The following is a 57,671-nucleotide window of genomic DNA, read 5'->3' as shown; positions in this document are numbered from 1 at the left end:
CACCGCTGTTCAGGGTAAGGCTGACGCTGTCATCCGGATTAGCAGTATTGCCGTGCCAGACATTGTCCAGCAGATTCAGCGTCACGGCGCCGCTGGCCGGATCTATGGTCAAGGTGAAGTAAATGCTCCCATTGGCACTACCCGTGATGACATTGCCCACTTGGCTGAGCAGGATCTGGGCCCCCTGGCCATTGGCATTCAGCGGATTGACCGCATAGAGACCGCTGGCCACATTGCTACCATTGAGCACCAGGCTGTATCCGACGCTACCCTCTCCATCTGCGCCGAAGGCATGGTTGAACTGGGCTTGCACAGACGTGGCCGACAGCGTTGTGCTTGCAACACCGTCGCTGCCCACCCCACCCAATGCGGGCAGACTTTCATCTACTGTTGCAAAGAGGCGGGGGGCCCCAGTGGCTACACCCACGATGGGGCCGTCATCTTCGAAGCGGAAGATCCCGCGAGTCCCCAGATCGACGCTGGCCTTAGCACTGTCGCCGTCGGCATCGGTGACGCTCTGCACCAGAGTCAACACCCCATTGCCCAAGGTCAGACTGACACCGTCATCCGGATTAGCAGTATTGCCGTGCCAGACATTGTCCAGCAGGGCCAGGGTCACCGCACCGGTGCTCGGATCTATGGTCAGGGTGAAGTAACTCACCCCGTTGGCACTGCCGGTAATGACGTTGCCAACCTGATTGAGCAAGATTTGGGAACCCTGACCATTGGCTGCCAGCGGATCCACCGCGTAGAGGCCGCTCGCCACATCGCTGCCATTGAGCGCAAGGTTGTAGCCAATGCTGCCTGCGCCATCTGCACCGAAGGCATGACTGAACTGGGCTTGCACCGTAGCCGCCGCCAGAGTGGCGCTCGCGATGCCATCACCACCCACACCACCCAGCGCCGGCAAGCTTTCATCTACCGTCACAGAGCCCAAGCTTGAGGCCTCTGTAGCCAGACCGGCCGTCGGGCCATCATCTTCGAAACGGAATGTCCCGTTGACACCGAGATCCAGGCTGGCCTTGGCAGTGTCGCCATCGGCATCGGTAACGGTCTGCACCAGAGTCAATACACCACTGTTCAAGTTCAGGCTGACGCTGTCATCATGGTTGCTGGTGTCGCCATGCCAGACATTGTCCAGCAGGGCCAGGGTCACCGCCCCAGTGCTCGGGTCTATGGTCAGGGTGAAGTAACTCACCCCGTTGGCACTGCCGGTGATGACATTGCCAACTTGACTGAGCAAGATTTGGGAACCCTGGCCATTGGCTGCCAGCGGATCCACCGCGTAGAGGCCACTCGCCACAGCGCTGCCATTGAGCGTAAGGCTGTAACCAATGCCACCTGCGCCATCAGCGCCGAAGGCGTGGCTGAACTGAGCTTGCACAGTGTCCGCCGCCAGAGTGGCGCTCGCGATGCCATCACCACCCACACCACCCAGCTCTGGCTGGCTTTCATCCACCGTCACAGAGCCCAAACTTGGGGCCTCAACTGCCAGACTGGCCGTCGGGCCATCATCCTCGAAACGGAACACCCCGCTGGCGCCCAGATCCAGGTTGGCCTTGGCACTGTCGCCGTCGGCATCGGTAACGGTCTGCACCAGAGTCAGCGCACCATTGTTCAGGGTCAGGCTGACGCTGTCATCATGATCGCCGGTATTGCCATGCCAGACATTGTCCAGCAGGGCCAGGGTCACCGCCCCAGTGCTTGGATCTATGGTCAGGGTGAAGTAACTCACCCCGTTGGAACTGCCGGTGATGACATTGCCCACTTGATTGAGCAAGATTTGGTCACCTTGACCGTTGGCTGCCTGTGGATCGACCGCATAGAGACCGCTAGCCACAGCGCTGCCATTGAGTACGAGGTTATAAGCAATGCTACCCGCACCATCGGCACCAAAGTCAGCATTGAACTGGGCCTGGACCACGGCCCCCGACAGAGTCGCGGTCGCAATGCCATCACTGTCCGCCCCACCCAGTGCAGGCAGACTTTCATCTACAACCGCACTCAGCCGCTCGACCTCGACCGCCAGAGTGGTCGTCGGGCCATCATCTTCGAAGCGGAACGTCCCGTTGGCCCCAAGATCCAGGCTGGCCTTGGCACTATCACCATCGGAGTCAGTCACGGTTTGCACCAGGGTCAACACGCCTGCATTCAGGGTCAGGCTGACACTGTCATCATGATTGCCGGTATCGCCATGCCAGACATTGTCCAACAGGGCCAGGGTCACGGCGCCAGTGGTCGGATTGATGGTCAGGGTGAAGTAACTCACTCCGTTGGCGCTGCCGGTGATGACGTTGCCGACCTGATTGAGCAGGATCTGGGCACCTTGACCATTGGCGACCTGCGGATCGACCGCGTAGAGACCGCTCGCCACATTGCTGCCACCGAGCACCAGGCTGTAACCGACGCTACCCGCCCCATCCGAACCGAAGGTATGACTAAATTGGGCCTGCACCACGGAAGCTGCCAGCGTCACGCTCGCGATACCATCGCCGTCTACGCCGCCCAGCGGCGGCAGACTCTCATCCACACTGAGTACGCCCAGTTCACCAGAGCCGGGGACAACGCGCACGCTAGGCACATCGTCCAGTATCACCACATCCAGGCTGGCGCTGGTGTTGTCGCCATCGGTGTCCGTCAGCACCACATTGAAGCTTTCGGTCAGCGCTGTGTCATTGGCCGGCTGAGTGTGAGCCTCGTTGTCGCTCAAGGTGTAGCTGTAGGTGACGCTGCCGACCCCGGTTACGGGGTTGTAGCTGATACCGGTCACCAGCAGCTGATTGCCCAGAGGGCTGGGGATCGATTGCGGGAAACTGGTGATGACCTGGCCGTTGCTGACGAGGGTCACGCCACCCAGCGTCAGGCTCTGGACTCCGTCCGCCGCATTGAAGGTAAAGGTGCCGCTTTTGGTCAGTGCTGCCGCATCGGGGGCGCTGCCATCGGCTAGGGCCGCTTCATTCAGGACGAGCTCCCCTCCTTCGACTTGCAATCCCCCCAGGGAGATAGTCTCATCCACTGGGGTGATGGTAATGGTCAGGGTCGAGGGGTTGGTATCGGCACCGTCAGTGACGATGTAATTGGCCAGAGGAACGGGGCCTGTGTAGTTGAGCGCCGGGGTGAAGGTGTAGGAGCCGTCCGCATTGATGATGAGCGTGCCGATCCCGTTCAGGGTCGTCGCAGTGCCTGCCGGGATACCAATGTTATTACCCCAGCTATAGGAAACAATAGAGGCATCAAGGGGGCCGTCCGGATTGCTGCTGTTGGTCAGCAGGTTGCCACTGATGGCTTGATTTTCCTGGGTGATCGCCGATTCATCTTGGTCGTCAAGCTGATTATCCAGCAGAAGATCCTCTGCCTGCAGCAGATTCTGCGCCGTCAAGACATCGTGGCTGGTATCAAACCCAGCGGTTGCAATGGTTGCATCACCGGTCCGATCGATCGTCACAAAGCCGCCATTACCACTGGCTCCCGCAACCCCGCCGATCCCGCCACCACCGCCACCTGCAGCGGGGGCGCCACCGGCGGCCGAGGCTTCAAAGTTCTTGGTCGGGTCAACCCCTTGCAGGATGGATTGTTGCAAGGCGGCAATTTCCGGCGAGACATTCTTGTTCTCGGCCGACGACGATGGTTCTCCCTGGGGCGGGACATCGGTCGCGGCTGGCGCAGCAGATGCCGCATCGGGTTTGTCATCGTAGGGTGCCAGCATCAACTTGGCATCGTCGGCAATGTTGAGCTTGGCTCCAGGCTGCAAGATCTCTCCCGGCTGGAGAGGACGACTGCTGCCATCGGCGAGCAGGATCTGAACATTGCCTTCTACGGAAGAGACGACGACGGTTTTGTCGATGATTTGGGTGCGCATATCCATTGCTCCAGAGTGACAGATCTTGATGACTACACCTTAGATCGAGTGCCGTCCTGCTTCCGTTGCAAAAATGTACAGCGCTGAATCTGTTCAGCTCCATCCGATGCAGTAAATCGAATAATGTTTTTTTACACATTAAAATCAACGCATTAACAAGGTCTCTTATGAAGCCCTTTTTGTGATCGCCGTAAAAAACACCCTCTCTTATTCTAAACAGATATAAAAAAGGGCCCACATTGGGGCCCTTTTTTAACAGTGGCATTCATCACGACAACGGGAATGCAGGATGAACGAAGCCTTGATAGCCATCGATATGCAGGCTGGACAGAACCTCGACTTGCTGTTGATCCTCCACACGCGTGGCGATCGTCGTGACACCCGCGTTGTGGGCCGCCCGGCAGACCGCCGCCAGGAAGGAAGTGTCTGCTCCCGGCTCCATGACCTGGCTGGTATAACCGTGATCCACCTTGACATAGGCCGGCGCCAGTTCTTCCAGATAGCCGAGAGATTGGAAGTGACGACCATAGTGGTCGACCCCCCACTGGAAACCATGCTCTCGTAGTGCGCTGACCAGGTCTGTGACTTGCTCTTTATGTTTCATGATGGCGGCCTCGGGGATCTCAAACAGCAGCCGCTCCTTGAGTTCGCCATTCAAGGTCAGATAGCCTCTCAGCCAGATCAAGAACTCATCGGAACAGAGCGAACCTGCGGTGATGTTGACGGCCAGCACCAGCTCGGGTTGCTGTTTGAGCAGAGGAGCACAGGCCTCCAGCACCGCCTTGTCGAACTCGGATCCCATCTTGAATTGCTCGATGGCAGGCAAGAACTGAGCGGCAAAATAGTCGGTGCCATCTCGTGAGATGGAGGCGAACAACTCGGCATGCAAGCGCATCCCATTGTCAAAACGGCAGGCTGGCTGCGCCTTGAAACGCCACAGGTTTCTGGTGATGGCATCCTGTACCAGATCGCGCCAGGCCAGACGCCCCATCAGCCCCTGATCCGTGCCACCTTCCATGACGACGGCACCACGCCGCTCGTTGCGCGCCTTGCCCAATGCGTTGTCGGCCTTGGTCAGCAGAGTGGAGAGATCGTCGTTGCCGTCACGCCCGGCAATCCCGACCACCGAAAGTGAACCACTCTCGCCCATGGGGTTGACCACCAGATCGGCGATGCGGCTGTTGATAACCTCCGCCAGCTCCTTGAGCTGCGACAGATCATCGGTGGGGCAGAGCAACGCGTATTCGGTAGCCGAGATCCGGGCCAGCGCTGCGCCATCCCAGCCATCGAGCAGTCCTTTTAGCACTTGGGCGATGGACTTGACCATGTTGTCCCGCGCGGCAAAGCCCTCCTCCCGATAGAGATCGTCCAACATGTCGACGGCCACCAGCATGACGCCACCCTGGCCTGCTTCGGCAATCCAGGCGTTGACCTGGCCGACGAAATAGGAGCGGTTACCGAGTCCGGACACCGCATCCACATAGACTCTGGCCCGTAGATTCTCAGCCTCGTCAGCCTGCTCCTTGAACTGCAGCGCCAGCTTGTTGGAGAGGGTGTTGATGGCCTGTACCACCTGTTTCAGTTCGCGGCTCTTTGGCTCGGGAATCGCATGTCCGAAATGGTGCAGTTCGATCTCGACCGCCTGCTCGCAGATGAGCTTGAGGGGTTTGAGCAGATAGTTGAGTGCCCTCATTAGCAAGACAGTGGTGATCAGAAAGCCGACCAAGAACCAGGTCGCCAGCTTGCTCATCCCTTCCCAAAGCTCGTAATAAGCCTGGCCGGAGTGACCCACTACCTTCAACTTGCCCAGTTGCAACCAACCCGACGTCAAAATCGATTCATTGGATACCTCGGGAAACAGGCCCAATCCAATGAACCACTGCGGCACGCCCTGAATATTGTTGCTGTTCTCAAGCTCGATCACATCCTTGGAGGCCAGCAGATCCAGCCGTACCAATTTATAGTAACCCCCGTCAAACACGGCCTTGAGGACGGACTCAGCGCTGACCTTGTCGCCATTCTCCAGATAAGGCGTCAACGCCAGCCCCAGCGAGGTGGCGGTGTTGATCACTGTGGTTTCCTGCTGCTGAGCCAGATAGTTACGGGTCGAATTGAACTGCACCCAATAGGTTGCAGCAAACAACAATCCGAACAATAACAACATGGTTGCCAATAATTGTCTGTAGAGCGTCATAGGTTAATCATCCAAATTCACCACAGGCCGAGCCAATCGCCCTGAAGTCATGCGATTGCGTAAGTCAGTCCATAATCCCAAGCGGGATGATTGCCCGGCCAGTTCCCCTTGACCACGCGCCTTCATCAACCACAGGTGACGACCGTTAAAGCTGTAAATCGGCATCAAATCTCCCCGCTGGCTTGCCGGACGAATGGAGCCGATAAGGTTGTCCAAAATAAGAGGGACAGAAGCAGGTGTCTCATAATAGGCAACAACCATATGAAACTGGTTATAATCCAATGCCTTGACATATACCATTCGCATTTTTTCATCCGGAATGCCAAGTTCCAGCAGCGTAAAATACTTGGAAATGCTGAAGTCTTCACAATCTCCGCCGGCGGCTCCCAAAAATTCCAGCGGAGTCGCCCAATAATCTTTCTTTCCCCACACCTTGATGTCATCGACGAAGCGCATCTGGTTGAAGAACTGGTTTACCTTCTCCAGCTTCTGGCGCTCGCTCAGCCCAGCAGCACGATTCTGTATGGCCAGTGTGCGCCAGCTGGTGACCCGCTTGCCCGCCCGTACTCCGTAGGTTTCCTCTGCTCTCTTGACCAGTTGAAGATCTTCGGATGAGAGCGGTTGACTGGCATTGAGCAACAGGGGAAGTGATAGCAGGCACCACCACAGCAAAGGGCGTGCCCAGCGCAGGGACAGGCACTGGTGCCATTCCTGCCAGGACCTACCAATCCCCCTTGCCTTGCACCACGCTGTCACATTGTTCCCCTGCGGCATGTCATCGCAATCTTCATTTGAAAACTCAAAACATAAAGAAATGACTGCAGCAAGCTGCAGCCATTTTTTGTCTGATATCACATCAGCGCAATTGCCATCAATTGTTGTTGGCTTGCCAATCAGCCGGCTGCTGTACGTTCATGGCATTGAGCAAACCACCGGTGGCATTGAGGATACGGTAATCCGCCAGCAGGGAGTCATACTCAGCCGTGATGTAGCTGCGGCGCGCCTCGAACAGTTCGTTCTCCGTGTTCAGCACATCCAGCAAGGTCCGTTGGCCCAGACCAAACTGCTTCTTGTACGCCTGTACGGTGTCATAGCTGGCGTCCACGTGCTCTTTCAGGAAGACTTTCTGCTTGGCCAGCGACTCTTTGGCGTTCCAGGCGAGGCGGGTACCCTCTTCCACCTGACGGAATGCATTCAGGTGAATGTCTTTCGCCTGGGAATAGAGCGCCGAGGTGGCTTTGCTTTCGGCCAGATCCGAGCCGCCACGGAACAGGTTGTAACGCATCCGGACCATGGCGGTCAGATCGTCGTTACGGCCCTTGACCGCGTCGATGTCCTCGTTCCAGTTCTGATCCACCTCGAAGGCCACGTTCGGATAGAAGCCGGACTTGGAGCCTTCATGCTGGTACTTGGCCTCCTCGATATCCTGCAGCGATGACAGCAGGGTCGGGTGCACCTCGGTGGCCGTCTTCAGTGCATCCTCCAGGGTCGCGGGGATCAACTGGCTGCTCGGAACTGGCTGCACCAGATCCTTGGGAACCTCATTCACCACGCGGATGAACTCACTCTCGGCATCCCGGTAGTTGTTGTCCGCTGCGGCCTGATTGGAATAGGCCCGCGCCACCCGGCCGTCGATCTGGGTCTGGTCCGCGGTGGAACCAAGACCCGAATCGGTCCGCTTCTGGATGTCGCTGCGGATCTGTTCGTGAGTCTCCAGATTCTGCTTGGACAGCTCAACGATCTCCTGCTGACGCAGCATGTTGAGATACACCTCCGCCACGCGCAGCGCCGTGTTCTCCGCTTCGGAGATCATGGCCAGCCGCTGGGCATTGGCGGCGGCATCGGTCCGGGCCACGTTGCTGCTGACGTCGAAGCCGTCGAACAACATCTGGCGCAGACTGATTCCGGCCTCTTTACGGGTCATGGAATCATCGATCGTCTGCGAGTTGGCTCCTGCCGCACGAGTGGAGGGGCTGTCAGTTTTTTCATAACCGACGCCACCACGCAGATCGATGGTGGGGTAGTAACCACCTTTGGCTCCATCATGCTGATACAGTCGTGCCTGATAGAGGTCAAAAGCTTCCTTGATTTTTGGATGGGTAGCCAGTGACTGCGCCACTGACTGTTCCAGCGTTTGAGCCTGGCCAAGGCCAGGGAACAGCACTGCGCCACTGACCAGCATGGCAACAATCGTCTTCTTCATGGTATCTCCAGTCATGTTGTTATTAGATTGTTGGCTTTATCGTTCTCTCAGTGCCGACTGCTTAGCCCGCAAGATCGGCTTTAGCAAGTAGTCTAGGACACTTTTTTTACCAGTAATGATATCTGCACTGGCTAGCATACCGGGGATGATGGGAAGTGCGTTAAGCTCATCGCCCAGGTAACTCTTCTCGGTGCGCACCCGGACCAGATAGAAGGTATTACCCTTCTCATCCTGGATCGAGTCGGCACTTATCTGTTCAACCTTGCCATGTAAACCTCCGTAGATAGTGAAGTCATAAGCCGTTATCTTGACCACCGCCTCCAGCCCGGGGCGCAGGAAGGCGATATCCTTGGGCGACACCTTGGCTTCCACCAGCAGTGTGTCTTCCAAAGGCACGATTTCCATCAGATCCATGCCCGGCTGCACGACGCCGCCCAGAGTATTGATCTTGAGCTTCTTGATGGTGCCCTTGAGCGGCGCCAGCACGCTGGTTCTGTCGACCCGATCGCGCAGACCCACTTGTCCCTCTGACAACTGGCTCAGCTTGCCCTGCCGCTCGTTGAGCTCGGTCTGGGAGTCGGCTCTGAACTTCAAGGCGATGTCGTTGCGCTTGGAGATGGTCTCCCGCAGCACTGAATTGAGTTTGGGGATGAGCAGCCGGTTGGCCTCCAGCTCCCCTTGCATTTCGTTGACCTGCCGCTCCAGTTTGATGAGCTCCACCTGGGGCACTATACCCTCTTTCGCGAGAGGGCGGCTGATATTCAACTCCTGGCGAGCCAGATCGACGCTGCGACCCACCGTCCTGATCTTGGCGTTGAGCTCGATGGTCTCCTGCTCTTTCTGCTCGATCTGCTGACCGAGGATATAAAGCTGATTGGTCAGGTTGTTGAGTCGCTCGTCCTGCACCGACTGTTCACGTGCCACATATTCGGCGAAGACACTCTCGAATCCGTCAGGGAAGACGATGGGTTGCTTCTGGACGACCACCTGTTCACGCCAACCAAGGTTGGGCTCATTTTTGACCACCACGCTCTTGATCTCGGCACGCAGGCGGGAAATGTCTCCCTTGAGGATCACCATCTCCTGCTCGCGTTCACGAAAATCCGACTTGAAGCGGGTGTCATCGATGCGCAGCAAGGGCTGGCCCTTCTCGACGATGTCACCCTCTTTCACGAAGATCTCCTTGACGATCCCCCCTTCCAGGTTCTGGATCACCTGCAGCTGGCGCGACGGGATCACCGTGCCCTGACCGACAGTGACCTCATCGAGCTTGGCCCAGGCAGCCCAGACGATGGCACTGACGAAAAACAGGAAGCAAGCCCACAACAATACCCGGGCGCGAGTCGGGGTCGTCAGCAAGACGGCGGCGGCGCCATCATCGACATACTCGAGATGCTCGGGGGATGGCAGAACCGAGTCTGGCGCCGTTTTCTTGAACCAGTTCTTAGCCATTGGCCGTCTCCTGCACCCGCACCTTGCCTTCCTTCAATTGCTGCAATACCACCTCTTTGGGCCCATCGGCCACGATCTGCCCCTGCTCCACCACTATGACCCGGGAGGCCACGTCCAGCATGGAAGTCTTGTGAGTGATCAGGATCAGGGTGATCTCAGGCCCGAGCCGCGCCAGCTCCTGTTTGACGTGCATCTCCGACTGGTTATCCATGTTGGAGGTCGGCTCGTCCATCACCAGGATGGGGGGATCGTTGAGCAGGGCACGAGCCAGCAGAATAGCCTGGCGCTGACCACCTGAGAGCTGACGACCACCCTCGCCTATCTGTCGATCCAGTCCGTTGGGATCCCGATTGGTGAAGCTGGTGACCCCGGCGCGCTTGGCCGCCCGCAATACCCGCGAGTCGTCCACCAGCGGATTGCCGAGCATGATGTTGTCGCGCACCGAGCCGAAGAACAGGGTCACATCCTGTGGCACACAACCGATGTTGCGGCGAATGGCCGCCGGCGGCAGTTGATCCAGCTCGAAGCCATCGAGTCGCACCGAGCCATCGGTGGGTCGATAGAGCCCCATCAGCAGCTTCTCCAGGGTGGTCTTGCCCGCCCCGATCCGGCCTATGATGGCCACCTTCTCACCCGGCTCGATACGCAGCGAGATGTTGTGCAGGGTGCTGCTTTCCATGCCCGGGTATTTGAAGGAGACGTTCTCGAATTCGATGCGGCCCAGAATGACAGGATGGTGAATGTACTGCTTGCCCTCCTCCTGCTCCCCCGGCGTCATCATGATCTTCTCCAGGATCTCCAGCGCAGACTTGGCCTGGTTGTAACGGGTGGAGAGCACGGAGAGCTGCACCATGGGGGCGATGGCGCGGCTCGACAGCATGACGGCGGCTATCATGCCGCCCATGGTCACCAGCCCTTCCGAGATCTGGTAAACCCCGACGATGACCAGCCCCACGGTCACCACCTGCTGGATGTAGCTCGCCAGGGAAGACATGGAGTTGGTGATGCGCCGGGTCTGTACGCCCCAGGTAGAGATGTGGGACACCGCCTGCTCCCAGCGATGCTGGAACATGCTCTCGGCACCGAAGATCTTGACGGTTTCCAGGCCCGCGATGCTCTCTATGAGGTTCGCGTTCTTCTGGGAGGCGAGGCGGGAACCTTCCTCGATGGACTGCTTGAGCGGCTCCTGAATGTAGAAGCTGTACGCCACCAAAATCAGAATGGCGACGATGGGTACCACCACCATGACACCCGCGAAGATCCAGATGATGAACAGGAAGAAGATGGCGAAGGGCAGATCGATCAGCGTGGAAACCGTGGCAGAGGTGAAGAATTCCCGTACCGACTCAAACTCCTGCAGGTGTTTGGCGAACGCCCCCGTCGAGGCGGGGCGTGACTCCATCTTCATCCCCATCACCTTGGCGAAGATCTTGGCCGACAGCAGTACATCCGACTTCTTGCCCGCAATGTCGATAAAATAGCTGCGCAATTGACGCATCACGAAATCAAAGGTGAACACCACCATGGCCCCTGCCGCCAGCACCCAGAGGGAGTCGAACGCCAGGTTGGGCACAATCTTGTCGTAGACGTTCATGGTGAACAGGGGGCTGGCCACCGCAAACAGGTTGATGAGGATGGAGGCGATCAGCACATCCCGGTAGATCCCCCGGGATTCGAACAGAGTGCTCCAGAACCAGTGACCGTCACGGGTCTCCAGCACCTTGGGAGAGCGTTCATCAAACTTGAACTGTTTTTTGACGAAAAACAGTCGGCCATTGTATTCGTCACCCAGTTGAGCGGTGCTGACCCACTGCTCCGCATCCCCGGCCTGAGGGAAGATGACCTTGCCCTGAGTCCTGTCTTCATTCCATTCCAGCAGGATACAAGCGCCGCCATTACGGGTCTGAAGCACGCAAGGCAGCAACAGAGAGGACACTTCCGCGAGGGGCTGGAGCACCTCGCGAGCGGACAGGCCGCCACGCTCGGCGGCGCGGGGAAAGAGTGCCGCGCTAAGACGACCGGACACCAGTGGCAAGCCGGTGGTCAAGGCATCCTGACTGTTGGGCACGCCATAAAAACGGGTCAAGAAGACCAGGCATTCCAATAGCTCATCAATACGGCTAGTTTCTGCTTGCATAGCATCCTGTCAAAACATGATTTAGACGGTTGTCGCGGGGAAATATCACCGTTTTCATTGAGATGGCGCCCTTTGAATAACGGAGTCTGCAGTCCGTCACCGAAAGCCGACAACCAAATTAGCGCACAGGGCAATGACATTTTAAATGTCATCACCAGACCCAAACATCATCAAACCGGGAAGATGGTTATCATGCTCGGGACTCGGTGGCGATCAGAGTGCGACATCGAGAGCGAGATATCCTGCCCGGTTCGGAAGTACTAGAAGCTTATTGATAACAATATCTTTTCCAAGCCGACCATCTTATCAAGGCGACTTGAATGAAACTATACTGCAAAGACTGAATTTCATCTAATAAGCCCCTGTTTTTTGATGGAATTAGAGTGACGACTCATCAAAACCCGCGAGGGAGAAGGGCCGGCCGAGACGATATCCCTGGGCGCCGGAGCGAGCCAACTCGGTGGCGATGCCGGCCATGGCGGTCCAGCGATTCTCGCACCAGGCCGGTGCCAACAGGGTCGGACGGCGGGCCGACGCCGAGATGCGATGATAGACCACCTCGGGCGGCGTGTGCTGGATCATGGCCACCGCTGCCTCTATATATTGCTCCAGTGTCGGCACCTCCAATCTTCCCGCCTGCCACGCCTTGCCAAGGGTACTCCCCTCCACCACGTGCAACGGATGCAGCTTGATCCCTTCCACGCCAGTGTCCACGATGCGATGCAGCGTCGCCAGACTGTCCATCGCCACTTCCCCCGGCAGGCCGACGATGAGATGGGCGCAGACCTTGATCCCCCGCAGATGGGCACGGCGCACCGCATCTTCATAGGCGGCGTAGCCATGGCCTCGGTTGATCCGTTGCAACGTCTTGTCGTTGGCGCTTTGTAATCCAAGTTCCAGCCACACCTCATAGCCGCGAGCCTGATAACCGGCCAGCAGATCCAGCACCGCATCCGGCACGCAGTCTGGTCTGGTGCCGACGCAGAGCCCCACCATATCGCTGACCGACAGCGCTTCTTCATACATGCGCTGCAGGTATTCCACCTCGGCATAGGTGCTGGTGTAGGCCTGGAAGTAGGCGAGGTAGCGCTTGGCACGGGTCACTTCGTCCCGCCGGGCCAGCAGCTGTTGCACCACCGAAAGCTGCTGGGCCGACTCGTCGGCAAAGGAGGAGACGTTGCAGAAGGTGCAGCCACCGCGGCCCAGGGTGCCGTCCCGGTTCGGGCAGGTAAAGGCGCCGTGAATAGAAAGCTTGTGGATCTTCTGGCCGTGGCGCTGCTTGAGATCCTGGCCAAACGTATTGATGAGTTCGTGTAACTGCATGACACCTCCAATATAAGGTGTCATTGTACCGGCTCACTCCGCCGGGGAGACTGAGCTGGATCAAGCCCTCCCGAGCCTCAAAATCATATAAATATTCACCTTTAACCGGATAAATATCCTAGATCCGGGTATTCAGGTCACTTTTGGAAACCACGCCCCCCTTTATAAAGCGAGAAAAGAAAAGCATGGCCTCTCCCTAACCACCTGTTCATGCTGAAAAAATTTCAAATAGCCTGCATCTGGATAAATGCAAGACACAGGATCCTGAAATGTGATCCCGGCCCGACCTCGGCAGGACGGATTGGTAAGATTACTACAGTTATCCGGCACGATGCAGTCGACCACTAACAGCAATAATATCAGCATATAAAACTTCAATTTATTAAATTTAAAGTTTTTTATTAATGAAAACCCCGGTTATCACTCCAAAACCCACAGTTTGTTATGATAATGTAACATTACAAACAGCCCGGATGTTCAATTGACCTTGCCCGAAAATCCCATTAGTTTGGAGATTCGCCACCTCAGGCGGACGGAACCACAAGAGCCAATCGCAATTTATGCAATCTGTTGATGACAGTGCGATGGAAGGCCGAGCAAGGGAGAAATGCAATGTCACTATATGATCCAAAGCTGGAGAGGGATAACTGTGGCTTCGGCCTGTTGGCCCACATGGAAGGGGAAGCCAGCCACAAGCTCGTCCGTCTCGCGATGTCAGCCTTGGCTCGCATGCAGCACCGCGGCGGTATCTCCGCCGATGGCAAGACCGGCGACGGCTGCGGCCTGCTGCTGCAAAAACCGGACAGCTTCTATCGCGCTGTCGCCGAGGAGAAAGGATGGCATCTGGGCCGCAACTATGCGGTCGGCATGCTGTTCTTGAACCCGGACCCCGTATTGGCCCAGCAGACTCGCGACATCATCGACGAAGAGCTGGAGCGCGAGACCCTGAGTCTGGTCGGTTGGCGCAAGGTGCCCATCGATACCAATGTGCTCGGTCCCATCGCCAAGGCTTCCCTACCCAGCATCGAACAGGTCTTTGTCAACGCCCCCCCAGGCTGGGTCGACAAGGATCTCGAGCGGCGCCTCTATATCGTGCGCCGCCGCATCGAGAAGCGCATCAGCGACGACTACTTCTACGTGGTCAGCCTCTCCAACCTGGTCACCGTCTATAAAGGGCTGTGCATGCCGGTGGACTTGCCGCGCTTCTATCTGGATCTCGCCGACATTCGCATGCAGGCGGCTATCTGCGTGTTCCACCAGCGTTTCTCCACCAACACCAGCCCGCGCTGGCCGCTGGCACAGCCGTTCCGCTATCTCGCCCACAACGGCGAGATCAACACCATCGCCGGCAACCGCCAGTGGGCCAAGGCGCGCAGCTACAAGTTTGCGACCCCGCTCATTCCGGATTTGCAGGAAGCCGCCCCCTTCGTCAATACCACGGGCTCGGACTCCTCCAGCCTCGACAACATGCTGGATCTCTTCCTCGCCGGCGGCATGGACCTGTTCCGCGCCATGCGTCTCTTGATCCCGCCTGCATGGCAAAAACACCCGAACATGGATGACGACTTGCGCGCCTTCTATGACTTCAACTCCATGCACATGGAGCCCTGGGACGGCCCGGCCGGTATCGTCATGACCGATGGTCGCTACGCCACCTGCGCGCTGGACCGCAACGGCCTGCGCCCGGCCCGCTACGTCATCACCAAGGACAAGTTCATCACGCTCGCCTCCGAAGTGGGCACCTGGGATTACACCCCGGACGAGGTGCTGGAGAAGGGCCGGGTCGGCCCGGGTGAGCTGTTCGTGGTGGATACCCATAACGGCAAGATCTGGACCAGCTTCGAGATCGACGACGATCTTAAGAGCCGTCACACCTACAGGCAGTGGATGGACAACCATTGCAAACGGCTGGTGCCGTTCGAGCAGATGGATGACGCCAGCACCGGCGCCCGCGAGTTCTCGGACGATCAGCTCAAGACCTATCAGAAGCTGTTCGGCTACTCCTACGAGGAGCTGGATCAGATAGTGCGCGTGCTCGGCGAGAACGGCCAGGAGGCGGTCGGCTCCATGGGGGATGACACTCCGATGGCGGTGCTCTCCTCCAGCCAGCGCACCCTGTACGACTACTTCCGCCAGATGTTCGCCCAGGTGACCAACCCGCCCATCGATCCGCTGCGGGAAAACCACGTCATGTCGCTGGCCACCTGTATCGGCCGCGAGCAGAACGTGTTCAACGAGACCTTCGGCCACGCCCACCGGGTGCTGTTCCAGTCGCCGATCCTGCTCTACTCCGACTTCCACCAGTTGCTGGCGCTGGAAGGCGAGCATTACCGTCATGCGGTGCTGAGCCTCAACTTCAAGCCCGAAGAGGGGCTGCAGGCGGCGCTGGAGCGACTGTGTAGCGACGCCGCCGAGAAGGCGCGCGCCGGCACCGTGCTGCTGATCCTGTCGGACAGGGACGTCAATGCCGACACCCTGCCGATCCCGGCTGCCATGGCAGTGGGCGCGGTGCAGCGCACCCTGGTGGACAACAACCTGCGGTGCGACGCCAACATCCTGGTGGAGACGGCGAGCTGCCGCGATCCGCACCACTTCTCCGTGCTGCTGGGCTTTGGCGCCACCGCCATCTACCCCTATCTGGCCTACGAGACCCTGGCCAAGCAGGTCGAGGAAGGCGTGCTCAAGATGAGCCTGCGCCAGGCCATGCTCAACTACCGCAACGGCATCAACAAGGGCCTCTACAAGGTGATGTCAAAGATGGGCATCAGCACGGTGGCAAGCTACCGCTGCTCCCAGCTGTTCGAGGCGGTGGGTCTCTCCAAATCTGTGGTCGAGCTGTGCTTCCGTGGCGTGGCCAGCCGCATCCAGGGTGCCGACTTTGCCGACATCCAGCAGGATCAGCTGCAACTGGCTCGTCAAGCCTGGCTGGCCCGAAAGGCGCTCACCCAGGGCGGTCTGCTCAAGTTCGTCCATGGCGGCGAGTACCACACCTACAACCCGGACGTGGTGCAGACCCTGCAAGTGGCGGTGCGCTCCGGCGACTACGCCGATTACAAGGAGTACGCCCGCCTGGTGAACGAGCGCCCGGTCGCCACCCTGCGCGATCTGCTCGCCCTCAAGAAGGTCGCCAATCCAGTGGCGCTGGAGCAGGTCGAGCCCGCCGCCAATCTGTACCCCCGCTTCGACTCCGCCGCCATGTCCATCGGTGCGCTCGGCCCGGAGGCGCATGAGGCGCTGGCCGTGGCCATGAACCGCCTCGGCGGCAAGAGCAACTCGGGTGAAGGTGGCGAGGATCCCAAGCGTTTCGGTACCGAGAAAAACTCGCGCATCAAGCAGGTCGCCTCGGGCCGCTTCGGCGTCACCCCCCACTATCTGATGAATGCCGATGTGGTGCAGATCAAGGTGGCCCAGGGCGCCAAGCCCGGCGAAGGCGGCCAGTTGCCCGGTGACAAGGTCACGGCACAGATCGCCAAGCTGCGTTACTCGGTACCCGGCGTGACCCTGATCTCGCCGCCGCCCCATCACGACATCTACTCCATCGAGGACCTGGCCCAGCTCATCTTCGACATCAAGCAGATCAACCCGGATTGCCTGGTGTCGGTCAAGCTGGTGTCAGAGCCCGGCGTCGGCACCATCGCCTGCGGCGTGGCCAAGGCCTATGCGGACTTCATTACCGTCTCCGGTTATGACGGCGGCACCGGCGCCAGCCCGCTGACCTCGGTCAAATACGCCGGCTCCCCCTGGGAGCTGGGGCTGGCCGAGACCCAGCAGGCGCTGGTCGCCAACGGCCTGCGCCACAAGGTGCGACTGCAGGTGGACGGCGGTCTCAAGACCGGTCTGGACATCATCAAGGCGGCCATCCTTGGCGCCGAGAGCTTCGGCTTTGGCACCGGCCCCATGGTGGCGCTCGGCTGCAAATACCTGCGCATCTGCCACCTGAACAACTGCGCCACCGGCGTCGCCACCCAGGATGAGAAGCTGCGTCGCGAGCACTTCACCGGCCTGCCGGAGATGGTGATGAACTACTTCACCTTCATCGCACAAGAGACGCGCGAACTGATGGCCCAGCTCGGGGTGACCCAGCTCACGGATCTGATTGGTCGTACCGACTTGCTCGACGCCCTGCCCGGCCTCACCGCCCGTCAGGCCAAGCTGGATCTCTCCGGCCTGCTGGCGAGCCCGGTGGCACCGGCAGGCTCCAGCCTGTTCAGCCAGCAACACAACCCGACCTTTGACAAGGGTCCGCTCAACCTCAAGATGGTCGAGGATCTGCTGGACGCAGTCGAGCACAGGTCCGGCGGGGAATGGCGCTACGACATCCGCAACACCGATCGCTCGGTGGGTGCGCGCCTGTCTGGCGAAATCGTCAAACGCCACGGCAACCAGGGCATGGCGGCGGACCCGGTGCGGGTGCACTTCAACGGCACTGCGGGCCAGAGCTTCGGCGTCTGGAATGCGGGCGGGCTGGAGATGATCCTGACCGGCGATGCCAACGACTATGTGGGCAAGGGCATGACCGGCGGCAAACTGGTGGTCAAACCCCACGTCGGCGTGGCGTTCAAGTCCCACGAGGCGGCCATCATCGGCAACACCTGCCTCTATGGCGCCACCGGTGGCAAGCTCTACGCTGCGGGTACCGCGGGCGAGCGCTTCGCGGTGCGTAACTCGGGCGCCCTGGCGGTGGTCGAAGGCATCGGCGACAACGGTTGTGAATACATGACCGGCGGTATCGTCACCGTGCTCGGCACCACGGGCGTCAACTTCGCGGCGGGCATGACCGGCGGTTTTGCCTATGTGCTCGACGAATGCGGCAGCTTTGCCAAGCGCACCAACCCCGAACTGGTGGAACTGCTGGAGGTGGCAGACCTCGCCATCCACCAGGAACACCTGCGCGGCATCATCACGGCGCACCTGAACGAGACAGGCAGCTCGCGCGCCGAGGAGATCCTGGCCAACTTCGACTCCTATGTGCCCAAGTTCAGGCTGATCAAACCCAAGTCCAGCGACGTCAAGTCCCTGCTCGGTCACACCAGCCGCTCTAGTGCAGAACTCAGAATCCAGGCGCAATAAGGAGGGAACCCTATGAGCCAGAACGTATTCCAGTTTATCGATGTCCAGCGGGTCGACCCGCCCAAGAAGCCGCTCAAGATCCGCAAGATCCAGTTCGTGGAGATCTACGAGTCCTTCAATCAGGCCCAGGTCGGCATGCAGGCGGATCGCTGCCTCGACTGCGGCAACCCCTATTGCGAGTGGAAGTGCCCGGTGCACAACTACATCCCCAACTGGCTGAAGCTGGCCAACGAGGGGCGCATCCTGGAGGCGGTTGAGCTTTCCCACCAGACCAACAGCCTGCCCGAGGTGTGTGGCCGCGTCTGCCCGCAAGACCGTCTGTGTGAGGGTGCCTGCACCCTCAACGATCGCTTCGGCGCCGTGACTATCGGCAACATCGAGAAATACATCACCGACAAGGCGTTCGAGATGGGCTGGCGCCCGGATCTCTCCAAGGTGATCCCGACCGGCAAGCGCGTCGCCGTCATAGGGGCGGGCCCGGCCGGGCTCGCCTGTGCCGACGTACTGGCCCGTGGCGGCGTCAGCGCCGTGGTGTTCGACAAATATCCAGAGATAGGTGGCCTGCTCACCTTCGGCATCCCCTCCTTCAAGCTGGAGAAAGAGGTGATGCAGCGCCGCCGCGAGATCTTCGAGGCCATGGGCATCGAGTTCCGGCTCGAGACCGAAGTGGGCCGTGACGTCACCTTCGCAGACTTGCTCGGCGAGTTCGATGCGGTCTTCCTCGGGGTCGGCACCTACAAATACATGAAGGGCGGCTTCGACAACGAAACCGCGCCCGGTGTCTACGATGCCCTGCCCTACCTCATCTCCAACGCCAACCGGCTGCTGGGTTTTGAGAAGGCGCCAAGCGATTACATCGACTTCGCCGGCAAGCAAGTGGTGGTACTCGGTGGCGGTGATACCGCCATGGACTGCGTGCGTACCGCCATCCGTCAGGGTGCCGCCAAGGTTGTCTGCGCCTACCGCCGCGATGCCGACAACATGCCGGGCTCCAAGCGGGAGGTGAAGAACGCCCATGAAGAAGGGGTTGAATTTATGTTCAACCTGCAACCCATCGGCGTGGAACTCGATGCCAGTGGCCAGACCGTCGGCATCAAGATGGTGAGCACCGAACTCGGCGCGCCCGATGCCAACGGGCGCCGCAATGCGGTGGTGATCGAAGGCTCCGAGCGAGTGCTGGCCGCCGATGCGGTGGTGATGGCATTCGGCTTCCAGCCCAACCCTCAACCCTGGATGGCAGAGCATGGCATCGAACTCGACAGCCGGGATCGCATCCGTGCCAGCGAACAGGCCGAACGCGCCTTCCAGACCAGCAACCCCAAGGTGTTCGCCGGTGGCGACGCGGTGCGCGGCTCGGATCTCGTGGTCACCGCCATCTACGAGGGTCGCAAGGCCGCCGAAGGGATCATGGATTACCTGGCCGTGTAAACTGCCGTCCAGACGAGAAATGCTCCAAGCAAACAGCCCCGCCAATGCGGGGCTGTTTTATATCGGGCCCCGTTGCCCCCTTCCCCCTCGAGCGGGCCGTCTGTGACCCCGCCAGCTTCCCGCGATAAGCTAGGCACTGGCCCCTACAGCCGTACCACCAGCCACTCCCCCTTGCCCACCGGCACCAGCGAAGTGAGAAACGCAGGATCGCGGCGAACCCCCGCCATCCACTCGCTCATCTCCCCCTGATGGGAGATGGCATTATCCACCACCAGCAGGCCGCGGGGTGCGAGCAGGCGCTGGAGCTGCGGCCACCAGGCTTGGTATTGTCCACGATCGGAATCCAGAAAGATCAGTTGATAACTCGCCTCTGGCAGAGTGGGCAGCAGGGTGCCCGCATCCCCCGCCAACTGGGTGATGACGGGGCTCAGGCCAGCGCGCAGGAAGTTGTGCGCAGCCAGCGCCCGCTTGTCCTCATCCCACTCTATGGTGGTGACCCGGCCATCGAGCCTGCGTACCGCCTCGGCCAGCCAGAGGGTGGAATAACCGTTGGAGGTGCCTATCTCCAGCACCGCCTGTGCCCCCCTCGTCTGCACCAGCACCGCCAGCAGCTCGCCGGTATCGCGGGTGATGTTGAGCATCTTGCTGCCACGGCTCTGCTGCTGGCTGTCGTTGCATTCGCCAAACTGCTCCAGTTCCCGTTTAAGCTGTTCCAATTCCATGCTTCCTCCTTGAACGTCATCCAAGCTGACCTGGCACTGCCCATGGCCTGCACGCTTCACTCATCGGCAGGAGGCTGATCCCCCAGCAGATAGCGGGGACCGCTGCCCCCCGAGACGGCCTGATCCTCCGGGTTGTAGAGGGCGCAATGTTCCAGTGACAGGCAACCACAGCCGATGCAGGCGCTGAGTTTGCGCTTCATCAGCTGCAGGGCGTCGATGCGCCGATCGAGCAGCGCCTGCCACTGACCAGCGATCTGCTCCCAGTCGTGTCGATCCGGCGTGCGTCCATCGGGCAAGCCGGCCAGCGCCTCCGCAATCTCACCTAGGCTCAGCCCCATCCCCTGCGCCACCCGGATAAAGGCGATGCGGCGCAGGGCATCCCGCGGATAGAGCCGCTGGCCCCCCTCGCTGCGAATGCTGCCAATCAATCCCTTCTGCTCGTAAAACCGCAGGGCGCTGGCATTGACGCCGGAGCGCCTGGCTATCTGGCCGATGGCCAACCACTTACGATCCGTTTCCACCCTTGACCTCAAGTTAACTTTAACTTGCACAATCTTGTCTCCCCCGATAAAAGGAGTCAAACGATTATGGATTTTCTCTCTTCCCTGCTCGATGCCAACCAGGCCTTCGCCCTCAATGGTCGCGACACCACCAACCACTGCCCCATGGCACTGCACGCTTTGCATGAGATGGGGGCCAGCCCCCAACGGCTGCAAGACTTCTTTGTCCATTGGCAGACCGCTCATGCCTTGCCGGCCGGAACGGAAAACCAGGGAGATGAGGAGGAGCCTCGTTTCGTGCAACTACGCCAACAGCTAGCCATCCGCTTTGCCGAGGAGGGCTGGCTGCCGAGCTTCGAGGCCCTGCTGGATCAGCGCCTCTCCCCCGCAGGGGGCGCCTTTCATCCCCTGATCCGCTTCGCCTGTGCACTGGAGAATGGCCATCGGGGAGAGCAGGCGGCGGCGCTGGCCGCCTGGCAGTGCAAGCCCCTGCTCCTGCCTGCCGGCACCGGGGCTCCCTGCCTGGATATCACTCATCTGCTGGCCGGGCTGTCGGCGCAGTGGGAGGGCTCACACTGGCCGGGTGATTGGATCACCATCCGCCTGCGCCAAGTGGCAGAGGATCCGCACTGGCCGGACTCGCTGCCACGCAGCCTGAATGACGGGACAGAGGTGCTGACGCAGCTGGCCGAGGCCGCCCTGCCGCTCTATTGGCAGACCCGCAACTTCACCGTGCTGCACCTGGTGACCGGCTGTCGGGCCGCCGCCGTGGTCGCCCGTCATCTGCCTGATGAACTCAGGGATCGCTGGCAGACCCTGATGTGGCAAGCCGTGGCCGCAGCCTATCTCACGGTCGGGGCACCGGCGCTAGGATCCCAGCGCTGGCCAGACGTTTCAGGGCTGGACTGGGAGAGGGTGTTGCCGCTGGCGATCGCGAGCCTGGACGATCACGTGATAAAACTGGTGCACTGCTGCTGGCGGGAGCAGGCGTGCTCACCCCGTCAGGCACCCCGTTATCTCGCGGTAGCCGCCCGCGCCGTGGGACTGCTCGCCGCCGATACCGATCGCAGCGCCGCCTAGGGCGCGGCAAGCCGGGGGAAGCTGATAACAGGACCAGTCGACGCCGTTTTTCTGCGACAAAAATCGGCAATCAACGCAGAGGAGTGCCGGCCGAACGACCCGGCTCACGACCGTTCGGCCATAAAAAACCCCGGCCTGGGCCGGGGTGATGAAGCGGTGGGCAAGGTGCCTGCCTTGGGATCAGGCAACGGCCTCTGCCAGCAGTGCCAGCGCGGGCTGGGCATTGCCCGGCACCAGCCGGTACGCCCTGTGGTGCTTGACCTGGGTGGTCTTCTTGTTGCCCTGGCTCAGCAGCAGGCCGTGGCGAACGGCAGCCTGCGCGAGCTGCTGCTCATCGCCGCGCACATAGAGGGTGATGGGCTTGATGAGCTCCCCATCGACGACATGGTCCTGGTATTCGCCGGCCGAGATCACCAGGCTGGACTGACCCTGCCCCAGCAGCCGCAACTTGGCGCTGCTTTTTGCCTCAATCTCCACGTCGGTAAACACTAACCAACCCGCCTCTGCCAGCTCGCTCACCAGCGCGGTCAGCCGGGTGCCGAGCCGTGCGGGCTCCTCCATGGCGTGGCCGACCTGACGGAGGATGCGCTCCAGCAGCCCCTTGAGATCGGCGCCGGCCCCCAGGGTGCGCCCCTGCTGGATCCAGCCTTTCAGATCCTCCATCACCAGCCGGGAGAAACGCTTCTCCTTGAGGGAGTCCGCCATCCAGGTGCAGAGAAAGTGGCTCTCCTGGGCGGGAGTTCGCTTGCCGGCCTTCTGCTCGGCGGTGCGGGCCAGCTCGGCCAGGCTCTGGCGGGCCATGTCGAGCAGGGCCTGGTTGTAATCTTGCGGATTCTTGACAGTCAGTGTCATCGCACGTCCTCAGAGGGTGACCGGTAAACAGCATCAAGGCGCCAGCGGCGCCTTGAGTCGGGAGCCCAAGGCTCCCCTGCATCATCTTGCCCGCTTACTTTGGCTGGCGAGGCTTCTTGGCGGCTGCCAGACGCTTGAGGCGCTGGCCTTGCAGCTTGGACTCGGCCATCGCCTGGGCGGCGGCGTTGTCTTCCCGCTGCGGGCGCTTGCCGAAGCGGCGGCGCTCCTGCAGCTGCTTGATCAGCTCGTCACGGCTGCTCACCTCGTAGCCCGGCACCATGATGCGGCGGATCTTCTGGCCGATCAGCGCCTCGATCTCCAGCAGGGTGCGCTCTTCTTCACGGCTGACGAAGGAGATCGCCATGCCGCTCTTGCCGGCGCGACCAGTACGGCCGATGCGGTGTACATAGTCTTCCGCCAGGAACGGCAGATCGTAGTTCACCACGTATTCCAGATCCGGGATGTCCAGACCACGGGCGGCCACTTCGGTCGCGACCAGCACCCGTACCTTGCCTTCCATGAACTCGCGCAGAGCGCGGCGACGGCTGCCCTGCGCCTTCTCGCCATGGACCACGGCGGACTTGATGCCATCGAGGTTCAGCTCGTCCACCAGCTCGTCACAGCTCTCGCGGGTACTGGCGAACACCAGCACCTGTTGCCAGTTCTGCTTGCCGATGAGCTCGGAGAGCAGCTCGCGCTTGCGCTTCTGCTCCACCGGATAGACGGTGTGGCTGACAGTGTCGGCGGTGGAGTTCTGCTTGTTGACGCTGATGATCTGGGGTCTGTCCAGCATCAGGTTGGCGAGCTTCTTCACGGCGTCGGAGAAGGTGGCGGAGAACAGCAGGTTCTGGCGCTCCTTGTTGACCGCTTGCAGGATCTGCTGCACATCGGCGCTGAAACCCATGTCGAGGATGCGATCCGCTTCGTCCAGCACCAGAGTTTCAACTCCGGAGAGGCTCAGGTTGCAGGCGGTCAGGTGTTCGAGCAGGCGGCCCGGGGTCGCCACTATGATGTGAGCACCCGCTTTCAGCTTGCGTGCCTGCACGTCCTGCTTGCCGCCACCGAAGATGGTCAGCACAGTGATGTCCAGGTACTTGGCGAAGTCATTGATGTTGCTCGCCACCTGAGCGGCCAGCTCGCGGGTCGGAGTCAGGATCAACACCCGGGCGTTGGACGGCTGGACGGGGGCCGGCTTGTCCAGCAGGCGTTGCAGGATCGGCAACGCGAAGGCGGCGGTCTTGCCGGTCCCGGTCTGGGCGCTGGCCAGCACGTCGCTACCACGACGAATGGTCGGGATCGCCTGCTGCTGCACAGGGGTCATCTCCTGATAACCGCAATCTGAGATGGCGCGCAAAATCTCGGGGGCAAAATCGAACGATTCAAATCTCATATTGGGTTCCTGTGTTCCAGCTGGGCTGTAGTTGGCTTAAGTGGCTCGAGCCGGCATGTGGCACGGCATCGGCGAGGCTTGGGGCCAAGGACGGCTGGGCCTGACATAGCGTCAGAGAATGAGCCGGAAAATGGCGGGCGCGAAGTGTAACAGATAGGCGTCATAAATTCCGCCTCAAATGGCCTGTATTTTTACATCCCTCTTGCGCCAGCTGGCGCAAGAGGGATGAGAACGGGCACCACCTGCCCGCCCACGTCTTCAGCGGATGCGGTTGGTCGGACGCTTGAGCAGCCGGATGCCGATGGCCGCCACGGCAATGACGAAGAGCGCGAAGGAGGTGACCAGCAGGCACTTGGTCAGCATCTCGTGGTGGTTGGCCAGCATCGGGGTCGCCATCACGAACTTGCCGATGAGGCTCAGGGTCAGGGCCCAGAGGAAGGCGCTGGCAAAGCTCGCCACGGCCACCCGCGGCAGGTGCAGGCGAGAGACCCCCATCAGCATGGGGGTCAGCACCCGCACGAAGGGGATGAAGCGGGACACGAACATGGCCCAGAAGCCGTAGCGATCAAGCAGGCGCGAGGCGCGAGGCAGGCTGCCCTCCGGGATCATGCGCTCGATATGGCCCATGAAGCGGGTACCGTGCAGCGCATGCCCCTGCCAGTAGGCGATAAGACTGCCCAGCCCGGCGGCGAACGGCATATAGAGGAAGCTCACCTCGGGGCCGAGCACTCCCATGCCAACCAGGCCACCGGCCAGCAGCACCAGGCTGTCCCCCGGCAGGGGCAGAAACACGAAGCTCGACTCGAGAAAGAGGATCACCACCAGGCAGGTGACGAGCAGACCGATGGCCTGCATTTGTATAAGCTGATCAAAGTCCTGATGCCATATGGCAAGCAGCATGTCCTGCATCTGGAATGACTCCCGTCAACGTGTGCATCCATCATGACGGCCCAAGGGCCCCGCTCGGCATCTCCTCCCTGCTGCCTGCTCCCGTTACTCCTGCGGGAGGCCCGTTATACACCCGTCGAACTGAACAAGAAATTAATGTCTGCCATTTATGTGGATACTCTATCACTCCAGAGCGGCGAGCCGGCCCGACTGGCCTCGCAAGGGGCCTGCTGGCAAGGGATCCATGGCGCCCAGCCTGAGATAGACTCGAGCCGCCAGTGACCGACGTCCACAGGAGAGACAAGATTGTCAGTTGACACAACGACTTGGCTGCCAAGGCGAGGAAAAACCGTTACAGTGTAAGGACTCCTCACCGGACGAGGAGACTCACGGAGCTAGGTATGGCGCAGATCCCCTCTTCTCATGCAAGAACCCTACTGCTGTCTGGCTTGGGTCTTGTCAGCCTCATGGCCCAGGCCAACGACGGCTCCCTGGTCCAGCAGCGTGCCAATGCGGTGGTCTCGCTGATGAGCTTCACCGTGGTGCCCGACATCACCGCCAGCAACCTGGATATCGGCAGCGGTACCAACGAGCAGTCGGCGCTGACCATCACCCAGCTCGGCGGCGGCGCGACCATGAGCGAAGGCTTTCCCATCTATCTGGAAGGCACTCTGGGTTATAGCCGCTACGATCCCCAGTTCGTGTTCACCGACGGCACCGAGACCCGTACCATCCCCGTCAAGTGGAACAGCCTGAGCGCCACCGGTGGCATCGGCTGGGATTTCAGCCTGCACCGCGACCGCTGGGGCGGCAATCTGGTGCTGCGCCCCATCGCCAACTTCACCCTGGGCACGGTGGCGAGCGACTTGCGCATCGGCACCGCCCTGATCGAGCACAGGACCGGCAAGAACCTCGACTTCCTCGACGGCGGCAACCTCAACGTCTATGGCCTGGGGGGCTCCCTCATGCTGGACTACGAGCTGTTCTCCAAGTCACAGGATATCGATGTGGAGCTGCGCTACTCCTATCAGCACCTGCAGAGTTTCACCGGCACCGCCGACAGCATCTCCGGGACTGCCGAGGCGGAGAACCTGGGGCTCTATCTACGCCGGCGCGCGCCCATGTGGAGCTGGACCCTGCTGGACCGCCCCCTGCGCTACGTGATGGAGGGGGCCCGCACCGAATACCTGGGCGCCCAGCGCGGCCTGCTCGGCTTCAACAGCCTCAATTCCCTGGGCCTTGGCCTCGAACTCGACAGCAGCAAATACAAGGTCTTCGTCACCCGCACCCGGCTGGTGGCCCGTTATATGTTCAGCCAGAACACCAACGGCTATTCCATTGGGTTGGCGATGAGTTTCTAAGGACACGAGGCTCTCATTACTTGTTCAGCCACAGCACCAACGGTTATTCCATCGGATTGGCGATGAGTTTCTAACGGCGAAGGAGACAACATGACGAAGGTGAGTCAGGTTGAGATGGACGCGTTGCTCGCCACCTTGCAGGCTCGCTTTGAGCAGCACCCACAGCGTCACGAGGGGATCCCCTGGTCACAGGTGCGCGCCAGGCTGGACGCCAATCCGCAGTCGTTACGCTCGCTCCACGAGATGGAGCGCAGCGGCGGTGAACCCAATGTCATCGGCCAGGATCCGCAGACCGGGCAATTCATCTTCTGTGATTGCAGCGCCGAGAGCCCCAGCGGGCGCAGAAGCCTCTGTTACGATCAGGCCGGGCTGGAATCCAGGAAGGAGAACAGGCCAGCGGGCTCTGCGACCGAGATGGCCGCTAAGATGGGCATAGCACTGCTGACGGAGGCCGAGTATAGAGCGCTGCAGACGCTCGGCTGCTTCGATGCCAAGACATCGAGCTGGATACAGACCCCCGTGGAGATAAGGCGCCTCGGCGGAGCCCTGTTCTGCGATTGCCGTTACGACAGCGTCTTCCTCTACCACAACGGCGCCCAGTCCTACTATGCCGCCAGGGGCTTTCGCGGCAGCCTGCGGGTCTAGTCCCAGAGGTGATGCCCATCATTGGCACCACGAACACCAAGCCGTTGACCCGGGATCACGCTCGGGTGATCCCCTGAAAACGCCCCCTTAGGGTTATGCTCCCCCGTTACAGCGCAGCTATCTGCCGCACACACTTCTGCTCCCTGTCATCCACCCGCTTGGCGAACCAGGCGGTGGTGAGGTTGCGGGTGATCTTGGGGCTCTTGAGCTGGATGCCGGGCAAAATGGCGCGGGGCAGGCGGGTGCCCGCCTTCTGCTCGGCCAGGGTGAAGACCCTGTGGTAGAGATCGCTCTTCGCAAAGTCGCTGCTGTCCCCCAGTTTCAGGCTCTGGCGGATGGCGTTCTTGCTCATGCTGAGGCGGCTCGCGATGCTGTAGACCGCGAGCTCGGTAGTGCCCGGCTTGTCGGAATCGTAGCGGATGAGATCCCCGTCCAGCGCCAGAGTCTTGCCACTCACCCGGCTGACAGCGGCCTGGAAGGCGGCGTTGCGGCTCGCGTACCAGCCGGCGTTGAAGTCGGCGAAGCGATAGAGGGTGTCCGGGTAGTCGGCGGGATAGCCGAAGATGTGCTTGGTACCAAACCAGATACCGCCGCGGCGGGTGAAGACTTCGTGGCGGATGGACTCCTCCACCGGATAGGGATAACCGCGGGCATTGGCCTCGGCGAAGGCGATGCTGACCTGCATGGGGCCGCCGGTGCGCACCGGGTTGAGGTTGCCAAACAGCGTCTTGCCCATAGGCACCGTGCCTATCATGTCCTCGAAGATCTCGCTCATCTCCCGTTCGGTACGCAACGCATCGATGCGCGCGGCATAAGATTTGCCGGTGGGGGACGTGATGCCGAGCGCCGTGCGCACCACGAACTCGGGGATCAGCAGCTTGGCCGCCCGGGCGTTGATCTCCTTCCAGGCGATCTTGCCAAGCCCCGGCACCACGGGATCGGCCTGGTAGGTCGCCTCCTGCTCCGCCACCGCCAGCACGGTGCAGACGTTGTGATCGCTCACCGCGATGCCCTGGGTCGAGAGCGCCGTCACCACGTCATTGGCCCAGCCCTGCTTGTCGCGCACATTGCCCGGCAGGAAGCGCACGATGCGGGTCTTCATGTCCGCCGGCTTGCGCGGCTGCATGGCCTTGGGTTGCTTGGCGATGGCAGCGGCCTCCTCGGCCGGGGCGGGTGGCTCGCTGGCGCAGCCCGCCAGCAACAGGGCACTGAGCAACGGCAGGACGGTCAGGCGTCTCGCAGAGAGGATCAATAGCGAAGAGGGATTCATGAAGGCTTCCGGTAGAGAGACGGGATCGAGCCCCATTCATCTCAGATAAGGGGCCCCGAACGCAAACAAGTGAGCATTGTAGAGGATTGGCCCGCCCGGCTAAAGCCTCCAGCCTGCTCTTTGGGTCGACCAGAGGGGAAAGGGCTCATCCCCATGACGACAAATGGCGCGGCCTCCCCGTACCGATGTGGTGCCAGTCTGCATTCGCCTCCCCGCCATTCACTGCACGGCGCCGACCATTCCCAGCCTCCGCATAATGGCCTTTTATTGAGAGTAATTTCTATTTAGAATACCGCTAACCAACACGCCCTTGGCATGGAGCCGATGGACAAGCTGACCCCCCTGTTCGACCCCCTGCAGCGACTGCTGATAACCCCGCTCTGGCAATCGCTGTCCGGGTTGTTCGATCTCAACGGGCGTCTGGGCATCGTCTTTCTGCTGATCTCGGGCGTCGTCGCCTACCTGCTCTATCTCGGCCGCCGTCGCCTTGGGGATCCCGAGGCCCGCAGCTTTCGCCGCTTTCTGGGGGGAAAGGCCATCTGGCTGCACCCTTCCGCCTTGCTCGATTACCAGTACTACCTGGTGCGCGCCCTGCTGCATGTGGCGGTGATCCTGCCAATCCTGACGCTGCTTCACCCCTGGCTGCTCCAGGCCGAGGATGTGCAATCCGCGCTGACCCGGCTCTGGGGGGTGCGCCCCCGGCTGGCCCAGGCGAGCTGGCTGATGATGCTCTATGGTCTCGGTGTCTTCCTCATCAGTGACTTCCTCCATTACTGGTTGCACCGCGCCTTTCACAGCCGCTGGCTGTGGGAGTTTCACAAGGTGCACCACAGCGCGACCGTGATGGTGCCGCCGACCGCGAGCCGTATTCATCTGGTGGAGAAACTGTGCGAGACGCTGCTCAAGGGGAGCTGTCTTGCTCTCTACGCCGGGGCCTTCCACTGGCTGAGCGGCGCCGTGGTGACCCCCTACACCCTGTTCGGGATAAGCTATCTGGTGCTCATCTTCAACTCCCTGGCCGCCAACCTGCGCCACACACATGTCTGGCTCTCCTTCGGCCCCCGGCTCGAACACCTGCTCAACAGCCCGGCCCAGCACCAGATCCATCACAGCCGGGATCCACGCCACTTCAACCATAACTTTGGCACCAACCTCTCCCTCTGGGACTGGTGGTTTGGCACCCTCTATCTGACCAGCCGCCAGCCCGAGCCGCTCTCCTTCGGGGTGGGTCCGAGAGACAACGAGCACTACAGTCGGTTGAGTGCCCTGATCCTGCGCCCCTTCCTGGTGACGGCGCGCAAGATCTGGCGTGCCCTGCCCCGCCCTCGCAAGCCGCTGGTCGATTGAACCTGGCCCGATAACACAACAACGCCACCCGAGGGTGGCGTTGTTGTTTACAGATGAGTCGGACTCAGAACCTGTTCACGGTCTGTGACGAGAGGTCGGAGGCTCGGTAAAGAGCAGCGCAGGCACCGGAGCCTATAGATATACGTGAGCACTCTTCACCTCACATAAGCGAGCAGCACATGAGCCTTGATCATGGCTTCGCCGTCAGAGCCTGAACAGATTCTCAGGCGCTCTGGCGCAGGGCCTGCTGCTGGGCGGCGCCGTTGATCACCGCCTGCAGGGAGGCGTTGACCACATCGCGGCCGATGGCGACCCCGCACTGGCGCTGGCCATCGACGCTGAGCAGCACGTAGGCGGCGGCGCGCGACTCTGTACCGGCGCTCAGGGCGTGTTCCGAATAATCGAGCACGTCGATGCGCATCCCGGTCTGGCGCTCCCAGCCGTTGACCAGCGCCGTGATGGCCCCTGCCCCCTCGCCGCTCAGCTGCAGCGTGCCATCCGGGGTCTGCAGCTCGAGGCGCAGGCTCTCCTGGCCGTCATGACCGAGCTGGAAACGGCCGATGCGGTAGCCGTGCACCGGTTCGAGGTAGTGCTGCTCGAACAGGGCGCGGATCTGCGCCGGATTAATCTCGCTGCTGCTCGCCTCCGCCTGGGCCTGTACCCGGCGGCTGAAGTCAATTTGCAGCCAGCGCGGCAGTTGCAGGCCGAGATCGCGCTCCAGCAGGTAGGTGACGCCGCCCTTGCCGGACTGGCTGTTGATGCGGATCACCGCCTCGTAACTGCGACCGAGATCGGCAGGATCGATGGGCAGGTAGGCCACATCCCAGTAAGCGTCGGGCTTTGGCGCCGCCAGGGATTTGCGAATGGCATCCTGATGGCTGCCGGAGAACGCGGTGTAGACCAGCTCGCCGGCATAGGGGTGGCGTGGGTGCAGGGCTATCTGGGTGCAGGCGCCCACGGTGGCGACGATGGCATCCATGTCAGACAAGTCCAACTCGGGATCTATCCCCTGGCTGTAGAGGTTCATGGCCATGGTGACGATGTCCATGTTGCCGGTGCGCTCGCCGTTGCCAAGCAGGGTGCCCTCGATGCGATCCGCTCCCGCCAATATGGCCAGCTCGGCGGCAGCGACCCCGCAACCCCGATCGTTGTGGGTATGGATGGAGATGCTCACCTCGGGGCGCGCCTTGAGGTGGCGACAGAACCACTCCACCTGATCCGCGAACACATTGGGGGTGCTTACCTCCACGGTGGCGGGCAGGTTCAGGATCATGGGGCGGGCGGCGCTGCGCCACTCGTCGATCACGGCGTCACACACCTCCACCGCGAACTCCACTTCGGTGCTGCTGAAACTCTCGGGGGAATATTGGAAGCTCCACTCGGTGCCCGGGTTCCTGGCCGCATGTTCCCGCACCCAGCGCGCCCCCTGCACGGCGATGGCCTTGACCCCCTCCTTGCCTGAGTTGAACACATAGTTGCGCTGGGTCGGGTTGACCGAGTTGTAGACGTGGACGATGGCGCGTTTCGCCCCCTTGAGGGACTCGAAGGTGCGGATGATCAAGTCCTCCCGCGCCTGCACCAGCACCTGGATGGTGACGTCGTCCGGAATAAGGTTGCGCTCGATCAACTCGCGCACGAAGTCGAAGTCGGGCTGGGAGGCGGCCGGGAAACCCACCTCGATATGCTTGAAGCCGACATGGAGCATCAGCGCCCACATTTGCAGCTTCTGGGCCACCGTCATGGGCTCGACCAGCGCCTGGTTGCCGTCACGCAGATCCACGGCGCACCAGAGCGGCGCGCGCTCAAGCACCCGGTTGGGCCATTGCCTGTTCGCCAGGGCGATGACGGGGGCAGGGCGGTATTTGCGATGATCGAAGCTCATATTCAGATTCCCTTGGCAGATGTCCTGTGGCACGCCACGCTGGCTAACACAGCGGGTCAAGCCGGGGCGACTGGCGGGCAGATGGGGAACAGCGAGGGGGAATGGGCTGGCGCGGTAACGCTGACCCTTGACGGTTGCTGCGGCGGTAACCCCACAACCGGTTTCCTGTGGCCCCTCCTGATAAGAGGTGCCGGCCTGCACAGCCGGATAAGCCGTTGGCCCTGATCCTCTCGCAGCCCATGCTTGCTGGCGCAGACGACCCTGTTGATGAGAAACCAGTATATAGAGACCAGCTTGGCGAGTGATTGCTAAGATCGCCAGCTTAAGTCATAAATACGCAATAATTATTACGTTAATAACATTAAAAGGGAGACTTCACCCTTTCAATGACGATATTTCCTCTCACCTGCGCACCTCAGTACCCTGGACCGCTGATCAGCCAGCTCGGCCAAAAAACAAAACCCCGCCATCGCTGGCGGGGTTTTTCAGGCTTCGCGTGTGTTGGGCAAAAAAGGAAGGGGAACTCCCCTGCCCTTGCTGCGCAATCCTTAGCGGTTTTTCACCTTCTGATGCAGTTCCTGCACCGAGTTCACATTGGCGGTGGCATCGACGCTGATGGCCATGCAGGTGGCGAACGCCTCGTTCAAGGTGGTGGTATAAGCCACCTTGTGTTGCAAGGCGGCGCGGCGCAACTGCTTGGAGTCCTGGATCGCCACCCGCCCTTCGGCGGTGTTGACGATGTAGGTGTACTCACCGTTCTTGATGCGATCCAGGATGTGCGGGCGACCCTCGTGCACCTTGTTGACCAGGCGCGGGTTGATGCTCGCCTCACCCAGCGCCACGGCGGTGCCGTGGGTGGCATCGAGCTCATAGCCGAGCTCCAGCAACTTGGCGGCGAGGTCAACGACCTGCGCCTTGTCGCTGTGACGCACGGACAGGAGGGCGCGCCCCTCTTTGGGCACGGCGTTGCTGGCACCCAGTTGAGCCTTGGCATAGGCCTCGGCGAAGCTGCTGCCCACCCCCATCACCTCACCGGTGGAGCGCATCTCTGGCCCCAGCAGCGGATCCACGCCCGGGAACTTGGCAAAGGGCAGTACCACCTCTTTCACCGAGTAGTAAGGCGGGATGATCTCGGTGGTAAAGCCCTGGGCGCGCAGGGACTGACCGGCCATGACGCGGGCGGCAATCTTGGCCAGTGGCGCACCGGTCGCCTTGGAGACGAAGGGCACGGTACGGGCGGCACGCGGGTTCACCTCGATGAGGTAGATGTCCTCTTCCTTGACCGCGAACTGCACGTTCATCAGGCCGACCACGCCGAGTTCCAGCGCCAGCTTGCGCACCTGCTCGCGCATCTCGTCCTGAATCTTCTTGGACAAGGTGTAAGGCGGCAGGGAACAGCCCGAGTCACCGGAGTGGATACCGGCCTGCTCGATGTGCTCCATGATACCGCCGATGACCACGTCGGTGCCGTCACAGATGGCGTCCACATCCACCTCGGTGGCGTCATCGAGGAAGCGGTCCAGCAGCACCGGCGATTCGTTGGAGACGCTCACGGCTTCGGTGAAGTAGCGGCGCAGGTCGGTCTCGTCATAGACGATTTCCATGGCGCGGCCACCCAGTACGTAGGAGGGGCGCACCACCAGCGGGTAGGTGATCCGCTCGGCAGTCAGCACCGCCTGCTCCAGGGTCGTAACGGTGCCGTTCTCCGGCTGCTTGAGGCCGAGGCGCTCGACGGCTGACTGGAACCGCTCGCGGTCTTCGGCGCGGTCGATGGCATCCGGGCTGGTGCCGATGATCGGCACGCCGTTCGCCTCCAGGGCACGAGCCAGCTTGAGCGGGGTCTGGCCGCCGTACTGGACGATGACACCCTTGGGCTTCTCGATGCGCACGATTTCCAGCACGTCTTCCAGGGTCACCGGCTCGAAGTAGAGTCGGTCCGAGGTGTCGTAATCGGTGGAGACGGTCTCCGGGTTGCAGTTGACCATGATGGTCTCGTAACCGTCTTCGCGCAGGGCCAGAGCCGCGTGCACGCAGCAGTAGTCAAACTCGATGCCCTGACCGATGCGGTTCGGACCGCCACCGATGATCATGATCTTGTCGCGGTTGCTCGGGGCGGCCTCGCACTCCTCGTCATAGCTCGAATACATGTAGGCGGTGTTGGTGGCAAATTCCGCCGCGCAGGTATCGACCCGCTTGTAGATGGGGAAGATGTTGTGGCGGGCACGCAACTTGCGCACTTCACCCTCGGCCACGCCGAGCAGCTTGGCCAGACGCGCATCGGCGAAGCCCTTGCGCTTCAGGCTGCGCAGGAAGTCGGCATCGAGCCCGGCCAGGCCGCGCTCTTTCACCTGCTCTTCCAGCTTCACCAGGTCTTCAATCTGCACCAGGAACCAGGGGTCAATCTTGGTCAGCTTGAAGATGCCGTCCATGGAGAGACCGGCGCGGAACGCATCGGCGATGTACCAGATGCGGTCACAGCCAGCATCTTGCAGCTCGTGGCGGATGCGGGTCAGTGAGTCAGGGGCATTGAGGTCGACCATGGGATCGAAGCCGGTCTTGCCGGTCTCGAGGCTGCGCAGGGCCTTGTGCAGGGACTCCTGGAAGTTGCGGCCGATGGCCATCACTTCCCCGACCGACTTCATCTGGGTCGTCAGACGGTCGTTGGCACCGGCAAACTTCTCGAAGTTGAAGCGCGGCACCTTGGTAACCACGTAGTCGATGGCCGGCTCGAAGGAGGCCGGGGTGCGGCCGCCGGTGATGTCGTTCATCAGCTCGTCCAGGGTGTAACCGATGGCGAGCTTGGCGGCGATCTTGGCGATGGGGAAACCGGTCGCCTTGGAGGCCAGCGCGGAGGAGCGGGACACCCGCGGGTTCATCTCGATGATGACCATGCGGCCATCTTTCGGGTTGATGCCGAACTGGACGTTGGAGCCACCGGTCTCGACCCCGATCTCGCGCAGTATCGCCATGGAGGCGTTGCGCATGATCTGGAACTCCTTGTCGGTCAGCGTCTGGGCTGGCGCGACCGTGATGGAGTCACCGGTGTGGATGCCCATGGGGTCGAAGTTCTCGATGGTGCAGACGATGATGCAGTTGTCGTTGCGATCCCGCACCACTTCCATCTCGTACTCTTTCCAGCCGATCAGCGACTCATCGATGAGCAGCTCCTTGGTCGGCGAGAGGTCCAGACCGCGCTCGCAGATCTCGACGAACTCTTCGGTGTTGTAGGCGATGCCGCCGCCCGAGCCGCCCATGGTAAAGGAGGGGCGGATGATGCAGGGGAAGCCGACCATCTGCTGCACACCCCAGGCCTCTTCCATGTTGTGGGCGATGCCGGCACGGGGGCATTCGAGGCCGATGCTCTTCATGGCGATATCAAAGCGGCGGCGATCTTCGGCCTTGTCGATGGCATCGGCGGTGGCACCGATCATCTCCACCCCGAACTCGGCCAGCACGCCGTGTTTTTCCAGATCCAGCGCGCAGTTCAGCGCGGTCTGGCCACCCATGGTGGGCAATACGGCGTCCGGGCGCTCTTTCTTGATGATCTCGCGCACCACTTCCCAGGTGATGGGCTCGATGTAGGTGGCATCGGCCATCTCGGGGTCGGTCATGATGGTGGCCGGGTTGGAGTTCACCAGGATGACGCGGTAGCCCTCCTCGCGCAGGGCCTTGCAGGCCTGGGCGCCGGAGTAGTCGAATTCGCAGGCCTGACCGATGACGATGGGGCCGGCGCCGAGGATCAGGATGCTCTGTAGGTCGTTACGTTTTGGCATGGCTTCTCTTTTCCTCTTAAGCGCGATACTGCTTGATCAATTCAATAAAGTGGTCGAACAGACCGGCACAGTCGTGCGGGCCCGGGCTCGCCTCGGGGTGACCCTGGAAGCTGAAGGCCGGACGGTCGGTGCGGTGAATGCCTTGCAGGGAGCCGTCAAACAGGGAGACGTGGGTGGCACGCAGACACGCCGGCAGGCTGTTGTCATCGACCGCAAAACCGTGGTTCTGGGCGGTGATCATCACGGTGTTGTCGTCCAGGCTCTTCACCGGGTGGTTGGCACCGTGGTGGCCGAACTTCATCTTCACTGTCTCTGCGCCGGAAGCCAGGCCCAGCAGCTGGTGACCCAGACAGATGCCGAACACCGGGGTATTGGTTTCAAGGAAAGCCTTGATGGCCTCGATGGCGTAGTCGCACGGCGCGGGATCCCCCGGGCCGTTGGAGAGGAAGATACCGTCTGGATTCATGGCCAGCACCTCGGCGGCCGGGGTCTTGGCCGGTACCACGGTCAGGCGGCAGCCACGGTCCACCAGCATGCGCAGGATGTTACGTTTGACGCCAAAATCGTAGGCCACCACGTGGTATTTGAGCTCATCGGCCGCCGGGGTGATGTGCCCCTTGCCGAGCTGCCAGCTACCCTCGGTCCAGCTATAGCTCTCGGATACGGTGACTTCCTTGGCCAAGTCCATCCCCTTGAGACCGGGGAAGGCACGGGCCTGTTCGAGGGCATGAGCCTCATCAACCTGCTTGCCGGCCAGGATGCAACCGGCCAAGGCGCCTTTCTCGCGCAAGATACGGGTCAGTTTGCGAGTGTCGATGTCGGCGATGCCAACGATGTTGTGAGATTTGAGGTAATCGGAGAGGGATTGCTGACTGCGGAAATTGGAGGCAAGTATCGGAAGATCCCGGATGATCAATCCCTGAGCGTGGATTTGACTGGACTCTTCATCTTCGCTGTTGGTGCCGGTGTTGCCTATATGGGGGTAAGTGAGGGTAACGATCTGACGGGAGTAGGAGGGATCGGTGAGGATTTCCTGATAGCCCGTCATCGACGTATTGAAAACCACTTCACCAACGGAACATCCCTCGGCGCCTATCGACACGCCTTTGAATACCGTTCCATCTTCCAGCACTAGCAATGCAGTGTGATTCAAGACAACCTCCAGTTATTTAGCTTTAAATTCAGCAATTTACCTGGGTGTTGCGGGTCCGGACGCTGTTTGAAACAGGTTCAAACCCGGCAGATTTCTGGCAAATTGGGCGCATTCTACTCAAAAATGATCGCATTTCAACGTCTTTTCTCGTTTTAAATGCATCTAAATTCAATAAAAAAGCAACATTACCCATTATCTATGCACTAACTTGCTTTGCAACCCCCTGTTCGAAAAGAAACGCAGAAACCAGCAATCAAAGTCGACCCATATACCATGCAAAGAGCACAAACCAATATTTACTACGTTAAAAACAAACACATATGATTTTAAAAAATAAACAACCAGACCTTTAAAGCCATATTTAATGGGAGATAATTGGTGAAAGAAGATGGAAAGCGTTTTTCTTGTTTTGCATTTTTAGTCTTTTTTGTGGGATGTAAAAAAATGCGTTCGCGGGGGGTGTTGAGGCTCAATCCCGTTACCCTTTGATGACATTTTCGCAATGCAGGCGCGGGAGGAATTGGAGATTGTGAGAATTTGACATGGTTCGAAGAAAAAACAGTGCTTAAGCCAGATTTATACAAAAAGACAAGAAAAACCCCGGCGAACCGGGGTCTGGCAACAGGATGACGACGCCGAGGCAGCCGGGTGGCGACCCCCTCACCGGCGCTCTGGCGCCTTATTTCAGATTGAGCACGTCCTGCATGTCGTAGAGCCCGGCATGCTGGCCCTTGAGCCACTTGCCCGCCCGCACGGCACCGTTGGCGAAGGTCAGACGGCTGGAGGCCTTGTGGCTGATCTCCACCCGCTCGCCGATGTCGGCAAACATGACGGTGTGTTCCCCCACCAGATCGCCGGCACGGATGGTGGCAAAGCCGATGGTGTTGCGATCCCGCTCGCCGGTGATCCCTTCGCGGCCGTAAACGGCGCACTCTTTCAAGTCACGTCCGAGCGTCTTGGCCACCACTTCCCCCATGGAGAGCGCGGTGCCGGAGGGGGCATCCACCTTGTGTCTGTGGTGCCCCTCGATGATCTCGATGTCGGTGTAATCCCCCATCACCTTGGCGGCCTGCTCCAGCAGCTTGAACACCAGGTTGACGCCCACCGAGTAGTTGGAGGCGAAGACGATGCCAATCTTGTCACCCGCCGCCAGCAAGGCCGCCTTGCCCGCCTCGTCGAAACCGGTGGTGCCGATCACCATCTGCTTGTGATGGGCCAGGGCGAACGCCAGGTTCACCAGGGTCACCTCGGGGCGGGTGAAGTCGATGATGAGATCGAACTCATCGCGCACCTTGTCCAGGCTGTCGCTGATGCTCACCCCCAGCTTGCCGAGGCCGTTGAGCTCACCGGCATCCAGCCCTATCACGGCAGAGCCCGGTCGCTCCAGCGCCGCCCCGACCACCACGCCCTCGGCGTTGGTGATGGCCTCCAGCAGCACCTTGCCCATACGACCATTACAGCCCATCACGGCCACACGGATCGGATTGTCCATCTCCACCCTCTCATCTGTTTGTTTTATGGAAAGATGACCGTTTTACCAGCCCGCGTCCCCTTTGAAAAGCTCGCCGTGGCCGTGGTTTCGACACCAACAAATAAACGGATTACTCAATTAAAATCCGAATATTCAACAGATTTAATCGAAATTGCGGAATTGTAAGATAAAAAAAATGTCCATCTGGACGTCTATCTTGACCAAATGACCCTGACTCACTACCGTGGGCCCCCCATAGCGGCAGGATGCCCACCCTGTGCCCGAGTGATCCGGATTCACACAGGCCGCGACAGGAGGTCATTGTTCAAGTTTCGAGGAACACATGATCCAGACCCAACCCAGTGCCAGGGCCTTGCTGCCCCTGCTGGTCTTTCTTGCTCTCTTCATCGGTACCGGCACCTGGCTGACCCTGCAGGGGGTCGAGTTCGCCTTCTATCAACTGCCCGCCCCCGTGGCCGCCCTGCCCGCCGTCATGCTGGCGCTGATGCTGGGCAAAGAGGGGTTCAACAAGAACCTCGAGACCTTCTTCAAGGGGGTCGGTGACAGCAATATCATGGCCATGTGCCTCATCTATCTGCTGGCGGGTGCCTTCGCCACCGTGGCCAAGGCCACCGGCGGGGTGGATGCCACAGTCGCGCTGGGTCTCTCGCTGATCCCCGGCTGGTTCCTGTTGCCGGGTCTGTTCCTCATCTCCGCCTTCATTGCCACTGCCATGGGCACCTCCATGGGCACCATAGGCGCCGTGGCGCCGGTGGCACTCGGCGTCGCCCAGGCGACCGGCATCAGCCCCGTGCTGATGGCGGGCACCATCCTCTCCGGTGCCATGTTCGGCGACAACCTCTCCATCATCTCCGACACCACCATAGCCGCGACCCGCAGTCAGGGCTGCGAGATGAAGGACAAGTTCCGGGAGAACGTCAAGATTGCCGCCCCCGCCGCCGTGCTGGTGATCCTGCTCTACCTGCTGCTGGGCTCTACCGGTGCAGTGCCAGCCGCTACCGCCGGCGCCGATCTGTTCAAGGTCGCCCCCTATCTGCTGATCCTGGTGCTGGCCCTCAGCGGGATGAACGTGTTCGTGGTGCTGGGACTCGGCATCCTGGCCGCCGGTGGCGTTGGCCTGGTCGGCAACTATCCCCTCGGTCAGTTCAGCAAGGATATCTATCAGGGCTTCACCAGCATGCAGGAGATCTTCCTGCTCTCCATGCTGATCGGCGGCCTCGGCGCCCTGATGGAACGCCAAGGGGGACTGGCCTGGATCAGCGCCCGCATCGCGGCCCTGATTGCCCGCTTCACCCGCGCCCACGACGGTGAGCAGAACGAGAAGGCGGCCGAGCTCGGCATCGCCGGGGTGGTGAGCCTCACCAACCTCTGCACCGCCAACAATACAGTGGCCATCATCGTCGCCAGCAAGGTGGCGCGAGATCTGGCGGAGCAGCACGGGGTCACCCCGCGCCGCGCCGCCTCCATGCTGGATATCTTCTCCTGCGTGGTACAGGGCCTCATCCCCTGGGGCGCCCAGGCGCTGCTGCTCGGCTCCATCTTCGCGCTGTCGCCGCTGGCGGTGGTGAGCATGAGCTTCTATCCCATGGCCCTGGCTTTAGCTGCCATAGTGGCGGTGTTTATCAAGCATCAGACGAGAAGCGCCACCGAGCAGCGGCAAGCTGCCTGAGTCGCCATTCTTTGATACCGGGCGCTGTACCAAGCAGCGCCCGTCACTGGCTGGGCCCTCACCACGGGACCCGCTCAGAACTGGCTTTATCCCTCCTTCGCTTTTCATCCCGGATGACCCTTGTTAAGGTAACCCCAGCCTTTCGGTGCCATCACAGGAGCCCCCATGCCGGATACCCCATCTGCTCGACCCGATGAGCGACAATCCCTGCGCCAACTCATTCGCCAGCGCAGGAAGAGCCTGAGCCCGGCCGAGCAGCAAGCCGCCGCCGCGCAGCTGGTGGTCCGCTTCCAGGGGCACCCTGAGATCCTCGCAGCCAGGCGCATCGCCCTCTATCTCGCCAACGACGGCGAGCTCGATCCCCTGGCCGCCATCCAGTGGCTCTGGGCCCAGCACAAGGAGGTATTCCTGCCGGTGCTGCACCCCGATGCCCCGGGCCACCTGCTGTTTCAACGCTACACCCCTACCAGCCCCATGACCCGCAACCGCTACGGCATCCCCGAACCCGAGCTCGACCCGTCCCTGGTGCTCCCCCACGACGCGCTGGACATCATCTGCACCCCGCTGGTGGCCTTCGATGCGGCAGGCAACCGGCTCGGCATGGGGGGCGGTTATTATGATCGCACCCTGGCCGACTGGCACGCGCACGGAGTGGGCCCAAGACCCCTTGGGCTGGCCCACGACTGCCAACAGGTGGATGCGGTGCCCAAGGAGCAGTGGGACGTGCCGCTGCCCGAGATCATCACCCCCGGCCGCCGCTGGCAGTTTTCCCGCTAGCGCGAGGCAGCGGTCTCTTCAAGCCACCTCATCACGCCGCCTTTGCCAGGGCGGTTGGACGCCAATGTGCTCGCCGTGCCGGTGCTTTTTCGCTGGGGTGCCCAATAAACAGGCAAACGATTTACATCTTGGGGGTTTTTGGGCCGGAACGTGAGCGCCGTGGTCGCTCTGACAGGCGGGCTTGGATATAATGCGCCCGCTTTTTCCCAGAGGATCGATCATGACTCAAGATGAAATGAAGAAGGCGGCCGGTTGGGCTGCACTCAAATACGTGATTCCCGGCACCATCGTCGGGGTCGGCACCGGCTCTACCGTCAATCACTTCATCGACGCCCTGGCGACCATGAAGGACGAGATCAAGGGTGCGGTATCGAGTTCAATCGCCTCCACCGAGCGCCTCAAGGGTTTCGGCATCAAGGTGTATGATCTCAACGACATCGATGCCCTCTCCGTCTACGTGGACGGCGCCGACGAGATCAACGCCAGCCGCGACATGATCAAGGGCGGTGGCGCTGCCCTGACCCGCGAGAAAATCGTGTCCGCCGTGGCCGACAAGTTCATCTGCATCATCGACAACACCAAGACGGTCGAGGTGCTCGGCACCTTCCCGCTGCCGGTGGAGGTGATCCCCATGGCCCGCGAATACGTGGCCCGCGAGATCCGCAAACTGGGCGGCAACCCGGTATGGCGTGAGGGGGTGGTCACCGACAACGGCAACATCATCCTGGACGTCAAGGGCATGGCCATCCACGACGCCAAGGCGCTGGAAACACAGCTCAATGCCATCGTGGGCGTCGTCACCAACGGCTTGTTCGCTCACCGTGGTGCAGACGTGGTGCTGATCGGTACCCCAGATGGCGTCGTTACCCAATAATGGCGTAACACCGCAATGACGGCGCCTGATGGCGCCGTTTTTAGTTATTCCTCAATCAGTTGCAAACCACGCTTTACAACAAACGTTGATAACATCAAAGAATTTGACTTTCGTCACAAATATTCCCTCTCACAAACGTTTTTGCTACTTTACGGTTTTCTTCACACCGCATACCTGCACGCATTTTTAAAACAATAGAGGGATCGTCATGACAGCCAAGTTTTCGCTGGACAAGGATAAAATCAAGGTACTGCTGCTGGAGGGAGTCCATCCCAACACGGTGGAAACCTTCCGTGCCGCCGGTTACACCAGTGTGGAGTATCTCAAGACTTCCCTGTCGGAAGAGGATCTGATCGAGCGCATTCGTGACGTGCATTTCGTCGGCCTGCGCTCCCGCACCCAGCTCACCGAGAAGGTGCTGGACGCCGCCGGCAAGCTGGTCGCCATCGGCTGCTTCTGCATCGGCACCAACCAGGTTGCCCTCGACGCCGCCCATGTGCGCGGCATTCCGGTGTTCAACGCCCCCTTCTCCAACACCCGCTCGGTGGCCGAACTGGTGCTGGGCGAGATCCTGCTGCTGCTGCGCGGCATCCCGGAGAAGAACGCCAAGTGTCACCGCGGCGTCTGGGAAAAACTCGCCAACCGCTCGGTCGAGGCCCGTGGCAAGAAGCTCGGCATCATCGGCTACGGCCACATCGGTACCCAGCTTGGTATCATCGCCGAGATGATCGGCATGAAGGTCTACTACTACGACATCGAGAACAAGCTCTCGCTCGGCAACGCCATCCAGGTGCCGAATCTGGTGGAGCTGCTCAACATGTCCGACGTCATCAGCCTGCACGTGCCGGAGACCGCCTCCACCAAGGATCTCATCGGTGCCGAGCAGTTGCGCATGATGAAACCCGGCGCCATCTTCATCAACGCCTCCCGTGGCACTGTGGTGGACATCGAGGCCTTGGCCGACGTCATCAAGAGCGGCCACCTCTCCGGCGCCGCCATCGACGTCTTCCCGTCCGAGCCCAAGTCCAACGACGAGGAGTTCCTGACCCCGCTGCGCGGCCTGGACAACGTGATCCTGACCCCGCACATCGGTGGCTCCACCCAGGAAGCCCAGGAGAACATCGGGCTGGAAGTGGCCAACAAGCTGGTCAAGTACTCCGACAACGGCTCCACCCTCTCCGCCGTCAACTTCCCGGAAGTCTCACTGCCCGGTCACAAGGGCTCCAGCCGCCTGCTGCACATCCACCGCAACCAGCCGGGCGTCATGAACCAGATCAACCAGATCTTCGCCGACGAGGGGATCAACATCGCCGGTCAATACCTGCAGACCAGCAGCCACATCGGCTACGTGGTGATCGACGTGGAGACCGAGCACAGCGAGAAGGCGCTCGCCAGGCTCAAGGAGATCGGTGGCACCATCCGCGCCCGTATTCTGCACTGATGACCTCTGATCCAATGGCCTGAGTCGCCGCTCACGCGCCCAACAAAAAGCCCGTCTCGATGACGGGCTTTTTTATTGAAGAAGGCGGTGGCGACCTAACCTCAACTCATGGTTTATTGGCGGGAAATAACGATATTTAACACTGGTAACTAAGTTTTTATTAGCATGATATTCCACAAAAATGGCGTTGCCATGCACCTTCAGATAAGGGCCCTGACCCCACGGCGGCAATGCTCTTATCCCCCGCGACCACCAGTAGAGAGGTGCCCTCCCCGTTGTCAGTCGCTATCGCCTAGCAAAGTGGCGCTTACCACCAGCCCAGCAGATTGCGTCCCACCAATGCGCCCCACACCAGAGCGTTGAGGGCCAGGGCGATAAAGACGGCGGCGGAGCCCAGATCCTTGGCGCGTCCCGACAGTTCGTGATGTTCGGAGCCGACACGGTCGACCACGGCCTCGATGGCGGAGTTGAGCACCTCGACGATCACCACCAGCCAGCTGATGCAGATGAGTAGCAAGATCTGGTTGAGGGAGTCCCCGAGCCAGAAGGCCAGCGGCATCAACAGCAGGATCAGCACCAGCTCCTGACGGAAGGCGGCCTCGTTAATCCAGGCTGATTTGAGTCCTTTCATGCTGTAACCGGTTGCATTGATGATGCGAGTGACCCCGGTCGCGCCTGGCTTTGCCACGATAACTACCTCATTTGGAATGGCTTTTGGGCTCACATCCTAGCAGAGCCCTTGAAGGTTTCCATCAGGGGATTTTTACTTTATTTTATCCCTTTGCCTTTTCGGCACGCCATCAGGCGACCGCCCACCTCACCCACTCGAGAATTGAGTCGAATGTCCATTCACACCGATGAATTGCGCACCCGCCCACTGGAGTCCTTGATCACTCCGAGCGAGCTCGCGCACGCCTTCCCCATCAATGACCGCATCGCCCAGAACCTGCTGGATGCCCGCCGCGACGTGGAAGCCATCCTGGCCGGTGAGGATCAGCGCCTGCTGGTCATCGTCGGCCCCTGCTCCATCCATGATCCGGCCGCCGCCCACGACTATGCCCTGCGCCTCAACGCCCTGCGCGAGCAGTATAAAGAGAGCCTCTGTGTCGTGATGCGCACCTATTTTGAGAAGCCGCGCACCATCGTCGGCTGGAAGGGGCTGATCAACGATCCCCGCCTGGACGGCAGCTTCGACGTCAACGAGGGTCTGAAACTGGCCCGCAAACTCTTGGTCGACATCAACGAGACCGGCATGCCCACCGCCACCGAGTTCCTCGACATGGTGACCGGCCAGTACATCAGCGATCTCATCACCTGGGGCGCCATCGGCGCGCGCACCACAGAATCCCAGGTGCACCGCGAGATGGCCTCCGCCCTCTCCTGCCCGGTCGGCTTCAAGAACGGCACCGATGGCAACACCCGCATCGCCATCGATGCGGTGCGCGCCGCCCGCCACAGCCACATCTTCTATTCCCCGGACAAGGACGGCAAGATGACCATCTACCGCACCGCCGGCAACCCCTATGGTCACGTGATCCTGCGCGGCGGCCATCGCCCCAACTACGATACCGCGAGCGTGGACGAGGCCTGCGAGGCCCTGGCCGACGTCGGTCTGCCCCAGCGGCTGGTGGTGGATTTCAGCCACGGCAACAGCATGAAGGATCACCGCCGCCAGCTCTTGGTCGCGCAGGATATCTGCGATCAGCTGCGCCGTGGCCGCACCGGCATCGCCGGCATCATGGCCGAGAGCTTCCTGGTGGAAGGCCGTCAGGATGTGGAGAACGGCTGCGCCGCCACCTTCGGCCAGAGCATCACCGATGCCTGCCTGTCCTGGGCCGACACCGAGACCCTGCTGGCCATGCTGGCAGAAGCCGCCCAGGTGCGCCTTGCCAAGCAGCAAGGCTGAACCCGGCATGGCAGAGACCGCCTGGCGGATAGTGCCTCTCGATGAGGCACGGCTGGCGCAGTGGGCGACCCTGCGCCAACAACTCTGGCCACACCATGAGCTCGGCGCCCATCAGCAGGAGGGGCGCGAGATGCTGGCCAATACACGCCTGAACGCCTTTCTGGCGCTGGATGAGCAGGATCAGGCGGTGGCTTTTGCCGATGCAGCCCTGCGCCAGGATTATGTGAACGGCTGCGAAAGCAGCCCTGTGGTCTATCTGGAAGGGGTGTATGTGCTGCCGGCGCTGCGCCAGTGCGGGCTGGCCCGTGCCTTGATCGCCCAGGTGGCGCAGTGGGGCCGTGAACAGGGTTGCCGCGAGCTCGCCTCCGATGCCGCCATCGACAACCTCCCCTCACAGCGAATGCATGAGCGGCTCGGTTTCTGCGAAACAGAGCGGGTCGTCTTCTTCAAAAAGGCCCTCGGCTAACGCCAGGGCCTTTGTCCATTACAGGCTCGGCATAAACCAGACCCGGCCAGCGGCCTCGATGCGATCCGTCTTTATCTGGAACACCTGGGCCAGCAAGGCTTCGTCGATAAGCTCTGTGCCCCCCTCGCTCACCACCTGCCCCCCTTGCAGGCAGAGAATGCGATCCGCCCAGTCGATGGCCAAGTTGATGTCGTGGATGGCGATCACCACCAGCAGCCCTTGTCGAGTCAGCTGCTTGAGCAGGCGCAGCAAGGCGAGCTGATGGTGCAGATCCAGTCCCGCCAGCGGCTCGTCCAGCAGCAGGACCCGCCCCGCCGGATTGAGCCCGGGCCAGATCTGCAGCAGGGTGCGGGCGATCAGCACCCGCTGCTGCTCGCCACCGGACAGGCGGCTGAAGTCTCGCGCCAGCAACCCCTCCAGCTCGAGCGCCGCGCACAGCTCGGCCACCGCCTGATTGCGCAGCTCGGGCGCTGTTGTCTCGGCCAGTCCCAGGCTCAGCACCTGAAACACCGGGATATGAAACAGCTGGGGCTGGCGCTGGGGTAGCATGGCACGCTGCTGAGCAAGCTCAGGCCAGCTCATCTGCGAGATGGATTGACCTTCGAGCAGCACATCCCCCTTCCCGGGAAGGATGCCGGCCAGGGCGCCGAGCAGGGTCGACTTGCCGCTGCCATTGGGGCCGAGCAGGGCCACCAGCTGGCCGCCGCCCCAGGCGAGATCCAACGGAGCCAACCGCTCGGGGATGGCCAGCGCACGGGCTGCGAGCACTGCATGGGAACGGTCAGGCATTGGCGTCTTGCCTCAGCAGCAGATAGATGAAGAGCGGTGCCCCCACCGAGGCGGTGATGACCCCGATGGGCAGCTCGCCGGCGCTCAGGGCCGAGCGGGCGATGAGATCGGCGCCGAGCAGCAGGGCACCGCCACCGAGGGCCGAGGCGGGCAACAGGAAGCGCTGATCGCTGCCACCACAGAGGCGCAGCAGATGGGGCACCACCAGCCCGACGAAGCCAATGACCCCGCACAGGGCGACCGCAATCCCGGTCAGCAGGCAGACCGCCAGCACCAGCCGCACCCGCACCCTGTCCACATCCAGCCCCATCAGACGAGCCTGGGTCTCCCCCAGCAGCAGTTGCTGCAAGGCCCTGCCCTGCCAACAGAGCCAGCCGAGGGTCAGCGGCAGCACCAGCCACCACCAGGCGAGCTGCTGGCTGCCATAGGAGAGGCTGCCCATCATCCAGAACATGAATTCGCGCAAGGAGGCGTCGTCGGCAAAATACATCAGCCAGGTCATGGCCGCGTTGGTGAGGATACCGATGGCGACCCCGAACAGCAGCAACTTGGCGTGGCCGAGCCGGGCCCGGCGCGCCAGCCGAATGAGCAGCATGGTCACCAGCAGGGCACCGCCGAAGGCCGCAAGAGACAGACCCCAGCCCGGCAAATAGACGCCGAGGGACTTGGCCACCGCCATCGCCACCATGGCGGCAAGGCCTGCACCGCTCGAGACGCCGAGCAGGCCGGGCTCCGCCACCGGGTTGTGCAGCATCACCTGCAGCACGGCGCCACCACAGGCGAGCGCCGCCCCCGCCAGCAGGGCCAGCAGGGCGCGCGGCAGCCGCAGCTCCAGCAGTATGTGGCGCTCCAGCTCACCCAGCGGCTGCCAGGGCAGCAGCAGGAATTCTCCCCAGGCCAGGGACAGCAGGAACAATGAGAGCGTGAGCAGCGACAGGGCGATCAGCCAATGGCGCTGCCAGCGCCGCTGGCGATGGATGAGAGCGAGATACACGCGGGATCCCCGAAATGAGACAGGCTCGGCTACCGAGTGGGGAGCCAGCAGGAAAGCTGCATGATAACAGCGCCCGGCTACCCGAGGTCAAGGGTGGTAGGCCTTGGCCAGCCCCTCTACCTCGCCGCTTGCCACCATCTCTTGCAGCGCCTGTGCCAGCACAGGTTCGAGACGCTGATGGGGTGAGCGCTTGCTCATGCCCAGATAGAGCAGCACAGGGTGTGGCGGGCGATAATCCGCCTTGATGAGACCGGCGTCGTTGCGCTGGCTGAGGGCATAATCCACCTGGCAGTCGGTGCCTATCATCAGCGGCAGGTGGCCGCGCTCCACCATGCGCAGCAACTGATCCTCGGTAGGCACGCCGTGCTTGTCGAGACTCTGGTCGTTGTCGAAGGCATCAAAGTAGGCGGAATTGAGCACATAGCCCAGCTTCCTGCCTCGCAGATCGTCCTGGGTCCGCAGGCTGGCGACCGCCGCCGGCTTGCCATAAAACGCCGGACGGCATTGGTAGTAGGCCGGTTGCAGATAATTGATGAAGGCGGCACGCTCCGCCGTCAGCGCCAGTCCTATCATCAGGTCGGCCTGACCGGTCTGCATCTGCTTGAGGGCCCGCCCCCACGGCACCCGCTTGAGTTCGAGTACGATGCCGCTGCGGGCCTGCAACTGGCGCAGAATATCGATATCCAGGCCATAAAACTCGTCGTCCTGCGCGAGCATGCGAAACGGCGGCCAGACATCGGTCACCACCGTCAGGGTTGGTGCTCCGTTTGCCATGGAGGCAACGGGCACCATGCAGGCAAACAGCAGGCCAAGCACTCCCCAGCTTGTCTTGCCCATCCATCTCCAGCCTTATGTTGCTTCATCCTTGTGGGATAAAAATACCCTCAAGCCCCACTTATGGAAACCCATGAAGTCGAGATAAAATGCATTGATTTCAAAGGAGAACCTAATGAACCCTATCGTCACCAGCATCGGATTGCTGATCTGCAGCAACGTCTTCATGACGTTCGCCTGGTATGCCCATCTCAAGAGCATGAACCACAAACCCTGGATCATCGCCGCCCTGGTGAGCTGGGGGATCGCGCTGTTCGAGTACCTGTTGCAGGTGCCCGCCAACCGCATCGGCCACACTGTGCTCACCGTCGGTCAGCTCAAGATCCTGCAGGAGGTAATCACCCTGACGGTATTCGTGCCCTTCTCCGTCTTCTATCTGAAAGAAGACCTGAAATGGGACTATCTCTGGGCCGGGCTCTGCATCATGGGGGCGGTCTTTTTTGTGTTTCGCGAGAAACTCACCGGCGCCTGACAAGGTACACTCAAGCACATCAATCACCACCGCATCCCTTTGAGTGACGAGGCAAAACATGGAATTGCGCGACATGCTACAGACCCTGGCCAAGCAGGATGGCTCGGATCTCTATCTCTCCACCGGCGCCCCCCCCTGCGCCAAGTTCAACGGCGCCCTGCGCCCCTTGAGCGAGACACCGCTGGAGCCCGGCGAAGTGGCCAGGATCGCCGCCGACATCATGGATCTCGAGCAGAAGCAGCAGTTCGAGAAGGAGCTGGAGATGAACCTCGCCATCTCCCTGCCCCAGGTTGGCCGCTTTCGGATCAACATCTTCAAGCAGCGCAACGAGGTCTCCCTGGTGGCGCGCAACATCAAGACCGAGATCCCGCGCTTCGAGGATCTCAAGCTGCCGCCGGTGCTGCTCGACACCATCATGGAGAAGCGCGGCCTGGTGCTGTTCGTCGGTGGCACGGGTTCGGGCAAATCCACCTCGCTGGCGGCGCTGATTGATCATCGCAACCGCAACAGCGGCGGCCATATCATCACCATCGAGGATCCGGTGGAGTTCGTGCATCGCCACCGCAAGAGCATCATCAACCAGCGCGAGGTGGGGGTGGATACCCGCAGCTTCCACGCGGCGCTGAAAAACACCCTGCGCCAGGCCCCTGACGTGATCCTGATCGGCGAGATTCGGGACAGGGAGACCATGGAACACGCGCTGGCCTTCTCCGAGACCGGTCACCTCGCCATCTCCACCCTGCACGCCAACAACGCCAACCAGGCGCTGGATCGCATCATCAACTTCTTCCCCGAGGAGCGCCGTCCGCAGCTGCTCAACGATCTGGGCAACAACCTCAAGGCCTTCGTCTCCCAGCGGCTGGTGAAGACCACCGATGGCGGGCGCCGGGCGGCGGTGGAGGTGATGCTCGGCACCCACACGGTGCGCGATCTCATCAAGCGCGGGGAGTTTGGCAGCCTCAAGGAGATCATGGAAAAATCCAGGGCCCTCGGCATGGTCACCTTCGACAGCACCCTGTTCGATCTGGTGGTGGAAGGGGTGATCGACGAGGAAGAGGCGGTGAAGAACGCCGACTCGGCCAACAACCTGCGCCTCAAGATCAAGCTGTGGCGGGAAAAGGGACAGATAGCCAGCAGCGCCGATGCCAGCGGCTGGAGCCTGGAGCCCACCAAGGATGGTGGACCCGATCTGCTCTAGCGCTCATCACACTACCCACCCCGCATCGGGGGTGGGTACAACCCTAGCCTGCCGCCATACCCCTCCCCTTCCTCAAGACGACATCCGGCCCTCTTTTGAACCTCGCCGATCACTCAAGTGACACATCCATCAATTAATCATCCTCCCGACGACAAAGCATGATTGAAAACAAAGCCACTGATCCCCAAATGGGACACCGTATCAAGTGTTCCACTAATAAAAAGGGGGGATAAATGTCGTTACAACCAACCAGTACAGCAAGAGCAAGACAGTTGTTGAACGAGACCATGGCACTGGTGCTTGCCGGAGGCCGAGGCAGCCGTCTGCGGCAGTTGACGGATCACAGAGCAAAGCCGGCGGTACCCTTCGGCGGCAAGTTTCGCATTATCGACTTCGTGCTCTCCAACTGCATCAACTCCGGTCTTCGCCGGGTGGGTGTCGTGACCCAATACAAGTCCCACAGTCTGCTGCGCCACCTGCAATCGGGCTGGTCCTTCCTGCGCTACCAGATGAACGAGTTCATCGAGCTGCTTCCCGCCCAGCAACGGGTGGACGAAGTCAGCTGGTATCGTGGCACCGCCGACGCTGTGTATCAGAACCTGGACATCATTCGCGAGCACGCCCCCAAATACGTGGTCGTGCTGGCCGGCGATCACATCTACAAGATGGACTATGCCGCCATGCTGCTCGATCACGTCCAGCTCGGTGCCAAGGTGACAGTGGCCTGCATCGAGGTGCCACGCCACGAGGCGAGTGCCTTTGGCGTGATGGCCGTCGGTGAGGATCGCAAGATCCACCACTTCGTCGAGAAGCCAACGGATCCGCCCGCCATGCCCGGCAAGCCCGACACCGCGCTGGCCTCCATGGGGATCTACATCTTCGAGGCAGAGTATCTCTATCAGTTGCTGGAGGAGGATCTCGCCAATGAGGCATCCCACCACGACTTTGGCATGGACGTGATCCCGCGGGTCGTCAGGGAGGGGACCGCCTACGCCCATCCGTTCGGCCTCTCCTGCGTCGGCAGTTGCCACCAGACACGCCCATACTGGCGTGATGTCGGCACCGTGGACTCCTTGTGGGAGGCGAACATGGATCTCACTTCCGTCACCCCCGAGCTCGATATTTACGATCAGAACTGGCCCATCTGGACTAGCCAGAAGATGATCCCACCCGCCAAGTTCGTGCAAGACGAAAACGGCCAGCACGGCTTGGCCATCAACTCCATGTTCGCCGGCGGCACCATCGTCAACGGCTCCTTTATCACGAGCTCAGTCCTGTTCCCCAACGTGCGGGTCGACTCTTTCTGCACCCTGGATCAGGCGGTGGTCTTCCCCGGCGTCGAGATAGGAGCCGGCTGCCGGCTGCGCCGGGTGGTGATCGACAAGGGCTGCCGACTGCCGGAGGGGCTGGTGGTGGGAGAGAACGCCGATGAGGACGCTCGCCGCTTCTACCGCACCGAGCAGGGCATAGTGCTGGTCACCAAAGAGATGCTGGCCAGGCTGGAGTGAGCCCAAACCTTGGGAGCGCCGAGGCGCAGATAACAAAGAACCCGCCGATGGCGGGTTCTTTGTTATGGGATGGCAAGCTCAGCTCTGCTGGATCACGCCGATCTGGCCGGGCTCGCACCACTCGAACATCACCTCCTGGCTCTTGCCGCAGCAGTTGCCGCCGCACACCTGGGTCTCCCGCTTGGCGACGCGCCCCTTGCGCATCCAGACGCCGAGCATGGCCTCCACCGCATCCTCCGAGGTGTGGAAGTGGCGGGCCAGCTCCCGCCGGCTCACCCTCTGCTGCACCGCCAGATAGTCACCCAATTCGCGCAAGATCATAGGGTTACCACCTTGCGTGCCACTATGTCGCCGTGACGACGGCCAAACCACCACAGCAGCACCAGGGAGAGACCGTAGCTCGCGACCCACAGCAGGCTCTGCTCGGGGTGAGCGGCGAAGGTGGCCACCTGATAGAAGACGGTGGCACACAGGAAGGCCGTGTAGTTGCACCAGGCGGCGGTGAACAGCGCCCACTGCCTACCGGTTTCCCGCACCAGGGCGCCCATGGCGGCGGCGCAGGGCATGTAGAGCAGCACGAACAGCAGGTAGGCGAAGGCCCCGGCCGCGCCGTCGAAGTGAGTCTGCATGTTGCCGTAGGTGGAGGTGTCGACCTCCTGCGCCTCGGCGGCCGCCTGCTTGTCTTCCAGATCGCCGACCTTAATCCCCATGGGATCCGCCGGATCGATGTCCGCCAGGTTGGCGGGGATAGTGGCGAGGGCCTCCTGCAGGCTGGCGATCAGGGAGTATTGTGCCTCTTCCTCATCCCCGGTGTTGCCGGCGTACAGGCTGTTGAGGGTGGCGACGACCGCCTCCTTGGCGAAGATGCCGGTCAGGATGCCGACCGTCGCCTGCCAGTTCTCCTCACGGATCCCGATGGGATGCAACACCGGCGTCACCGTCTGGCTCAGCTTGCTCAGCACCGAGCTCTCCTGATCCTGGTTGCCGAAGCTGCCGTCCGTGCCGAGGGAATTGAGCACGCTCAGCACCGCCACCATCAGCACGATCGTCTTGCCCGCGCCGAAGATGAAGGCCTTGAGTTTTTGCCAGGTGCGGATCCCCACGTCCACCGGACGGGGCCACTCGTAGTCCGGCATCTCCATCACCATGGCGTCGCTCTTGCCCGGCAGCAGGGTGCTGCGCAGGAACAGGCCGGTGAGCACCGCCACCAGAATGCCGAAGAGATAGAGGCCGAACACCAGGTTCTGGCCGGATTCGGGGAAGAAGGCCACCGCGAACAGGGCATAGACCGGCAGACGGGCGCCGCAGGACATGAAGGGCGCCATGGCCGAGGTCATCAGCCGCTCACGCTCGGAATTCAGGGTGCGGGTCGCCATCACCGCGGGCACGGTGCAGCCAAAGCCCATCAGCATGGGCACAAAGGCCTTACCGGGCAGGCCGAGGCGGCGCATCAGGGCATCTACCACGAAGGCGGCGCGGGCCAGGTAACCCGAGCTCTCCAGCACCGCGAGGAACAGGAACAGACAACCCACCACCGGGATGAAGGTCGCCACCGTCTGCAGACCGGCGCCGATGCCGTCCGCCAGCACGGCCCCCAGCCAGTCCGGGGCATTGATGAGCCCCAGCAGATGATGGATCCCGTCCACGAACAGGGCACCGCCCAGGATGTCGAAGAAGTCGATGAAGGCGCTGCCCACCTTGATGGCAAACATGAACATCAGGTACATCACCAGCAGGAAGAAGGGAATGCCGACCCAGCGGTTGAGCAGCACCCTGTCCAGCCACTCGCTCTGGGCGACGGTGAGCTTGCCCTGTTGGCGGCACGCCTGCTGGCTCCAGTGATGGATGTGACCGTAGCGCAAATCCGCCAGTTGCAGATCGATGTCCTGGGCGTTGTGGGCACGCCGAATCAGGTTGCTGGCGGCGGCTTGCTGACCGGCCTGCAGGGTCTCCTGCATGGCGATGTCTTCCTCCAGCAGGCGCAGGGCACGACCACGGGTGGCCAGATGATGGGGGGCGAGCAGGGTCTCCAGCTCGGCGATGTCGGCTTCGAGGGGTTGGCCGTAATCGAGCACCAGCGCGGGCTGGGTCTTGCCGATAAACTGCTGGATCTGCGCCTTGAAGGCCGCCACCTGCTGGCGATTGTGGGCCGACAGCGACACCACGGGGCAGCCGAGCGCCTCGGCGAGCAGGGCTTCGTCTATGGTGACCCGGCGTTTTTGCAGCAGATCGATCTTGTTGAGCACCACCACCATGGGCAGGCCCAGCTCGCGCAGTTGCAGAGTCAGATAAAGGGAGCGCTCCAGATTGGCGGCGTCGATGACGTTGAGCAGCAAGTCCGGCTGCTGGCCCTGCACGTAGCGGCTGGCGATCTGCTCGTCGAGGCTCGCCTCCTGATTGGCCAGAGCGTAGATGCCGGGCAGATCCATCAGCTGATAGTCGTGGCCGCCGGCGGAAAACTCGCCCATCTTCTTGTCGACGGTGACCCCACTCCAGTTGCCCACCTGCTGGCGGGCGCCGGTCAGGGCGTTGAACAGCGAGGTTTTGCCGCTATTGGGATTGCCGACCGTAACCAGGTTGTAGCTCATGTCGGTTTGACCTCGATGCGTTGTATCAGGCTCTGCTGTTGAAAGGGGTTCATAACACCTCCACCTCTATTTGCTGCGCCAGGCTCTTTTGCATGGAGAGACAGATGCCCTGGCACTGGATCTGGAGCGGATCGCCGAGGGGCGCCGTGCGCAGGTAGATGACTTCAGTCTGAGGCAGCAGGCCCATCACCATCAGCTTGCGTCGTAGCGGGCGCGTCAACTGGTTCATGTTCTTGATGCGAGCACTCTGCCCCGGCGACAACTGCGTGAGAACCATGGCTGACTCCTGAAGTTAAACAAGAATAATTCGCTTTTAGTCGGGGAATTATAAGCTGTGCCCCCAACTTTTATTTGCGTAAAATCAAACTCCGCTCAGCTAACTCACAAAGATTTACCATGACCCCAGACAACAACAACCGCCTGGTCTACAGCACGGACGGCGGCATGATCAAGGAATCCACCAGCGTCCAGCCCGCCTCCCCCTTTCCCACCGATGGGGTGGTGCGCATCCGCCGCGAGACCAAGGGCCGCAAGGGCGCCGGCGTCATCACCGTCCACGGCGTGCCGGCAGATCAGCAGAAAACACTGGCAACCCTGCTCAAGAAGAAATGCGGTACCGGTGGCGGTCTGAAAGACGGGATCATCGAGATCCAGGGGGATAAACGGGACCTGATCAAGGCCGAATTGGAGAAGGCCGGCTTCAGCGTCAAGCTGGTGGGTGGCTAATAGCCTTGTCTCGCTTCGACTTTTTCCCTAGAATGCCCGCTCCCATCGAGGGGGAGTAGTCTCGCCGCCGGTCCCGCTTTTATAGCCAAAACCGACGCGCGATCCTGATCAACATACTTGGTGCCAACTCACCATGGTCAGGATGATCCGGGCAATGCCGGATTTGACAAGACCTTTGACGGGCCAGTGCCAATACCGGGGACGGATGGCGCAGGCTTGTCATAGGTATAACAATTCCGTCCCCCGGTTATTTTTATGGAAGCCTTGTTAACCTCAACCCTGAGCGTGGCCATCGCCGAGATCGGCGACAAGACCCAGCTGCTGGCGTTGCTGCTCATCTGTCGTTTTCGAAAACCCTGGCCCATCATCGCCGGCATGCTGGCGGCGACTCTGCTCAACCATGCGGGTGCCGCCTGGATAGGCGGGTTCATCAGCAACTGGCTGGATCCCAAGGTGATGACCTACCTGGTGGCGGCAGCCTTCATCGCCATGGCGGCCTGGATCCTGGTGCCGGACAAGATGGACGATGAGGAGAGCTCCCTCGACAAGTACGGCCCCTTCATGGCCACCTTCGTGCTGTTCTTCATCGCCGAGATCGGGGACAAGACCCAGATAGCTACAGTGCTGCTGGCGGCCAAATACGACTCCCTCACCCAAGTCATCGCCGGTACCACCCTCGGCATGATGCTGGCGAACGTGCCCGTGGTGCTGCTTGGCAAACTCGGCGCCGACAAGCTGCCCCTCCAGGGGATCCGCATCGCCTGCGCCGTGCTGTTTGTCGGGCTCGGCGTCAGTACCCTGCTCTTCGTCTGATGCGGCCCTCATAAGGTAGGGAGGTCAGCGTGAGCACTGACTTACCCCACCAGAGCGCCAGCCTCATCAAGCCCCGATCCCAGAACGGGGCTTTTTTGTGCCTCCCTGTGGTGTCTCCCAGGCAACCCATGCCGCTCCCCCAACGGCCGAGCGGCTGTCGCAGCCACCCGGTCGGGGTCTGCCCCGGGCCGCCGCACCGTGCCATAATGCGACAAACACAAGGACAGACAGGCACTTGGGAGCCTTGCCATGCACCTCACCTCAAGACAGACCCTGCTCGACTGGGTCAGACGCGGCCGCCTCGCACCGGCAAACCTGCCGCCCGCCCTCGCGCTGATGGGCCTTCCCCCCGCCAGCGCGCGTTGGCAGTGGCTGTTCGACAGGCTGCTGCTCTGGCTTGGTTGCCTGTGTCTGGGCGCCGGTCTGGTCTTCTTCGTCGCCTTCAACTGGCAGGCGCTCGGCCGCCTTTCCCGCCTCGCCCTGCTGGAGCTGCCCCTGCTCGCCATGCTGCTGGTGCTGTGGCGCAAACCCATGACGGAGTCCCCCCGCCAGGCCCTGCTGCTGGCGGTGGCCCTCAACATCGGCGCCCTGCTGGCGCTGGTGGGCCAGACCTATCAGACCGGCGCCGACCCCTGGCAGCTGTTCGCCACCTGGGCCCTGCTGCTGTTGCCTTTGGCGGCTCTGGGTATGAGCCCACTGCTCTGGACCCTCTGCTGGCTGCTCGGCCAGCTGGCGCTGGTGCTCTACTGGCGGCTCGGCCTGTTCGGCTTCTTCTTTGCGTTCGATGAGCAGGCCCTCGGCTGGTGCCTGACCCTGTTCAACGCCGCGCTCTGGGGTGCGCTGCTGCTGGTGCCCGCCCGCTTCAAGCTGATGCCTTCCTGGCTCGCGGGGCTGGCGGCCGGGCTCGGCATCACCTTGCTCGCCCTGCTGGCACTGTTTGATGCCGCCTCCCCCTGGGTATGGCCCGTCTGGCTCGGTTGGCTCATCGCCGCCTATCTGCGCTGGCACCATAGATTCATCGCCGGGCTCGCCATGGGGTGTCTGAGCCTCATCGCCGTCACCCTCGCGGCCCTTGGCAAGTGGATGGAGCCCGACGTGAACGGCTTCCTGCTGCTGAGCCTCATCGCCATCGGCCTCTCGGTCGCGGCCAGCCGCTGGCTGCAACAGCAACGGAGGCAACATGTCTGAGCTGACCCCCTGGCAGCGGCTGCTGGCCGCCAATCTGGTGGAGGGCGAAGCCCCCCTCGACGATCAGCCTCACTGGTCGAGCCGTTTCCTGCTCGGCATGGTGGGCTGGATAGCGGCCCTCTTCCTGCTGTTCTTCCTGTTCATGGCATTCGACGAACTCACCCAGGAGGCCAACCATGCCCTCGCCATGGGTGCCATCCTGATGGCCGCGGCCCTCGGCCTCAATCGCCGGGCCAAACGCAGCACCAAGTCCAGCGATTTGGGGGATCAGTTCGTGCTGGCGCTGGCGCTCGCGGCCGATGCCTGGCTGCTCTATGGCCTCATCGACCGGGTCGATCTGCACTCGGCTCCGCTCTGGCTCGGCCTCACCGCGCTCTCGCTGGGGATAGCCGCCCTGTTCGAGCACTGGCTGGTGCGGCTGTTTCACAGCTTCGCCGCCGCCCTGCTGCTCACCCTGGCCCTCGCCTGCCTCGGCCTGCAACTGCTGGCGCTGCCGCTGGTGATGGCCGCGCTCACCGCCTGCTGGCTGCTGGCCGAGCGGGAGCCCATGCGCCATCAGCTCTATGAGTCTCTCACCCTGGGGCTGGCCCTCTCCCTGCTGGTGCTGGGCCGCTTGCACCATCCGCTGTGGGAAAGCGGCGGCAGTGTGCTCGACGAGCTGGGCCACTCCCGACTGCCGCTCTGGCTCAATCCCGTGCTGTGCGCGGCCCTGCTGCTCGGGGTCATGATCCGGCTCAAGCTGCCGCTGCTCTATGGCCTGCCGCTGGTGCTGATCAGCGCCATCATTCCCGGCATGGGAACCGGCGCCCTGGTGCTGGTACTCGGTTTTTATGCCGGGAGTCTCGGGCTGATGACCCTGGCGGGCCTGCTGTTGCTCGGCTTTGGCTCCCTCTATTACTACGATCTGGGGCTGACCCTGATGACCAAATCCTGGCTGCTGCTGGGCTCGGGAGCCCTGCTGCTCGGGGCCCGCCAGCTGTTGAAACACCTGAGCGGGAGGACCCCATCATGAGACGCCTCGCCCTCTTGCTGACCGGCCTGGCCATCCTGGTGGGCATCAACGTCACCGTCTGGCGCTTCGAACGCGCCATGAGCAGCGGCGAGGTGGTGCTGCTGCGCCTCGCCCCCGTCGATCCCCGTTCCCTGATGCAGGGGGATTACATGCGACTGAACTACGAGATAGCCCGCCAGCTGGTGAGCCTGGGCCAGGAGAAGGCGGCAACCGATACCCTGGTCATCCAGCTCGATGAGCAGCAGGTGGCGCACTGGGTGACCGACGGCAAGCCGGAGGCACTTGAGGAGGATCAGCGCCTGTTGCAGGCCCGCCGCCAGGATGGTCAGTGGCGGATCGGGCCCGATGCCTTCTTCTTCGAGGAGGGCACGGGTGAGCAGTTCGAGGCGGCGCGC

44 protein-coding genes (2 of these 44 running past the window's edge) are annotated in these 57,671 nt (G+C 61.4%); 20 read left to right on the top strand and 24 right to left on the bottom strand.

The annotated features are described in order from the left end of the window. From ACZ9IL_RS04050 to mnmL, 7 genes are all read right to left on the bottom strand, one after another. Positions 1-3,859: the start of a retention module-containing protein gene (locus ACZ9IL_RS04050; RefSeq protein WP_476002347.1), read on the bottom strand. 9,584 nt of this gene lie to the left of the window's left edge; the window shows 3,859 of its 13,443 coding nt (coding positions 1-3,859); it begins with the start codon at positions 3,857-3,859; the stop codon falls past the left edge of the window. Between the two features lie 268 nt (positions 3,860-4,127). Next, positions 4,128-6,053, bottom strand: coding sequence for an EAL domain-containing protein (locus tag ACZ9IL_RS04045; protein ID WP_476002346.1), 1,926 nt, complete (start codon positions 6,051-6,053; stop codon positions 4,128-4,130). A gap of 3 nt (positions 6,054-6,056) precedes the next feature. After that, positions 6,057-6,827: a transglutaminase-like cysteine peptidase gene (locus ACZ9IL_RS04040; protein ID WP_476005300.1), complete on the bottom strand. Its 771-nt coding sequence runs from the start codon at positions 6,825-6,827 to the stop codon at positions 6,057-6,059. 97 nt (positions 6,828-6,924) lie between these two features. Beyond that, complete coding sequence (locus ACZ9IL_RS04035; RefSeq protein WP_476002345.1) at positions 6,925-8,256, bottom strand: TolC family outer membrane protein; 1,332 nt, start codon at positions 8,254-8,256, stop codon at positions 6,925-6,927. A gap of 36 nt (positions 8,257-8,292) precedes the next feature. Then, positions 8,293-9,708: an HlyD family type I secretion periplasmic adaptor subunit gene (locus ACZ9IL_RS04030; protein ID WP_476002344.1), complete on the bottom strand. Its 1,416-nt coding sequence runs from the start codon at positions 9,706-9,708 to the stop codon at positions 8,293-8,295. Next, on the bottom strand, positions 9,701-11,845 hold the full coding sequence (locus tag ACZ9IL_RS04025) for a type I secretion system permease/ATPase (protein ID WP_476002343.1): 2,145 nt from the start codon (positions 11,843-11,845) through the stop codon (positions 9,701-9,703). The genes ACZ9IL_RS04030 and ACZ9IL_RS04025 overlap by 8 nt, the downstream gene beginning before the upstream one ends. A 378-nt stretch (positions 11,846-12,223) precedes the next feature. Further along, the gene (gene mnmL, locus ACZ9IL_RS04020; protein ID WP_476002342.1) at positions 12,224-13,168 is read right to left on the bottom strand and encodes a tRNA modification radical SAM protein MnmL/YtqA; all 945 of its coding nucleotides are present in this window, start codon (positions 13,166-13,168) and stop codon (positions 12,224-12,226) included. A gap of 612 nt (positions 13,169-13,780) precedes the next feature. Between mnmL and gltB the strand changes: the two genes are divergently transcribed. After that, a complete protein-coding gene (gltB, locus tag ACZ9IL_RS04015) occupies positions 13,781-18,238 on the top strand; it encodes a glutamate synthase large subunit (RefSeq protein WP_476002341.1) in 4,458 nt (1,485 codons plus the stop codon). Positions 18,239-18,250: 12 nt separating this feature from the next. Beyond that, positions 18,251-19,666 carry an FAD-dependent oxidoreductase gene (locus tag ACZ9IL_RS04010; protein WP_476002340.1) on the top strand — a complete coding sequence of 472 codons (1,416 nt, stop codon included), beginning with the start codon at positions 18,251-18,253 and terminating at the stop codon, positions 19,664-19,666. 143 nt (positions 19,667-19,809) lie between these two features. On the opposite strand, the gene ACZ9IL_RS04005 is transcribed toward ACZ9IL_RS04010, so the two are convergent. Both ACZ9IL_RS04005 and soxR read right to left on the bottom strand, forming a co-directional pair. Further along, positions 19,810-20,388, bottom strand: coding sequence for an O-methyltransferase (locus tag ACZ9IL_RS04005; protein ID WP_476002339.1), 579 nt, complete (start codon positions 20,386-20,388; stop codon positions 19,810-19,812). Positions 20,389-20,444: 56 nt separating this feature from the next. Next, positions 20,445-20,909, bottom strand: a complete 465-nt coding sequence (gene soxR / locus ACZ9IL_RS04000) for a redox-sensitive transcriptional activator SoxR (protein WP_476002338.1) — start codon at positions 20,907-20,909, stop codon at positions 20,445-20,447. Positions 20,910-20,975: 66 nt separating this feature from the next. Here soxR and ACZ9IL_RS03995 point away from each other — a divergent pair, with 66 nt between their 5' ends. Next, positions 20,976-21,968 carry a questin oxidase family protein gene (locus tag ACZ9IL_RS03995; protein ID WP_476002337.1) on the top strand — a complete coding sequence of 331 codons (993 nt, stop codon included), beginning with the start codon at positions 20,976-20,978 and terminating at the stop codon, positions 21,966-21,968. 180 nt (positions 21,969-22,148) lie between these two features. On the opposite strand, the gene ACZ9IL_RS03990 is transcribed toward ACZ9IL_RS03995, so the two are convergent. The 3 genes from ACZ9IL_RS03990 to ACZ9IL_RS03980 form a co-directional block, all read right to left on the bottom strand. Next, positions 22,149-22,820: a DUF2913 family protein gene (locus tag ACZ9IL_RS03990; RefSeq protein ID WP_476002336.1), complete on the bottom strand. Its 672-nt coding sequence runs from the start codon at positions 22,818-22,820 to the stop codon at positions 22,149-22,151. Positions 22,821-22,914: 94 nt separating this feature from the next. Continuing rightward, on the bottom strand, positions 22,915-24,210 hold the full coding sequence (locus ACZ9IL_RS03985) for a DEAD/DEAH box helicase (protein ID WP_476002335.1): 1,296 nt from the start codon (positions 24,208-24,210) through the stop codon (positions 22,915-22,917). A gap of 258 nt (positions 24,211-24,468) precedes the next feature. Continuing rightward, positions 24,469-25,119 (bottom strand): DedA family protein, encoded by a 651-nt coding sequence (locus tag ACZ9IL_RS03980; protein WP_476002334.1) that lies wholly within the window; start codon positions 25,117-25,119, stop codon positions 24,469-24,471. 380 nt (positions 25,120-25,499) lie between these two features. Between ACZ9IL_RS03980 and ACZ9IL_RS03975 the strand changes: the two genes are divergently transcribed. Then, positions 25,500-26,459: a hypothetical protein gene (locus ACZ9IL_RS03975; RefSeq protein WP_476002333.1), complete on the top strand. Its 960-nt coding sequence runs from the start codon at positions 25,500-25,502 to the stop codon at positions 26,457-26,459. A gap of 90 nt (positions 26,460-26,549) precedes the next feature. Beyond that, positions 26,550-27,104 (top strand): DUF4256 domain-containing protein, encoded by a 555-nt coding sequence (locus ACZ9IL_RS03970; protein ID WP_476002332.1) that lies wholly within the window; start codon positions 26,550-26,552, stop codon positions 27,102-27,104. Positions 27,105-27,210: 106 nt separating this feature from the next. On the opposite strand, the gene ACZ9IL_RS03965 is transcribed toward ACZ9IL_RS03970, so the two are convergent. Next, positions 27,211-28,374, bottom strand: a complete 1,164-nt coding sequence (locus ACZ9IL_RS03965) for a DUF1615 domain-containing protein (RefSeq protein ID WP_476002331.1) — start codon at positions 28,372-28,374, stop codon at positions 27,211-27,213. Between the two features lie 324 nt (positions 28,375-28,698). Here ACZ9IL_RS03965 and ACZ9IL_RS03960 point away from each other — a divergent pair, with 324 nt between their 5' ends. Next, entirely contained in the window at positions 28,699-29,721 is a 1,023-nt protein-coding gene (locus ACZ9IL_RS03960) for a sterol desaturase family protein (RefSeq protein ID WP_476002330.1), read from the top strand. Positions 29,722-29,944: 223 nt separating this feature from the next. Here ACZ9IL_RS03960 and leuA read toward each other — a convergent pair whose 3' ends face one another. The 4 genes from leuA to dapB all read right to left on the bottom strand — a co-directional run bounded on the left by leuA (position 29,945) and on the right by dapB (position 38,021). Then, positions 29,945-31,603, bottom strand: coding sequence for a 2-isopropylmalate synthase (gene leuA, locus ACZ9IL_RS03955; RefSeq protein WP_476002329.1), 1,659 nt, complete (start codon positions 31,601-31,603; stop codon positions 29,945-29,947). A 548-nt stretch (positions 31,604-32,151) separates the two neighbouring features. Then, the gene (gene carB, locus ACZ9IL_RS03950) at positions 32,152-35,376 is read right to left on the bottom strand and encodes a carbamoyl-phosphate synthase large subunit (protein ID WP_476002328.1); all 3,225 of its coding nucleotides are present in this window, start codon (positions 35,374-35,376) and stop codon (positions 32,152-32,154) included. A 16-nt stretch (positions 35,377-35,392) separates the two neighbouring features. Beyond that, complete coding sequence (carA, locus tag ACZ9IL_RS03945; RefSeq protein WP_476002327.1) at positions 35,393-36,529, bottom strand: glutamine-hydrolyzing carbamoyl-phosphate synthase small subunit; 1,137 nt, start codon at positions 36,527-36,529, stop codon at positions 35,393-35,395. A 679-nt stretch (positions 36,530-37,208) separates the two neighbouring features. Then, entirely contained in the window at positions 37,209-38,021 is an 813-nt protein-coding gene (gene dapB / locus ACZ9IL_RS03940; protein WP_476002326.1) for a 4-hydroxy-tetrahydrodipicolinate reductase, read from the bottom strand. A gap of 322 nt (positions 38,022-38,343) precedes the next feature. Here dapB and ACZ9IL_RS03935 point away from each other — a divergent pair, with 322 nt between their 5' ends. From ACZ9IL_RS03935 to serA, 4 genes are all read left to right on the top strand, one after another. Further along, on the top strand, positions 38,344-39,690 hold the full coding sequence (locus tag ACZ9IL_RS03935) for a Na+/H+ antiporter NhaC family protein (RefSeq protein ID WP_476002325.1): 1,347 nt from the start codon (positions 38,344-38,346) through the stop codon (positions 39,688-39,690). Between the two features lie 165 nt (positions 39,691-39,855). Continuing rightward, positions 39,856-40,467, top strand: coding sequence for a 5-formyltetrahydrofolate cyclo-ligase (locus tag ACZ9IL_RS03930; RefSeq protein ID WP_476002324.1), 612 nt, complete (start codon positions 39,856-39,858; stop codon positions 40,465-40,467). Positions 40,468-40,687: 220 nt separating this feature from the next. Then, positions 40,688-41,341: a ribose-5-phosphate isomerase RpiA gene (gene rpiA, locus ACZ9IL_RS03925; RefSeq protein WP_476002323.1), complete on the top strand. Its 654-nt coding sequence runs from the start codon at positions 40,688-40,690 to the stop codon at positions 41,339-41,341. 208 nt (positions 41,342-41,549) lie between these two features. Then, on the top strand, positions 41,550-42,782 hold the full coding sequence (gene serA, locus ACZ9IL_RS03920) for a phosphoglycerate dehydrogenase (RefSeq protein WP_476002322.1): 1,233 nt from the start codon (positions 41,550-41,552) through the stop codon (positions 42,780-42,782). A gap of 307 nt (positions 42,783-43,089) precedes the next feature. Here the strand turns inward: serA and ACZ9IL_RS03915 are convergent, their stop codons facing one another. Next, a complete protein-coding gene (locus ACZ9IL_RS03915) occupies positions 43,090-43,470 on the bottom strand; it encodes a diacylglycerol kinase (protein ID WP_476002321.1) in 381 nt (126 codons plus the stop codon). A gap of 153 nt (positions 43,471-43,623) precedes the next feature. Here ACZ9IL_RS03915 and ACZ9IL_RS03910 point away from each other — a divergent pair, with 153 nt between their 5' ends. Continuing rightward, the gene (locus ACZ9IL_RS03910) at positions 43,624-44,688 is read left to right on the top strand and encodes a 3-deoxy-7-phosphoheptulonate synthase (RefSeq protein ID WP_476002320.1); all 1,065 of its coding nucleotides are present in this window, start codon (positions 43,624-43,626) and stop codon (positions 44,686-44,688) included. A 7-nt stretch (positions 44,689-44,695) separates the two neighbouring features. Further along, positions 44,696-45,154, top strand: a complete 459-nt coding sequence (aac(6'), locus tag ACZ9IL_RS03905) for an aminoglycoside 6'-N-acetyltransferase (protein ID WP_476002319.1) — start codon at positions 44,696-44,698, stop codon at positions 45,152-45,154. A gap of 18 nt (positions 45,155-45,172) precedes the next feature. Here the strand turns inward: aac(6') and ACZ9IL_RS03900 are convergent, their stop codons facing one another. The 3 genes from ACZ9IL_RS03900 to ACZ9IL_RS03890 form a co-directional block, all read right to left on the bottom strand. Further along, the gene (locus ACZ9IL_RS03900; protein ID WP_476002318.1) at positions 45,173-45,943 is read right to left on the bottom strand and encodes an ATP-binding cassette domain-containing protein; all 771 of its coding nucleotides are present in this window, start codon (positions 45,941-45,943) and stop codon (positions 45,173-45,175) included. Continuing rightward, positions 45,936-46,937: a vitamin B12 ABC transporter permease BtuC gene (gene btuC, locus ACZ9IL_RS03895; protein WP_476002317.1), complete on the bottom strand. Its 1,002-nt coding sequence runs from the start codon at positions 46,935-46,937 to the stop codon at positions 45,936-45,938. Before btuC ends, ACZ9IL_RS03900 begins: the two co-directional genes overlap by 8 nt. 87 nt (positions 46,938-47,024) lie before the next feature. Next, entirely contained in the window at positions 47,025-47,774 is a 750-nt protein-coding gene (locus tag ACZ9IL_RS03890) for a substrate-binding periplasmic protein (RefSeq protein ID WP_476002316.1), read from the bottom strand. Positions 47,775-47,886: 112 nt separating this feature from the next. Here ACZ9IL_RS03890 and ACZ9IL_RS03885 point away from each other — a divergent pair, with 112 nt between their 5' ends. The 3 genes from ACZ9IL_RS03885 to glgC all read left to right on the top strand — a co-directional run bounded on the left by ACZ9IL_RS03885 (position 47,887) and on the right by glgC (position 50,949). Further along, the gene (locus ACZ9IL_RS03885; protein ID WP_033131216.1) at positions 47,887-48,243 is read left to right on the top strand and encodes a DMT family protein; all 357 of its coding nucleotides are present in this window, start codon (positions 47,887-47,889) and stop codon (positions 48,241-48,243) included. Between the two features lie 58 nt (positions 48,244-48,301). Next, entirely contained in the window at positions 48,302-49,441 is a 1,140-nt protein-coding gene (gene tapW / locus ACZ9IL_RS03880) for a type IVa pilus ATPase TapW (protein WP_476002315.1), read from the top strand. A gap of 233 nt (positions 49,442-49,674) precedes the next feature. Beyond that, positions 49,675-50,949, top strand: a complete 1,275-nt coding sequence (gene glgC, locus ACZ9IL_RS03875) for a glucose-1-phosphate adenylyltransferase (RefSeq protein WP_476002314.1) — start codon at positions 49,675-49,677, stop codon at positions 50,947-50,949. Positions 50,950-51,027: 78 nt separating this feature from the next. Here the strand turns inward: glgC and ACZ9IL_RS03870 are convergent, their stop codons facing one another. From ACZ9IL_RS03870 to ACZ9IL_RS03860, 3 genes are read right to left on the bottom strand one after another with little or no spacing between them, the layout of a single operon-like run. Then, entirely contained in the window at positions 51,028-51,270 is a 243-nt protein-coding gene (locus ACZ9IL_RS03870; RefSeq protein WP_476002313.1) for a FeoC-like transcriptional regulator, read from the bottom strand. Then, a complete protein-coding gene (gene feoB / locus ACZ9IL_RS03865; RefSeq protein ID WP_476002312.1) occupies positions 51,267-53,537 on the bottom strand; it encodes a Fe(2+) transporter permease subunit FeoB in 2,271 nt (756 codons plus the stop codon). Before feoB ends, ACZ9IL_RS03870 begins: the two co-directional genes overlap by 4 nt. Positions 53,538-53,586: 49 nt before the next feature. Further along, positions 53,587-53,814: a FeoA family protein gene (locus ACZ9IL_RS03860; protein ID WP_033131211.1), complete on the bottom strand. Its 228-nt coding sequence runs from the start codon at positions 53,812-53,814 to the stop codon at positions 53,587-53,589. Between the two features lie 119 nt (positions 53,815-53,933). Between ACZ9IL_RS03860 and ACZ9IL_RS03855 the strand changes: the two genes are divergently transcribed. The 5 genes from ACZ9IL_RS03855 to ACZ9IL_RS03835 form a co-directional block, all read left to right on the top strand. Then, complete coding sequence (locus ACZ9IL_RS03855; RefSeq protein WP_476002311.1) at positions 53,934-54,263, top strand: stress response translation initiation inhibitor YciH; 330 nt, start codon at positions 53,934-53,936, stop codon at positions 54,261-54,263. Positions 54,264-54,518: 255 nt separating this feature from the next. Further along, positions 54,519-55,076 carry a TMEM165/GDT1 family protein gene (locus ACZ9IL_RS03850; RefSeq protein WP_476002310.1) on the top strand — a complete coding sequence of 186 codons (558 nt, stop codon included), beginning with the start codon at positions 54,519-54,521 and terminating at the stop codon, positions 55,074-55,076. A gap of 249 nt (positions 55,077-55,325) precedes the next feature. Beyond that, positions 55,326-56,264 carry a DUF2157 domain-containing protein gene (locus ACZ9IL_RS03845; RefSeq protein ID WP_476002309.1) on the top strand — a complete coding sequence of 313 codons (939 nt, stop codon included), beginning with the start codon at positions 55,326-55,328 and terminating at the stop codon, positions 56,262-56,264. Continuing rightward, complete coding sequence (locus ACZ9IL_RS03840) at positions 56,257-57,276, top strand: DUF4401 domain-containing protein (RefSeq protein ID WP_476002308.1); 1,020 nt, start codon at positions 56,257-56,259, stop codon at positions 57,274-57,276. The genes ACZ9IL_RS03845 and ACZ9IL_RS03840 overlap by 8 nt, the downstream gene beginning before the upstream one ends. Beyond that, positions 57,273-57,671: the 5' portion of a GDYXXLXY domain-containing protein gene (locus ACZ9IL_RS03835; protein ID WP_476002307.1), read on the top strand. 99 nt of this gene lie beyond the right edge of the window; 399 of the gene's 498 nt are visible here — the first part of the coding sequence; it begins with the start codon at positions 57,273-57,275; the stop codon falls past the right edge of the window. Before ACZ9IL_RS03840 ends, ACZ9IL_RS03835 begins: the two co-directional genes overlap by 4 nt.

The sequence above is a fragment of the Aeromonas sp. TECH754 genome (genome assembly GCF_056279295.1).
This window is presented reverse-complemented; position numbering and strand designations above follow the sequence as displayed.

What these genes read in the sequence shown, in the direction of transcription:
- ACZ9IL_RS04045 (WP_476002346.1), bottom strand. Translation starts at nt 6,053, where the DNA reads ATGACGCTCTACAGACAATTATTGGCAACCATGTTGTTATTGTTCGGA.
- ACZ9IL_RS04040 (WP_476005300.1), bottom strand. Translation starts at nt 6,827, where the DNA reads ATGCCGCAGGGGAACAATGTGACAGCGTGGTGCAAGGCAAGGGGGATT.
- ACZ9IL_RS04035 (WP_476002345.1), bottom strand. Translation starts at nt 8,256, where the DNA reads ATGAAGAAGACGATTGTTGCCATGCTGGTCAGTGGCGCAGTGCTGTTC.
- ACZ9IL_RS04030 (WP_476002344.1), bottom strand. Translation starts at nt 9,708, where the DNA reads ATGGCTAAGAACTGGTTCAAGAAAACGGCGCCAGACTCGGTTCTGCCA.
- ACZ9IL_RS04025 (WP_476002343.1), bottom strand. Translation starts at nt 11,845, where the DNA reads ATGCAAGCAGAAACTAGCCGTATTGATGAGCTATTGGAATGCCTGGTC.
- mnmL (WP_476002342.1), bottom strand. Translation starts at nt 13,168, where the DNA reads ATGCAGTTACACGAACTCATCAATACGTTTGGCCAGGATCTCAAGCAG.
- gltB (WP_476002341.1), top strand. Translation starts at nt 13,781, where the DNA reads ATGTCACTATATGATCCAAAGCTGGAGAGGGATAACTGTGGCTTCGGC.
- ACZ9IL_RS04010 (WP_476002340.1), top strand. Translation starts at nt 18,251, where the DNA reads ATGAGCCAGAACGTATTCCAGTTTATCGATGTCCAGCGGGTCGACCCG.
- ACZ9IL_RS04005 (WP_476002339.1), bottom strand. Translation starts at nt 20,388, where the DNA reads ATGGAATTGGAACAGCTTAAACGGGAACTGGAGCAGTTTGGCGAATGC.
- ACZ9IL_RS03995 (WP_476002337.1), top strand. Translation starts at nt 20,976, where the DNA reads ATGGATTTTCTCTCTTCCCTGCTCGATGCCAACCAGGCCTTCGCCCTC.
- ACZ9IL_RS03990 (WP_476002336.1), bottom strand. Translation starts at nt 22,820, where the DNA reads ATGACACTGACTGTCAAGAATCCGCAAGATTACAACCAGGCCCTGCTC.
- ACZ9IL_RS03985 (WP_476002335.1), bottom strand. Translation starts at nt 24,210, where the DNA reads ATGAGATTTGAATCGTTCGATTTTGCCCCCGAGATTTTGCGCGCCATC.
- ACZ9IL_RS03980 (WP_476002334.1), bottom strand. Translation starts at nt 25,119, where the DNA reads ATGCAGGACATGCTGCTTGCCATATGGCATCAGGACTTTGATCAGCTT.
- ACZ9IL_RS03975 (WP_476002333.1), top strand. Translation starts at nt 25,500, where the DNA reads ATGGCGCAGATCCCCTCTTCTCATGCAAGAACCCTACTGCTGTCTGGC.
- ACZ9IL_RS03970 (WP_476002332.1), top strand. Translation starts at nt 26,550, where the DNA reads ATGACGAAGGTGAGTCAGGTTGAGATGGACGCGTTGCTCGCCACCTTG.
- ACZ9IL_RS03965 (WP_476002331.1), bottom strand. Translation starts at nt 28,374, where the DNA reads ATGAATCCCTCTTCGCTATTGATCCTCTCTGCGAGACGCCTGACCGTC.
- ACZ9IL_RS03960 (WP_476002330.1), top strand. Translation starts at nt 28,699, where the DNA reads ATGGACAAGCTGACCCCCCTGTTCGACCCCCTGCAGCGACTGCTGATA.
- leuA (WP_476002329.1), bottom strand. Translation starts at nt 31,603, where the DNA reads ATGAGCTTCGATCATCGCAAATACCGCCCTGCCCCCGTCATCGCCCTG.
- carB (WP_476002328.1), bottom strand. Translation starts at nt 35,376, where the DNA reads ATGCCAAAACGTAACGACCTACAGAGCATCCTGATCCTCGGCGCCGGC.
- dapB (WP_476002326.1), bottom strand. Translation starts at nt 38,021, where the DNA reads ATGGACAATCCGATCCGTGTGGCCGTGATGGGCTGTAATGGTCGTATG.
- ACZ9IL_RS03935 (WP_476002325.1), top strand. Translation starts at nt 38,344, where the DNA reads ATGATCCAGACCCAACCCAGTGCCAGGGCCTTGCTGCCCCTGCTGGTC.
- ACZ9IL_RS03930 (WP_476002324.1), top strand. Translation starts at nt 39,856, where the DNA reads ATGCCGGATACCCCATCTGCTCGACCCGATGAGCGACAATCCCTGCGC.
- rpiA (WP_476002323.1), top strand. Translation starts at nt 40,688, where the DNA reads ATGACTCAAGATGAAATGAAGAAGGCGGCCGGTTGGGCTGCACTCAAA.
- serA (WP_476002322.1), top strand. Translation starts at nt 41,550, where the DNA reads ATGACAGCCAAGTTTTCGCTGGACAAGGATAAAATCAAGGTACTGCTG.
- ACZ9IL_RS03910 (WP_476002320.1), top strand. Translation starts at nt 43,624, where the DNA reads ATGTCCATTCACACCGATGAATTGCGCACCCGCCCACTGGAGTCCTTG.
- ACZ9IL_RS03900 (WP_476002318.1), bottom strand. Translation starts at nt 45,943, where the DNA reads ATGCCTGACCGTTCCCATGCAGTGCTCGCAGCCCGTGCGCTGGCCATC.
- ACZ9IL_RS03890 (WP_476002316.1), bottom strand. Translation starts at nt 47,774, where the DNA reads ATGGGCAAGACAAGCTGGGGAGTGCTTGGCCTGCTGTTTGCCTGCATG.
- ACZ9IL_RS03885 (WP_033131216.1), top strand. Translation starts at nt 47,887, where the DNA reads ATGAACCCTATCGTCACCAGCATCGGATTGCTGATCTGCAGCAACGTC.
- tapW (WP_476002315.1), top strand. Translation starts at nt 48,302, where the DNA reads ATGGAATTGCGCGACATGCTACAGACCCTGGCCAAGCAGGATGGCTCG.
- glgC (WP_476002314.1), top strand. Translation starts at nt 49,675, where the DNA reads ATGTCGTTACAACCAACCAGTACAGCAAGAGCAAGACAGTTGTTGAAC.
- ACZ9IL_RS03870 (WP_476002313.1), bottom strand. Translation starts at nt 51,270, where the DNA reads ATGATCTTGCGCGAATTGGGTGACTATCTGGCGGTGCAGCAGAGGGTG.
- feoB (WP_476002312.1), bottom strand. Translation starts at nt 53,537, where the DNA reads ATGAGCTACAACCTGGTTACGGTCGGCAATCCCAATAGCGGCAAAACC.
- ACZ9IL_RS03860 (WP_033131211.1), bottom strand. Translation starts at nt 53,814, where the DNA reads ATGGTTCTCACGCAGTTGTCGCCGGGGCAGAGTGCTCGCATCAAGAAC.
- ACZ9IL_RS03855 (WP_476002311.1), top strand. Translation starts at nt 53,934, where the DNA reads ATGACCCCAGACAACAACAACCGCCTGGTCTACAGCACGGACGGCGGC.
- ACZ9IL_RS03850 (WP_476002310.1), top strand. Translation starts at nt 54,519, where the DNA reads ATGGAAGCCTTGTTAACCTCAACCCTGAGCGTGGCCATCGCCGAGATC.
- ACZ9IL_RS03845 (WP_476002309.1), top strand. Translation starts at nt 55,326, where the DNA reads ATGCACCTCACCTCAAGACAGACCCTGCTCGACTGGGTCAGACGCGGC.
- ACZ9IL_RS03840 (WP_476002308.1), top strand. Translation starts at nt 56,257, where the DNA reads ATGTCTGAGCTGACCCCCTGGCAGCGGCTGCTGGCCGCCAATCTGGTG.